At 74.2% G+C, this 57,671-nt stretch carries 48 protein-coding genes and 1 pseudogene (1 of these 49 only partly in view); 26 read left to right on the top strand and 23 right to left on the bottom strand.

The window, feature by feature from the left end:
* The 11 genes from GTY84_RS11810 to GTY84_RS11760 all read right to left on the bottom strand — a co-directional run.
* A protein-coding gene (locus tag GTY84_RS11810) for an amino acid ABC transporter permease (protein ID WP_161226137.1) crosses the window boundary here: on the bottom strand, positions 1-337 show its 5' portion. Its footprint begins 326 nt before the window's first position; 337 of the gene's 663 nt are visible here — the first part of the coding sequence; the start codon lies at positions 335-337; its stop codon lies off the left edge, out of view.
* Positions 316-1,059 carry an amino acid ABC transporter permease gene (locus GTY84_RS11805; protein WP_161226136.1) on the bottom strand — a complete coding sequence of 248 codons (744 nt, stop codon included), beginning with the start codon at positions 1,057-1,059 and terminating at the stop codon, positions 316-318. Before GTY84_RS11805 ends, GTY84_RS11810 begins: the two co-directional genes overlap by 22 nt.
* A gap of 49 nt (positions 1,060-1,108) precedes the next feature.
* The gene (locus GTY84_RS11800) at positions 1,109-2,005 is read right to left on the bottom strand and encodes a transporter substrate-binding domain-containing protein (RefSeq protein WP_161226135.1); all 897 of its coding nucleotides are present in this window, start codon (positions 2,003-2,005) and stop codon (positions 1,109-1,111) included.
* Between the two features lie 97 nt (positions 2,006-2,102).
* Complete coding sequence (locus GTY84_RS11795) at positions 2,103-2,435, bottom strand: NIPSNAP family protein (protein ID WP_161226134.1); 333 nt, start codon at positions 2,433-2,435, stop codon at positions 2,103-2,105.
* Complete coding sequence (locus tag GTY84_RS11790; RefSeq protein WP_161226133.1) at positions 2,432-4,087, bottom strand: amidohydrolase family protein; 1,656 nt, start codon at positions 4,085-4,087, stop codon at positions 2,432-2,434. Before GTY84_RS11790 ends, GTY84_RS11795 begins: the two co-directional genes overlap by 4 nt.
* Complete coding sequence (locus GTY84_RS11785; RefSeq protein WP_161226132.1) at positions 4,084-5,562, bottom strand: aldehyde dehydrogenase family protein; 1,479 nt, start codon at positions 5,560-5,562, stop codon at positions 4,084-4,086. The genes GTY84_RS11790 and GTY84_RS11785 overlap by 4 nt, the downstream gene beginning before the upstream one ends.
* On the bottom strand, positions 5,559-5,927 hold the full coding sequence (locus tag GTY84_RS11780; RefSeq protein ID WP_161226131.1) for a carboxymuconolactone decarboxylase family protein: 369 nt from the start codon (positions 5,925-5,927) through the stop codon (positions 5,559-5,561). The genes GTY84_RS11785 and GTY84_RS11780 overlap by 4 nt, the downstream gene beginning before the upstream one ends.
* Positions 5,924-6,451, bottom strand: coding sequence for a flavin reductase family protein (locus tag GTY84_RS11775; protein WP_161226130.1), 528 nt, complete (start codon positions 6,449-6,451; stop codon positions 5,924-5,926). Before GTY84_RS11775 ends, GTY84_RS11780 begins: the two co-directional genes overlap by 4 nt.
* The gene (locus GTY84_RS11770; RefSeq protein WP_161226129.1) at positions 6,426-7,520 is read right to left on the bottom strand and encodes an LLM class flavin-dependent oxidoreductase; all 1,095 of its coding nucleotides are present in this window, start codon (positions 7,518-7,520) and stop codon (positions 6,426-6,428) included. The genes GTY84_RS11775 and GTY84_RS11770 overlap by 26 nt, the downstream gene beginning before the upstream one ends.
* Positions 7,521-7,744: 224 nt before the next feature.
* Positions 7,745-9,553: a helix-turn-helix domain-containing protein gene (locus GTY84_RS34915; protein WP_161226128.1), complete on the bottom strand. Its 1,809-nt coding sequence runs from the start codon at positions 9,551-9,553 to the stop codon at positions 7,745-7,747.
* Between the two features lie 4 nt (positions 9,554-9,557).
* Complete coding sequence (locus tag GTY84_RS11760; RefSeq protein WP_202550898.1) at positions 9,558-10,334, bottom strand: amino acid ABC transporter ATP-binding protein; 777 nt, start codon at positions 10,332-10,334, stop codon at positions 9,558-9,560.
* 378 nt (positions 10,335-10,712) lie between these two features.
* Here GTY84_RS11760 and GTY84_RS11755 point away from each other — a divergent pair, with 378 nt between their 5' ends.
* The 15 genes from GTY84_RS11755 to GTY84_RS34910 all read left to right on the top strand — a co-directional run bounded on the left by GTY84_RS11755 (position 10,713) and on the right by GTY84_RS34910 (position 25,631).
* Positions 10,713-11,090, top strand: coding sequence for a hypothetical protein (locus GTY84_RS11755; protein WP_161226127.1), 378 nt, complete (start codon positions 10,713-10,715; stop codon positions 11,088-11,090).
* Positions 11,091-11,198: 108 nt separating this feature from the next.
* Positions 11,199-11,693: a hypothetical protein gene (locus GTY84_RS11750; protein ID WP_161226126.1), complete on the top strand. Its 495-nt coding sequence runs from the start codon at positions 11,199-11,201 to the stop codon at positions 11,691-11,693.
* 80 nt (positions 11,694-11,773) lie between these two features.
* Entirely contained in the window at positions 11,774-12,523 is a 750-nt protein-coding gene (locus GTY84_RS11745) for a thioredoxin domain-containing protein (RefSeq protein WP_161226125.1), read from the top strand.
* A complete protein-coding gene (locus GTY84_RS11740) occupies positions 12,520-13,383 on the top strand; it encodes a cytochrome c biogenesis CcdA family protein (RefSeq protein WP_161226124.1) in 864 nt (287 codons plus the stop codon). The genes GTY84_RS11745 and GTY84_RS11740 overlap by 4 nt, the downstream gene beginning before the upstream one ends.
* Positions 13,384-13,840: 457 nt before the next feature.
* The gene (locus GTY84_RS11735) at positions 13,841-15,025 is read left to right on the top strand and encodes a four-carbon acid sugar kinase family protein (RefSeq protein WP_161226123.1); all 1,185 of its coding nucleotides are present in this window, start codon (positions 13,841-13,843) and stop codon (positions 15,023-15,025) included.
* Between the two features lie 113 nt (positions 15,026-15,138).
* Positions 15,139-15,738, top strand: a complete 600-nt coding sequence (locus GTY84_RS11730; protein ID WP_161226122.1) for an isochorismatase family protein — start codon at positions 15,139-15,141, stop codon at positions 15,736-15,738.
* A gap of 22 nt (positions 15,739-15,760) precedes the next feature.
* Positions 15,761-16,651 (top strand): polysaccharide deacetylase family protein, encoded by an 891-nt coding sequence (locus tag GTY84_RS11725; RefSeq protein WP_161226121.1) that lies wholly within the window; start codon positions 15,761-15,763, stop codon positions 16,649-16,651.
* Positions 16,652-16,653: 2 nt separating this feature from the next.
* Positions 16,654-17,559, top strand: coding sequence for a polysaccharide deacetylase family protein (locus GTY84_RS11720; RefSeq protein WP_161226120.1), 906 nt, complete (start codon positions 16,654-16,656; stop codon positions 17,557-17,559).
* Entirely contained in the window at positions 17,556-18,482 is a 927-nt protein-coding gene (locus GTY84_RS11715; RefSeq protein WP_161226119.1) for a hypothetical protein, read from the top strand. Before GTY84_RS11720 ends, GTY84_RS11715 begins: the two co-directional genes overlap by 4 nt.
* Complete coding sequence (locus GTY84_RS11710) at positions 18,479-20,152, top strand: ABC transporter substrate-binding protein (protein WP_161226118.1); 1,674 nt, start codon at positions 18,479-18,481, stop codon at positions 20,150-20,152. Before GTY84_RS11715 ends, GTY84_RS11710 begins: the two co-directional genes overlap by 4 nt.
* A 57-nt stretch (positions 20,153-20,209) precedes the next feature.
* Positions 20,210-21,217 (top strand): ABC transporter permease, encoded by a 1,008-nt coding sequence (locus tag GTY84_RS11705; protein WP_161226117.1) that lies wholly within the window; start codon positions 20,210-20,212, stop codon positions 21,215-21,217.
* Complete coding sequence (locus tag GTY84_RS11700) at positions 21,214-22,137, top strand: ABC transporter permease (RefSeq protein ID WP_161226116.1); 924 nt, start codon at positions 21,214-21,216, stop codon at positions 22,135-22,137. The genes GTY84_RS11705 and GTY84_RS11700 overlap by 4 nt, the downstream gene beginning before the upstream one ends.
* A 59-nt stretch (positions 22,138-22,196) precedes the next feature.
* Positions 22,197-23,189, top strand: a complete 993-nt coding sequence (locus GTY84_RS11695; protein ID WP_345943411.1) for an ABC transporter ATP-binding protein — start codon at positions 22,197-22,199, stop codon at positions 23,187-23,189.
* Positions 23,186-24,337, top strand: a complete 1,152-nt coding sequence (locus GTY84_RS11690) for an ABC transporter ATP-binding protein (protein WP_161226114.1) — start codon at positions 23,186-23,188, stop codon at positions 24,335-24,337. Before GTY84_RS11695 ends, GTY84_RS11690 begins: the two co-directional genes overlap by 4 nt.
* A 49-nt stretch (positions 24,338-24,386) precedes the next feature.
* A complete protein-coding gene (locus GTY84_RS34910) occupies positions 24,387-25,631 on the top strand; it encodes a helix-turn-helix domain-containing protein (protein ID WP_161226113.1) in 1,245 nt (414 codons plus the stop codon).
* A gap of 15 nt (positions 25,632-25,646) precedes the next feature.
* Here the strand turns inward: GTY84_RS34910 and GTY84_RS11680 are convergent.
* A pseudogene (locus GTY84_RS11680) lies at positions 25,647-26,456 on the bottom strand (sulfite exporter TauE/SafE family protein); the annotation flags it as partial.
* 94 nt (positions 26,457-26,550) lie between these two features.
* On the opposite strand from GTY84_RS11680, the gene GTY84_RS11675 reads away from it, so the two are divergent.
* The 5 genes from GTY84_RS11675 to GTY84_RS11655 all read left to right on the top strand — a co-directional run bounded on the left by GTY84_RS11675 (position 26,551) and on the right by GTY84_RS11655 (position 34,375).
* Positions 26,551-27,327: a helix-turn-helix transcriptional regulator gene (locus tag GTY84_RS11675; RefSeq protein WP_161226112.1), complete on the top strand. Its 777-nt coding sequence runs from the start codon at positions 26,551-26,553 to the stop codon at positions 27,325-27,327.
* A gap of 316 nt (positions 27,328-27,643) precedes the next feature.
* A complete protein-coding gene (mgtE, locus tag GTY84_RS11670) occupies positions 27,644-29,011 on the top strand; it encodes a magnesium transporter (protein ID WP_161226111.1) in 1,368 nt (455 codons plus the stop codon).
* Positions 29,012-29,786: 775 nt separating this feature from the next.
* Positions 29,787-31,154, top strand: a complete 1,368-nt coding sequence (locus GTY84_RS11665; RefSeq protein WP_161226110.1) for a hypothetical protein — start codon at positions 29,787-29,789, stop codon at positions 31,152-31,154.
* A gap of 178 nt (positions 31,155-31,332) precedes the next feature.
* The gene (locus GTY84_RS34905) at positions 31,333-33,855 is read left to right on the top strand and encodes a SufS family cysteine desulfurase (protein WP_161226109.1); all 2,523 of its coding nucleotides are present in this window, start codon (positions 31,333-31,335) and stop codon (positions 33,853-33,855) included.
* Position 33,856: 1 nt separating this feature from the next.
* Entirely contained in the window at positions 33,857-34,375 is a 519-nt protein-coding gene (locus GTY84_RS11655) for a hypothetical protein (protein WP_161226108.1), read from the top strand.
* Between the two features lie 140 nt (positions 34,376-34,515).
* Here the strand turns inward: GTY84_RS11655 and GTY84_RS11650 are convergent, their stop codons facing one another.
* From GTY84_RS11650 to GTY84_RS11640, 4 genes are read right to left on the bottom strand one after another with little or no spacing between them, the layout of a single operon-like run.
* Positions 34,516-35,790, bottom strand: coding sequence for an FAD-dependent oxidoreductase (locus GTY84_RS11650; protein ID WP_161226107.1), 1,275 nt, complete (start codon positions 35,788-35,790; stop codon positions 34,516-34,518).
* 12 nt (positions 35,791-35,802) lie between these two features.
* Positions 35,803-36,438 carry a maleylpyruvate isomerase N-terminal domain-containing protein gene (locus GTY84_RS11645; RefSeq protein WP_345943410.1) on the bottom strand — a complete coding sequence of 212 codons (636 nt, stop codon included), beginning with the start codon at positions 36,436-36,438 and terminating at the stop codon, positions 35,803-35,805.
* A complete protein-coding gene (locus GTY84_RS33715) occupies positions 36,435-37,262 on the bottom strand; it encodes a fumarylacetoacetate hydrolase family protein (protein ID WP_237532194.1) in 828 nt (275 codons plus the stop codon). The genes GTY84_RS11645 and GTY84_RS33715 overlap by 4 nt, the downstream gene beginning before the upstream one ends.
* 1 nt (position 37,263) lies before the next feature.
* Positions 37,264-38,424, bottom strand: a complete 1,161-nt coding sequence (locus GTY84_RS11640) for a cupin domain-containing protein (protein ID WP_161226105.1) — start codon at positions 38,422-38,424, stop codon at positions 37,264-37,266.
* A 73-nt stretch (positions 38,425-38,497) separates the two neighbouring features.
* Here GTY84_RS11640 and GTY84_RS11635 point away from each other — a divergent pair, with 73 nt between their 5' ends.
* On the top strand, positions 38,498-39,274 hold the full coding sequence (locus tag GTY84_RS11635) for an IclR family transcriptional regulator (RefSeq protein WP_161226104.1): 777 nt from the start codon (positions 38,498-38,500) through the stop codon (positions 39,272-39,274).
* A gap of 69 nt (positions 39,275-39,343) precedes the next feature.
* On the opposite strand, the gene GTY84_RS34610 is transcribed toward GTY84_RS11635, so the two are convergent.
* The 4 genes from GTY84_RS34610 to GTY84_RS11615 all read right to left on the bottom strand — a co-directional run bounded on the left by GTY84_RS34610 (position 39,344) and on the right by GTY84_RS11615 (position 44,001).
* Entirely contained in the window at positions 39,344-39,922 is a 579-nt protein-coding gene (locus tag GTY84_RS34610; protein WP_161226103.1) for an XRE family transcriptional regulator, read from the bottom strand.
* A gap of 11 nt (positions 39,923-39,933) precedes the next feature.
* Positions 39,934-41,031 carry an agmatinase family protein gene (locus GTY84_RS11625; protein ID WP_161226102.1) on the bottom strand — a complete coding sequence of 366 codons (1,098 nt, stop codon included), beginning with the start codon at positions 41,029-41,031 and terminating at the stop codon, positions 39,934-39,936.
* Positions 41,032-41,046: 15 nt separating this feature from the next.
* The gene (locus tag GTY84_RS11620; protein WP_161226101.1) at positions 41,047-42,441 is read right to left on the bottom strand and encodes an FAD-dependent oxidoreductase; all 1,395 of its coding nucleotides are present in this window, start codon (positions 42,439-42,441) and stop codon (positions 41,047-41,049) included.
* Positions 42,442-42,534: 93 nt separating this feature from the next.
* Complete coding sequence (locus GTY84_RS11615) at positions 42,535-44,001, bottom strand: sodium:solute symporter family protein (protein ID WP_161226100.1); 1,467 nt, start codon at positions 43,999-44,001, stop codon at positions 42,535-42,537.
* Positions 44,002-45,020: 1,019 nt separating this feature from the next.
* Between GTY84_RS11615 and GTY84_RS32965 the strand changes: the two genes are divergently transcribed.
* The 5 genes from GTY84_RS32965 (at position 45,021) to GTY84_RS11600 (ending at position 52,589) form a co-directional block, all read left to right on the top strand.
* Positions 45,021-45,245, top strand: coding sequence for a hypothetical protein (locus tag GTY84_RS32965; protein ID WP_202550953.1), 225 nt, complete (start codon positions 45,021-45,023; stop codon positions 45,243-45,245).
* Between the two features lie 906 nt (positions 45,246-46,151).
* Entirely contained in the window at positions 46,152-47,927 is a 1,776-nt protein-coding gene (locus GTY84_RS11610; RefSeq protein WP_345943409.1) for a sodium:proline symporter, read from the top strand.
* Between the two features lie 22 nt (positions 47,928-47,949).
* Entirely contained in the window at positions 47,950-48,081 is a 132-nt protein-coding gene (locus GTY84_RS33700; RefSeq protein ID WP_265293418.1) for a putative transporter small subunit, read from the top strand.
* 1,001 nt (positions 48,082-49,082) lie between these two features.
* Positions 49,083-50,402 (top strand): choice-of-anchor A family protein, encoded by a 1,320-nt coding sequence (locus GTY84_RS11605; RefSeq protein ID WP_161226098.1) that lies wholly within the window; start codon positions 49,083-49,085, stop codon positions 50,400-50,402.
* A 1,332-nt stretch (positions 50,403-51,734) separates the two neighbouring features.
* Positions 51,735-52,589 carry a hypothetical protein gene (locus GTY84_RS11600; RefSeq protein WP_161226097.1) on the top strand — a complete coding sequence of 285 codons (855 nt, stop codon included), beginning with the start codon at positions 51,735-51,737 and terminating at the stop codon, positions 52,587-52,589.
* A gap of 491 nt (positions 52,590-53,080) precedes the next feature.
* Here GTY84_RS11600 and GTY84_RS11595 read toward each other — a convergent pair whose 3' ends face one another.
* From GTY84_RS11595 to GTY84_RS11585, 3 genes are all read right to left on the bottom strand, one after another.
* Entirely contained in the window at positions 53,081-53,641 is a 561-nt protein-coding gene (locus GTY84_RS11595) for a LuxR C-terminal-related transcriptional regulator (protein ID WP_161226096.1), read from the bottom strand.
* Positions 53,642-53,754: 113 nt separating this feature from the next.
* A complete protein-coding gene (locus tag GTY84_RS11590; RefSeq protein WP_161226095.1) occupies positions 53,755-54,711 on the bottom strand; it encodes a C40 family peptidase in 957 nt (318 codons plus the stop codon).
* Positions 54,681-55,583 carry an SPFH domain-containing protein gene (locus tag GTY84_RS11585; RefSeq protein WP_161226094.1) on the bottom strand — a complete coding sequence of 301 codons (903 nt, stop codon included), beginning with the start codon at positions 55,581-55,583 and terminating at the stop codon, positions 54,681-54,683. Before GTY84_RS11585 ends, GTY84_RS11590 begins: the two co-directional genes overlap by 31 nt.
* Positions 55,584-57,671: the final 2,088 nt, after the last annotated feature.

Raw genomic sequence — 57,671 nt, 5'->3', positions numbered from 1 at the left:
CCCGCTGCCGGACGGACACCAGGTCGAGGGTGCCGCGCACCGCCTCGGCGGCGAAGCCGGCCTGGGTGAGGCCGAGGGCGACGACCGTGGCGTAGAACGGCGGCATGTCCACCCCGTAGTCGGGAAGGCCGAAGAACAGCAGGTAGATCGCCAGTACCTCGGGGGTTCCCCGCAGCACCGTGCAGACGAGGAACTGGGTCTCGCGCACGGCGCGGAACCTGGACCCGCCGGCCAGCCCGAGCGCCATGCCGAGGGTGCCGCCGACCAGCCACGCACAGGCGCTCACCGAGAGGGTGACCGGAAGGGCGTCGACGATCAGGTCGAGGTAGATGTCCATGCCTTCTCCCTGGATGGCGCGGTGGGCCGGCTGTCGGGGGCGGGTGCCGTCCCTGCGGCGGGGCGCCGCCGGGGCCTGTACCGGCGGCCGGTCCGGTGCCGGGAGACGGCGCGGGTCAGGTAGGCCACCGGTACGGTCAGGGCCAGGTAGAAGACGGCGACGAGGAGGTAGACCTGGAGCGGCTGGAAGGTCTCGACGACCAGCCGGGTCGCGTACATGGTCAGTTCCGGGACGGTGATCAGCGAGGCGAGCGCGCTGCCCTTGATGATGTAGATGATCCCGTTGGCGGTCTGCGGTGCCGCGGGCCCCGTCACCTGCGGGATGATCACGTGGCGCAGGGCCTGCAGTCGTGTCAGCCCGAGGCTCGCCGCGGCCCGCCACTGGCCGATCCGCACGGAGCGGATCAGGCTCCGGTAGACCTCGGCGAGGTAGGCCGACTCGTTGAGCACCAGTCCGAGCACCGCCAGCCCGAAGGCACTGACGCCGATCTTCTCGAAGTGCGGGCCGAGTCCGAAGTAGAGGCCGGCGAGGAGCACGGGCAGGGGGATGCTGCGGAACGTCTCCACGTAGGCCCTGGTCAGCCCCCGCACAATCCTTCGTTCGCTGAGCCGTCCCACGGCGATCGGCACGGCGAGAACGATGGTCGCCGCCGAGCTCAGCGCGATGAGCGCGAGGGTGGTCGCCAGCCCGTTGGCCAGAAAGCCGATCCATCTCAGTTCCACGGATGCCTCCCTGTTCGCTGTGCACCGTCCCGGAGGGGCGGTCCGGGGATCATCCGCACCGCTGGGCGGGGCGGTCCGCCGAGGGCAGGTACTCGGCTCCGCCGACACCCCACCGGTCGAGTTCCTTCTTCCACTGGCCGGACTTGATCAGGTCGTCCAGCACCGCGTCCACGGCGTCCGCGAGTTCCTTGTTGTCGCACCGGACGTACTGGTGGGTCGGTGAGACCAGGATGTTGGCCGGCAGGCCGAGCTCTCCCTTCTGCAGGGGGTGCAGGGTGAGTTCGGGGTGTTCCCTGATGATGCCGGGTGCTGTGCCGGTGGAGCCCATGAAGGCCGCGACCTGCTTGTTCAGGGTGGCCTTGGCCGCTTCCGCGTACGAGGGGAAGAGCTTCACGTTCGACTCGCCGTACTCCTTGATCAGATAGTCGTTGTAGGTGTAGCCGGTCACGGAGGCGACGGGCTTGCCCTTCAGCGAGTCGGGTCCGGACCATTCGGCGCTCTTGAGCATCAGGGCGCCCAGCCGGTCGTTGATGTTCGGCCGGGTGTAGAAGACCTGCTCGGCCCGCTTGTCCGTGTAGTACGTCCCGGTGCCGATGTCGGCCTTGCCCTGGGAGACGAAGAGCACCTGGGAGGCGAATTCGGTGGGCATCAGCTTCAGCTTCAGCCCTTCCTTCTCCGCCAGCTTGGTGATCAGGTACCCCTCGTAGCCGGCGAGGCCGCCGCCCTCCCCCGTGGCGATCTTCGGCAGGTAGTTCTCGGAGTAGGTGACCGTGAGGTAGCCCTTCTGGGCGGTCTTGAAGGGTGTGTCGCCGCCCGACGTCCCGCCGGAGGACCCGGCTCCCGCGCAGGCCGTCGCCGTCAGGGCGAGGACGACCAGGCCGGCGAGGGCGGGAACGGCCGTCCGGCGGCGGGCCGTGGAGCGGGTCACGGGGCTTCTTCGGTTCATGGTGGGTCCTTCGGTGTCGGTGGGACGGGGACGGGGGGAAGGGACGGGCCGTCCCGCCGGGTCGCGGGGACGGTGTGCCGCGCGGAGGGCGGCGGGTTCACCTCCGGCCGGCCGGTCCGAGGAAGTCGGCCGGTCTCCAGGCGGTCGAGGTGATCTCGGGGCGCAGCCGTTCGTAACGGGGGTGGCGGCGGCCGCGCTGCCATGCCGGGTCGTCCCGGAAGCGCTGCCATCCCTCGGCCATCGCCTGCGTGTCGCTCCAGTGCACGGCGTACAGGAAGTCGCCGGCCGCACCGGTGCGGGCCGGGGTCCATGCCCCGGCGACACGGAACCCGTGGGCGGCGAACAGGGGGGCCGCCAGGTGGCGGAAGCGGTGCTCCAGGTCGGGGGCGTCGTCGGGCGCGCAGCGGTAGCGCCGGTATTCGGTGATCATGACGGCTCCTTCGGACCGGCCGGGTCGCTCGGCACGCCTGCGAACAGCACCTGTTCGGGCAGCAGGCCCGCCAGTTCGCCGGTGTCCACCTGTGTGGGGTCCCGTTCCAGTACGACCAGGTCGGCCCGCTTGCCGGGTTCCAGCGAGCCGCGGGTGTCCGCGACCCCCAGGGCCTCGGCGGCGAACCGGGTGTGCATGGCCAGCGCCTCGGTGACGGAGACGGCCTCGGCCGGTGCCACCGGCTGTCCGGTGCAGGACATCCGGCCGACAGCGCACTGCACCCCGAACATGGGGTTGAACTGGAGCAGTTCCGAGCCGGCTCCGTCGGAGCTGGAGGCGACGCTCATGCCCTGGTCGAGCAGGGACCGGAAGGGGAACAGGTTGTCGGCCGCGTAGTCACCCAGGTACTCGGGGAGGAAGCTGCCCATCGTCCAGATGAACCCGGCCTGCGGCACGATCACGGCGCCGGCCTCGGCCCAGCGCTCCGCCGTCTCCGGGTGGGTGAGGACGTTCCCGCCGTGTTCCAGGCGGAGTCCGGGCCGGGGTCCGGTGGCCCCGGCGCGGGCGAGGACGGACGCCCGGCACAGTTCCCACTGCGCACGTTCCCCGTTGGCGTGCGCGGCCACCTGCAGGCCGGCCTCGTCGGTGTCGCGTACGAGGTCCACCAGCTCGGACCGGCTGTAGGCCATGCGGCCCCGTGACGACGGGTCGGAGCGGTAGGGCTTGAGGACGGCCGCGCCGGCCGCCGAGAAGCCGCCGTCCACGAAGATCTTGACTCCGGCGACCTCGAAGGAGCCCGTGCGGGGGAATCCTCCCGCGTGCTGCCGGTCGCAGGTCGCCCGCACGCTCATCGTGCCCGGTGACCAGACGAAGGCCCGCACCTGTTGCGGTACTTCCCCGCCCGCCGCGTCCGCGAGCAGTTCCATGCCCTGGACCGTGTTGGTGATCTCCCCGATGGTGGTGACGCCGTGCCGGGTGAGCTGGCTGTGCGCGGTCGCCGCGGTGGCCCGGCGCAGTTCGTCCGGTGTCATGGCGGGGATGGGCAGGGCGTAGTACAGCTCGTGCAGGATGCCGGTCCAGCGGCCGGTTCCGTCCGTGTGGATGTGCGCGTCGCCGGTGGTGGGCAGGCCGTGTTCCCGGGCGAGGTCCAGGGCCACGGAGTTGAGCACGGTGACGTGCGCTCCGAACCGCACCGCTATCGGAAAGCGTGTGGAGACCTTGTCGAGGTCGTCGCGGGTGGGCAGCCGGCCGTCGGTGAAGCGCCGGTCGGCGAACAGTCCCCCCTGGCCGATCAGCCAGCCTCCGCGCTGCTCGCGGAGGTGGCGGTGGTCGTGGAGCTGTGCGACCAGTTCGCCGATGGACCCGCACGGCGGGGTGTGGCAGTCGACCGTGCCCCAGAGCGCGGCGGCGCTCATCTCCAGGTGCACGTGGGGGTCCACGAATCCGGGCAGTACGGGTTTGTCCCCCAGGTCGAAGACGGTGGCCCCCACCGACTGCGGCGGTTCGCCCTCGGTGACGCCGAGGATGCGGCCGTCGCGGACGTGCAGCCAGCCGTCCACGACGCGGTGCGCGTGGTCCATGGTGAAGATGCGGGACGACCGCAGGCCGAACTCCGTCGGCCACGCGCCGTTCACCGTGAGTGTGGAGGTCATACGGGCTCCCCGATGATGCTGACGACGGACAGGTATTCGCTGAGCCCCTCGGCCGCGTTCTCCCGGCCGTAGCCGGAGTGCTTGGTCCCGCCGAAGGGTGCGGCCGGGTGCGAGACCGAGGGGTGGTTGACCGCGATCAGGCCGGTGTCGAGCCCGGCCGCGACCGCGGCCGTTTCACCGGGAGCCGTGCCGTAGACGTATCCGGCCAGACCGTATTCGGTGTCGTTCGCGATACGAATCGCTTCCGGCAGATCGCGGTAGGTGAGGACGGGGAGCACCGGGCCGAAGATCTCCTCCCGCGCTATCGGCCAGTGCGGCTCGGCCCCCAGTACCAGGGCGGGGCGCACGAAGTGCCCCTGCTCCGGCGGCTCGGCCCGGGACCGTACCACGCGGGCGCCGCGGGCCTTCGCGTCGGCGACGAGGCCGTCGATGCGCGCGGCGGCCTGTGCGCTGATGAGCGGTCCCAGGAGGGGCGACTCCTCGTCCAGGCTCCAGCCCGTGCGGATGTTCTCGAACCGCTCGGCCAGCAGGGCGGTCAGGTCGCCGGCGTCCGGCGGGAGCAGCAGCCGGTTCGGCGCGGTGCACGCCTGGCCGTTGTTGGCCGTCTTGGCGGCGAGCAGGCCGTCCGCGGTGGCCCCGGCGTCGTGCCGGGGGCAGACGACGAAGGGGGCGTTGCCGCCGAGTTCGAGGGAGATCCGCTGGAGCTGGCCCTCGGTGGCGTGCAGTACGCTCCGGCCGACCGTGGTCGATCCGGTGAAGGACATCTTGCGCAGCCGGGGGTCGGCGGTCAGTGCGGCGACCAGTTCGGCGGACCGTGTGGTGGGCAGTACCGACACGGTTCCCGCGGGCGCTCCCGCCGTGTCGAGGTCGCGTCCCAGGAGCAGGGCGGAGACCGGGGTGCGCTCGGAGGGTTTGAGGATCACCGGGCAGCCGGCGAGCAGGGCGGAGGCCACTTTGCGGGCGGCCAGCGACAGGGGGAAGTTCCAGGGGGTGATCGCCAGGACCGGGCCGACCGGGCGGCGCCGCACCGTGACGGACGGTGCGCGCCGTTCGCCCTCGTCCGGCGCCATCCGTTCGGCGGCGTCGGCCAGCGCCTGCAGAGTGGTGACGGCGAACGCCGTCTCGCGGCGGGCTTCCGCCATCGGCTTGCCCGCTTCGACGGCGATCGCGGTCGCATAGCGGTCCGCGCCGCCGTCGATCCGGTCGGCAAGGCGCCGCACCAGCGCCGCTCGCGTCGTGACCGGCTGAGCGGACCAGGAGGGGAAGCACTTCCAGGCGGCGTCGAGCGCGAGGCGTGCCTCCTGCGGGCCGGCCTGCGCGCAGGTCCACCGCGTCGCGGGGTGGCCGGGGGCGCTGACCCAGAACGGCGCGGACCCGGCGGGCTCGTGCGGGCGGCCCGCGAGGACGAGCCGGCGGCACTCCTGTGCCAGTTCGGCGCGGATCCCGTCCAGGTCACGGTGTTCGGCGGGGGTCACCGGGCCGGCTCCTCACTCGTTGCGGGCTTTCGCGCGGTGTCTTCCTCCGCCGCCGTTTCCTCCACGGCGGAGCGCAGCAGGGCGATGCCCCGTCCCCCGGTGGCCCATCCCGCGTACACGGCGGTGTGCACGGCCAGTTCGTAGAGATCGTCGGCGGGGATGCCGTCCCGGATGCCCGCGCGGAGGTGGAAGGCCGCGGCCGAGTCGGCGCCGGAGGCGGTCAGCAGCGCGATGGTCACCAGGCGCCGTTCACGGGTGGTCAGACCGGTCCGGGACCAGATCCGGTCGAAGACGATCTCGCGGGTGAGTGCGCTCCAGTCGCCGTTCCAGTCGGCTTCCCGCGCGGCGGGGCGGTCCGCGGTCATGGCAGGAACCTCGCTCTCCAGTAGGCCAGGGGGTCCCCGTCGGACACCGAGACCCATACCGGCGTGCCGAGCACGATCACGTGGTCACCGCCCTCGTACCGTTCCCGGACGACCAGTTCCGCCTGTGCCACGGCCGCCGGGCTGACCGCCAGGCCGGACGGCAGCCGCACCATGTCCACCTGTTCGAAGGCGTCCTGACCGGGCCGGGCGAAGGCCAGTGCGGTGCGGGCGGCCTGGGGGTCCCGGGCGAGCAGGCTCACCGCGAACCGTCCGGTGCGCTCGATGGCCCGCAGGGTCGTCGACCTCTGGTCCAGGCACACCATCAGCAGGGGTGGGTCGAGGCTCACACTGGCCAGCGAGCTGACGGTGCACCCGTAGTCGTCGCCGTCGTCGTGCGCGGTGGTCACCGCGACCCCGGTCAGGAATGATCCGGCGAGTTGCTTGAACTCATGGGCGGTCGCCTCCGGCTCGGCGGCCGGGGCGCAGGCGTGCCTGCTGTCACCGGACAGGGGCATGACCGACATGGCCGTCAGCCTCCTCACGCGCTGTCCCGTCCGCCGGGCTCCCGTTCGTCCCGCCGTTGACCGCGCGCAGAGCGGATCCGAACGCGGTGATCGTCTCCAGGGTGGATTCGCGGGACGCGTTCGCCACCAGATTGAGGTTGATCAGGTCCACTCCGGCATCGCGGTAGCGACGCAGCTTCTGCTCTATTTCCGCGCGGGTGCCGATGAAGAGGCGGTCGCGCAGTTCATCCACCGTGGGCTCGTTTTCCTGGGGCGCCGGGAGGACCCGGCCGAGGGGGTCGGCGTTCTGTGTGAAATCGTGGAGCTGGGCATGGATGCGCCAGCCCTCCAGAACGTTCTCGATACGCCTTTCCGTCTCCCGGTCGTCCTGTGTGAGAAAGGCGTAGCGGGTGACTCCCAGCCTGGTGTCGTCCCGGCCGGACTGGGCCTTCCCGCGGTGAAACGCCCCGGCGACGTCGCGCATGTGGTCGTCGTCCCAGAAGAACAGGGAGTTGAGGACGTCGTAACCGCGGCGGGCCGCGTCCTCCACGCCCGCCGGGTGCTGCACGCCCATCCACACCGGGGGCATCGGCCGCTGCACGGGGCGGGGCCACACGTACACGTCGTCGAAGGAGGCGAAGCGCCCGGAGTGGCTGGACGGCCCGTCCTCGGTGCGCAGCAGCCGTTCGACGGCTTCCAGGTTCTCGATGAAGTGCTCACGGCTGTCCTGGAAGGGCAGGCCGAACTTCTCGAACTCGTAGCGGTAGGCGCCTCGTGCGACGCCGAGGTCGAGCCGTCCGCCCAGGGCGTGGTCGGCCGCGGAGATCTCACCCGCGAGCTGCACGGGCTGGTGGAAGGGGAGCACGACGACCGCGGTGCCCACCCGGCACCGGACGTGCTGCCCGACGTGCACGGCGGTGAGCAGGGCCGAGGGGGAGGGAAGGAACTGCACGAGGTGGTGTTCCGGCGTCCAGACCCGGGTGAAGCCGCTCTCGTCGGCCCGGACGGCGTACTCGACCATGCGCCCGAAGAGGCCGTCGAGGTGCTCGTCGGAATTTACTTGGTAGGAAAGGAAAAGCCCGAGTTCCATGTGCGTCCAATGACTACGATTCTGGGTCCGCGTCGCGATATGGCGCGGAAGGGCCGACTGGATTTTCCGGGAAGCCGGACCGGCATGTCCGAACGGAATGCCCTATGGTTCCGGTCCGTTCCGGGGAAATCTGTCGGTGTGCGACACGGATGACGCTACCGCTCTCCCCCGCGGCATTCCTTCCTTTGTTTCCGACGATTTTTTCGGTTTGCCTGCTGCTTTTGCTACAGGTGTTTTCCGCCGGGGGTGCCGGACGCCTCGACCATGCGCATGAGGCGGCATGCGAGGGCCAGGGAGAAGCGTTCGTCGGGATCCTTGAGATCCACGCCCAGGACTTCGGTGATGCGGTCCAGCCGGTACCGCAGGGTCGACACGTGCACGCACAGCGCCCGGGCGGTCTCCTGGAAACGCGCCGAGCACTGGAGGAAGACCTCCAGGGTCCCGACGAGCGAGCCGGAGTGCTCGGTGTCGTAGCGGCGCAGTTCGCCGAGCCGGGCCTCGACGAACCGGTTCGCCTCTCCGTCCCGGCAGGCGCTGAGCAGGAACGCCAGCGCGCCGAACCCCTCGTAGGCGATGACGTCCCCGCCGCCGGCGACGCCGGCCAGGGTGAGCGTCTCGCACTCGGCCCACATGCGCGCCCCGTCCGCCGGCACCTCCCCCGGCGCGCTCATCGCCACCGTCAGCGCCGTTCCGATCCCGGCGACTCCGTGCAGCATCCCGCGGATCGCGGCGACCGCCTCACGGTGGTCGTCACCGGTGTCCGGCAGCACCATCACCACGCTGCTGTCCACCCATCCCACGACGACTCCGCTCACCCGCCGGGACCGCAGGACGCTGTGCACGTCGCTGAGCACACGGCGCAGGTCCGTGTCGACCGGTGACCGGGCCGAGATCCGCACCACCCGGCAGCGTACGGGCGGCGGCAGCCCGAGAGCGGCCAGCCGCACTCGCAGCGCCAGCGGGTCGGAAGGGGAGCGCCGGACCAGTTCGGCCAGCGCCGTGTCCGTCTCCTTGTCCTGGGCGGCGGTGGCCAGCAGCGACCGCCCCACCACTATTCCGACAGCGACGTTGACCAGCGAGTCCAGCGCGGTCTCCACCCTGGTCACCGCACCGCGGCGCAGCACGCACGCCCACAGGCGCCGCTCGGACCCGGGCAGCAGTTCGGTGACCTTCACCCGCACCGGTGGCGGGACGTCCGGGGACGCGCCGTGTCCCCGTGTGCCCTGCTGCCGCCGGATCTCGTCCCGGGCCAGGGCCGCGTAGTCCGCGGCGCCCTTCCCGGGCGGCGGCCAGCTCTGCCCGGCGGCCACGAACATCGGCGCGAGATTGTGGTGGGCCACGACGATGGCGACGTCCAGCGTGTCCGCGACGGCGGCGAGGATCTCCTCGCCGTCCCGGCCCTCCAGGGTGGCGGCCAGCCCGGTGCGCAGCGTGGCGGTGGCGCGCACCAGTTCGGCTATGTTGCGCTGTTCGTCGGCGACTTTGCCCGCGTTGGCCAGGGCGACCGAGGACAGGTCGGCCACGGCTTCCAGGAACGCCAGCGCCCGGTCGCCGACCTGGCCGGCGGTGCGGCGCTGGACCGCGAGCACCAGGGGACGACCGTCCAGGTACGGTTCCCGAAGCGGCAGGAGGACGCCGCACCGGTATCCGCGTCTGCGGGCGTCGTCGGCGTAGAAGCGGTAGGGCGACTGCTGTGCGTCGTCCACGACGATCGGGCCGGTGCCGCCGATGAGATCGCGTGCCGGGATCCCCTCGATCGGCCAGATCCGCTGCTGGCTGTCGCCCGAGTAGGTGAGCCGGTCCTCGCGGGCGATCACTTCGGCGACCCCGGCCGGCACGTCCAGCGCGGTGACCCAGCACAGCTGCCACTCGGTGAACGCCGACACCGCCGAGACGATCGCGTCCAGAACCGCGCTCAGCTCCAGGTTGGAGTTGACCGTCGCGGCGATGCGGCGCAGTGCCTCGACCTCGTGATCTCCCGGTACCGGTCCGGGCCCCAGGGGCCCGGACGGGTGCTCCTCCGGGGACGGCACGGCGTCACACTGCCTGGCTCGACTGGGCGACGGACTGGAGGAACCGCTTGGTCCGCGGGTGCCGCGGCGCCTCGAAGACCTGGTCGACGGGCCCGGCCTCGGCGATCTCCCCCCGGTCCATCACCACGACCCGGGACGCCACATCACGCGCGAACCGCATCTCATGGGTCACCACGATCATGGTGGCCCCGGTGGCGGCGAGCTCCCGCATGATCCCCAGCACCTCACCGACCATCTCCGGGTCGAGGGCGGAGGTCGGCTCGTCGAAGAGCAGCACCTCCGGCTCCACCGCCATCGCCCGGGCAATGCTCACCCGCTGCTGCTGCCCGCCCGAGAGCGTGGCGGGCCGCGCCTGGGCGAACGCGCCCAGGCCGACGCGTTCGAGCAGGACCCGCGCCCGGTGCAGGGCTTCTTCCTTGCCGAGGCCGCTCACCCTGATCGGGGCCAGGGCCACGTTCTGCTCAGCGCTGAGGTGCGGGAACAGTTCGAAGCTCTGGAAGACCATCGCGGTGCGGCTGCGCAGTTCGCGAAGCGCCGTGGAGCGCCGGCCGCCCCGGGGGAGGGGGTGGTAGCGCGTGCCGCCGAGGCGGACTTCCCCGGTGTCGGGTATTTCCAGCAGGTTGCAGCAGCGGAGCAGCGTGGACTTCCCGGAACCGCTCGGCCCGATGACGCACACGTTCTCTCCGGCCGCGACGTCCAGGTCGACGTCCTTCAGCACCTGGGAGGCACCGAAGCTCTTGCCGACTCCGCGCAGACTCACCACGGCCTGGGAATTTTCCATTTTGCGCCTTTCTCTGCCGGTCCTCACCGAGGCCGGACTTGGCGACGCCCGCCACAACGGGGGCACACGGGGGGCGGGGCAGCAGACCCGGCCGCGCTGTTCCCGTCACTGTAGGCAGCGCCCCGCTCCGGGTCGTGCTCCGGTTCGGAGGATACTGAGGTGCTCCGGTCCTACGAAGGACAGGAACGGACCGGGGTTCGCGGCCGCTTCCGGACGCGGGCGGCGGCGGTAGCGGCACAACACGCCCGGCCGCCGTGCGGGGCGCGGGCCCGGGTGCTCCGGCAGCGGTCCGCCAAAACGGGCACCGGCCCGGGTGGCCGCGGGCCCGGGGCGGTGCCTTAGGGTGGCCGTTTCCACGGATGCGGTTCGGGAGTGATGATGGGGCGGGTGGCACGCGGGCGGGCTCGGGCCCGTCTCTGCGGTGCGCTCGCCCTGCTCGTGGCCGTGGTGTCCGTGCTGTGCGTCCTTGGACGCGCGGACCGCTCGGAGCCCTCCGCGCCCCTCTCCGCCAAGGACCGCGTCCACAGTGCCGCCGTCTTCGAACCGCCGGACGCGGGGAGCACTCCCTGCGGCGGGAAGGCGGTCGCCGACCACGGCGCGCAGCGGGCCGAGGGGTCCTCACCGCTGGTGGCGCTGCCCGGCCCCGCCCTGCCGGACGACGGTTGCGCGCCCGGTCCGCCGCGGCGCCCCGGGGTGCTGCCGGGCGGACCGGCTCCGCCGCCCCCGACGACGCTCCACTCCGTTCTGCGGATCTAGGGCCTCTCGTTCGGATCATGCCGGGCTCGCGGGCCCGATCCGAACGAAAGATCCCGGACCGGCCCGTTGGCCGTGTCCCTGAATCCTCGGAAAACGGAGCTGTTCAGCATGTCCTCTTCCCCGCGCTCATGGCGCCGGGCGGGTACGGCACTGCGCGGGTGGCGGTCCCGGCAGTGGACCGTGGCCGGTCTCGGTGCCCTGACCACGGCTGCCCTGGTCGGTGTGCCCACCGCGGTGGTGCCCAGCCCGCTCTTCGGCCGGTCGGTCCCCGTGCAGTGGTGGAACTATCCGGCTCTCGCCGTCACCTCCTTCCTCGCCGGCATCGTCCTGAGCACCTATGTGCGCCGGACCTCGCCCTCTCCCGGGCCGGTGGCCGCTGACAGCACCCGGCTGGGAGCCGTCGGCGGGGTCCTGTCGTTCTTCGCCGTCGGCTGCCCGGTCTGCAACAAACTCGTCCTCCTGTTCCTCGGGACGTCCGGTGCCCTGAGCTACTGGGCCCCTCTGCAGCCGCTGGCGGCCCTCCTCTCGGCGGGGCTGCTGGCGGAAGCCGCGCTGCGCCGACTCTCCTCCCAGACCGTGTGCCCGGCCGCGGCCTCCGTCTGAGCCCGGCCGCCGCGGCCTCCCCTCCCCCTCTTTCCCCCTCTTTGCGCTCCCCTGCCCTCCTCGACATCTGAGGTGCCCCCATGACTGGATCCACCCCCTCCCCGTCCCGCCGCGGCCGCCGGCGGACCGCCGGCGCGGCAGCGGTCCTCGCCGCCGCGGCGGCGACCGCTGTCCTCGCCCTCACCCTCGACGGTCCGGGAAACCGCGGCGGAAGGGCCGACGGGCCCGCGGCCCCGGCCGGGGAGGCCGTCCCCGCGCCCGCCGACGAGAGCGTGCTCGCCCTCGCCCGCCGGGATGCCTCCGACCCACTGGCGACCGGACGGGCGGACGCCCCCGTGGTCATGATCGAGTACTCCGACTTCCAGTGCCCGTTCTGCGGCCGGTTCGCCCGCGGGACCCTGCCCGAACTGCTGCGCTCGTACGTGGACAAGGGCGTCCTGCGCATCGAATGGCGCAGCTTCCCCCTCTTCGGCAAGGAGTCCGAGCAGGCGGCCCTGGCCGCCTGGGCGGCCGGGCGGCAGGGCAGGTTCTGGGAGTTCCACGACATCGCCTACGGCGAGCCGCGTGAGCGCGGTACGGGCGCGTTCGGCGCCGGGAACCTCGTCGCCATGGCCCGCGAGGCGGGAGTCGCCGATATCGGGCGGTTCCGCGCCGACATGGCCTCCGCCGGGGCCCGCGACGCCGTGCGCCGGGACCGGGAGGAGGGCTACGGCCTCGGGGTGAGCAGCACTCCCGCCTTCCTGGTCAACGGCAGGCCGATCCTGGGGGCCCAGCCCACCGCCGTGTTCCGGGAAGCGGTCGAGGCGGCGGCGAAGGCGGCCGGGCGGTGAACGGGACCGGCCTGGCGGTGGCCTTCCTCGGCGGACTGCTGGCCCTGCTCAGTCCGTGCAGCGCGCTGCTGCTGCCGGCCTTCTTCGCCTACTCGTTCACCGGCCGCACCCGGCTGGTGGCGCGTACCTGCCTGTTCTACGCCGGACTGTGCACGACGCTCGTCCCGCTCGGTGTGGCCGGCTCGTTCGCCGGCCGTCTCTTCTACGGTCACCGGGACGTTCTCGTGACCGCGGCGGGATGGACCGTCATCGCCCTGGGGGCGGCGCAGATCGCCGGGCTGGGCTTCGCCTCCCGCCGGATGACACGGGCCGCGGGCGGGCACCGCTCGGGTTCGGCCCTGTCGGTGTTCACCCTGGGCTCGGTGTACGGGCTGGCGGGGTTCTGCGCGGGGCCGATCCTGGGCGGCGTCCTCACCGTGGCCGCGGTGGGCGGCGACCCGTTGCGCGGCGGTGTGCTGCTGGCCGTCTACGCCCTGGGCATGGCCGCTCCGATGTTCGTGCTGGCGTCGCTGTGGGACCGGTTCGATCTGGGCCGCAGGCGCTGGCTGCGGGGCCGGACCTTCTCCGTGGGGCCGGTGGCCCTGCACAGCACGGCTCTTGCCGGCGGGCTGTTCTTCATCGCGCTCGGGGTGGTGTTCCTGGTCTTCGACGGCACGTCCGCACTGCCGCCGGTACTGAGCGCCGATGCCGCGTTCGCCCTGGAGCAACGGCTGTCCGGTGCCGGTGCGGCGGTGTCGGACCGGCTGGTCCTGCTGGTCCTGGCCGGTGCGGCGGCGTCGGCGGCGCTGCTGGTGCTGCTCCGTCCCGCCGGGAGGGGGGACGCGCCGCCGCCGGACACGGAGCCGGCCGCGCACGAGTAGCGCGGTCCCCGCTCGCGCGACCCGCACGCGGCGGAGGAAGGACCCGTCCGAAGTGGGGAGCCCCGGGGGCCCCGCCCGTGCACGGGCGCGGACCGGGGGCGGCGGGCCGCCCGTGCACGGGTGCGGACCGGGGGCGGCGGGCCGCCCGTGCACGGGTGCGGACCGGGGGCGGCGGCCGGTGGCGTTCTCCCGCCCCGGCAGGACCCCGGGCGGGAAGGGCCGCCCGGGGTCTGGGCGGGAAGGGCCGCCCGCCGGGCCGGGCCCGTGCCGTCGGCCGTGCCGTCCGGTGGACGGGGTCCCCTGTCCCGTCCGGGACGCCCCTGTCCGCCGGTCCCGGCGTGCCGCGCCCGGGCGCGGCACGGGCCGGGACGAGTTGCGACGTTTGTCGAATGACTGCCCGTACGTCGCTCAATAGCATGACGACTCCCCATCAGCGAGGAATACGAGGGACGTTCCCATGGCAGCACATTCGTCACAGGAGACGCGCGCTCTGGCCATGGGAATCCTGGCCGAGGATCTGCAGTGCTCGGTGACCGTGGCGTGCCGTCTGCGGCAGCGGGGGCTGGAGCCGGTGATCGTCCGCGATCCCTCGACGGCGGTGGACGGTGCCGACGCCGTCGTCGTCGACCTCGACCTCCACCACGCGGGCCACGCGGCCACGGCGCTGATCGAGGAGTGGACGAACTGGCTGGAGTCGAGGGGGTGTTCGCGGCTGGAGGTCAAGCTCAACGCGGAACTGCGCGGCTCCCCCGACGCCCTGGTCGCCGGGATCGAGGGGTGTCACGACGGGAACGGCGTCCTGCTGGTGGTCCCCGCCTATCCGACGGCCGGCCGGGTGTGTGTGGACGGGCGGCTGCTGGCCCCGATGCCGGCGGGCAACGGTCTCGACGTCGATGTGCGCACCGCGGTGCGGATCGAGGACGCCGAGGTCGTGGGCCTGTCGGTGCTGAACCGGGGCGCGGAGGCGGTCACCGACCACGTCCGCGCGGCCCTGGCGCGCGGTACGCGCCGGTTCGTGCTGGACGGCACGGTCGAGACGCATCTCGGGGCCGCGGCGCAGGTCGCCTCGCGGCTGCACGAGGAGGGGCACCGGGTGGCCACGGCCAGTACCGGCGGGTGGCTGCGGTTCTATCCCGACCTCGGCCGGGACGGGTTCGTCGTGGTCGTCACCCCGGCCAACCACGAGACCGACCGGGCCCAGTTGCGGCGGCTCGCCGCCGCCTACGGGACCCGGGCGCTGATGACCACCGCGGCGGAGGCGCTGCGGTGGGGGCCGGTCGCGGCGCGGCAGGTCCTCGCCTCGCACCGGGTCCTCGCCCTGCACGAGACGGACCGGGACGATCCCGACCGCTGGGTCGTCGCCGAGCAGCTCGCGCGGGCGGTGCGGGGGCTGCTGGACGTCGCCTCCCAGGGGGACAACCGGTGCCTGGGGGCCGTCGTCAGCGGCGGCCTGACCACGACGGCGCTCGTGCGGGAGCTGGGGGGCACGAGTCTGAGCGCCGGGCTGGAGCTGGAACCGCTCTGCCCGGCGGCCCGTGTCGCCGGGGGCGCGTTCGACGGGCTGCGCCTGCTGAGCAAGGCCAGCGGCACGGGGTCGGAGGAGACCCTCCTGCGCATGACCCGCCAGATCCTCGGGACCTGACGCACCCGCCCGTCCCCGCCCCCATATTTCCGTTCCCCCGTTCCCCGATTTCTGTTCCCCGATTTCTACTTTCCGTTTCCGTTTTCCGTTTTCCCGTGAAAGGACGTCATCCCATGACCGTCGCGGAAGCCGGGCGCACCGCGCTCGTCCTCATCGACCTGCAGGGCTCCAACGCCGACCATCCGGTGCATCCGCACACCACGGACACCGTCCTGGAGCGCTGCGTCCGCCTGATCGAGGCGGCGCGGCGGGCCGGGAGCACCGTCGTGCACGTGCGGACGAGTTTCCTGCCCGACGAGTCCGACTCCCTCGGCGGGCGGCTGCTCACCGACATCGAGCGCCCCGCGCGCCCGGTGCGGCGGCCCGGGTGGGACCACTTCCTGCCCGGCATCGAGCCGCTGCCGACGGAGCCGGTGATCATCAAGCGGAGCTGGAACGCCTTCCACGGCTCCGACCTCGACCTGCAGTTGCGCCGCCGCGGGATCGACACCGTGGTGATGGCGGGCATCTCCACCGGCTTCGGGGTCGAGGGCACCGCCCGCGCGGCGTTCGACCACGCCTACAACGTGGTCTTCGTGCCGGAGGCGATGTCGGCCTACACCGCCGAGCAGCACGAGCACGCGGTGCGGGTCATGTTCCCGCAGCTCGGCCGGGTCCGTTCGCTGGACGAGGTCGTGGAGGGCCTCGTCCCCGCCGCCACCGCCGCGTCCTGAGAACCGTGCGAGAGGATCAGCGATGGACGAGTTCCTGAGTTACCGGGCCCTGGACCAGAGGGAGCGGCTGCGGCTGCCCGGCGGCAAGCGGGTCGCGGTGAACGTGGTGATGAACATCGAGCACTACGAGTACCTGCCGCCGGAGAACCCGCACCGCGACTACTTCTACCGGGTGCCCGCGAAGCCGGACAACGTCGGCTACTCCTTCCGGGACTTCGGCAACCGCGCCGGTTTCCGGCGCATGCTCCCGGTCCTGGACGACTCCCCCGTACAGGTCACCTGCTCGCTCAACTGCGAGGTGCTGCGCCTGTATCCGGAGATCTGCGACGCGATGACCGAGCGTGGCTGGAGCTTCATGAGCCACGGCACCTACAACAGCCGGCTCCTGTTCGGCGAGTCGGAGAGCGCGGAGCGGGAGTTCTACGACTACACGGTCTCCACCGTGCGGGAGCTCACCGGGTACCGCATGCGCGGCATGCTGGGCCCGTCGTTCAGCGCCACCCCCGCCACCTACCGCCTGATGGCGGAGGCCGGCATGACCTACACGACCGACTGGTTCATCGACGACCAGCCGTTCCGGCTGGACGGCCCGCTCGGCGGCGGCCTGGTCGGCGTGCCCTACTCCCGTGAGGTCAACGACGCCCTGCTGTTCCCGGGCTCGCCGATGTACGGCCTGGACAGCGACTACTTCGCGGCGATCGTGCGGTCGCAGTACGAGGTGCTGTCCGAGGAGGCGCAGCGGCACGACACCGCGTATGTGATGACCGTCGCGCTGCACCCCCTCTACATGGGCATCCCGCACCGGATCGGCCACCTGGCGCAGATGTTCGGTCACCTGGCCGAGCAGGACGACATCTGGTGGACCACGCCGGAGCGGATCGCCGCCCACGTCGACGAGATCGGATGGTGTTGACCATGCAGCTTGTCAGGCCGCTGCACGAGACCGACGGCGGGTCCCTGCCCGCCGCCAACCGGGGCTGGCCCGGCGGCGCGAAGCTGGGCGTGGTGGTGCTGATGCACCTCGACCACGTGCCCGCCCTTCCCGGCCCGGACGCCGGCATCCCGCCGTCGAGCGTGGCGCTGCGGGGCCCGTACCCGCGGATCATGGACGTGCACACCACGTCGCAGCACGAGTACGGGCTGCGGGTGGGGGTCTTCCGGATCCTCGACCTGCTGGACGAGCTGCGGATACCGGTGAGCGTGGCGGTCGACGCCCACAGCGCCCGGCACCGCCCGCGGCTGATGGAGCGGATCGGTGAGTCGGGTGCGGAGTTCGTCGCCCACGGGGTCGACGGGATCAGCATCCTGCACGACGGGATGGACCGCGAGGAGCAGCGTGCCCATCTCGCCGAGTCGGTCGGCGCGGTGGAGGAGTTCTGCGGGGTCCGCCCGACGGGCTGGAGCGGGCTGGACTACGCGCAGTCGACGACGGCCCTGGAGGACCTGGCGGAGCTGGGGATCCGGTGGACGGCGGACTGGCCCAACGACGAGGTGCCCAATGTCCTGGCCACCGCGCGGGGGGACGTGCTGAACATCCCGGTGTCGATCCATCTCGACGACGTCTTCTCCCATCTCAAGCGCGGCATCCCGATCGAGAAGTGGGCCGACAACATCGTGTCGTCGGCGCGGGTGCTGCTGGCGGAGGACGCCCCGCGGGACCGGACGCTGGTGCTGGGGCTCCATCCGTGGCTGATCGCCCAGCCGTTCCGGTTCGCGCATCTGCGCGAGGTGCTGCGGACGCTGCGCGGGCTGGACGGGCTGTGGTGGGCACGCGGCGCGGACGTGGCCGCGCACCTGGACGGAGAGAGGGACGAGCGATGAACCTGAACCTGCTCGCGCGGGAGCTGGGCGCCTCGGTGGTGGACTGCTCGGACGAGTTCTTCGGGGCCGCCGACGCACTGCTGCTGGCCGCCGATCCGCACCGGCCGGGCACCTACGGGCTGCGCGGCGCGGACGTCGACGGCTGGGAGAGCCGCCGGCACAATCCGGCGGACCACGACTGGGTGGTCGTGCGGGCCGCGCACCCGGGCCGGGTGGACGAGATCGTGCTGGAGACCACGGGGTTCCGTTTCAACGCGCCGCAGCACATCGGCGTCGACGTCGCCGACGCCCCGGACGGGCCCTGGCGGGAGATCCTGTCCGGCGCCGCGGTCGAGCCGAACTGCGTGAACACCTATCCGGTGGCCGACCCCGGGGGCTCGGCCGCGTTCGTGCGGCTGCGCATGTATCCCGACGGCGGGGTGGCGCGGCTGCGCGCGCACGGGGTCGTCGACGTGGAGCGCAGCGTCCCGCCGGCGGGCATCCGCCTGTCGGACGTACGGCTGGGGTGCCGGGTGCGGGCCTCGGAGGGCTCCTTCGGCAGCCCCTGGGCGGTGATCTCGCACGCGGTGCCCACGAGCACCCACGACGGGTGGGAGACCCCCCGGCGCTCCCGTGCCGACCGGCACTTCGTGGAGCTGTCGTGGCCCGACGCGGTGCGGCTGCACGCGCTCGAAGTGGTCGCCTCGCCGTTCCGGGGCAACTGCGCGGCCCAGATCGCCGTCGAGGTGCCCGACGGGCCGGCCTGGCGGGAGGCGGGGGTCTTCGACATCACCCCGGGGGCGACCTCGCCGGTCCGGTTCCCCTCCCCCCTCACCGCCCGGCGCGTGCGGGTGCGCGCACTGCCGGACGGCGGATTCTCCCGGCTCTGGTTCTACGGTGACCGGCTTTCCCTCGCACAGACCCACGTTCAGGAGGAACAATGAGGTTCAGACAGACCGGGGTCGCCGCTCTGGCCGGCATGATGCTGCTCGCATCGTGCTCATGGGGCTCGGGCGGGGCCAAGGACGACGGGGCGGGCACGGGCGGCGCGAAGGGATCGAAGACCCTCGTCTTCGGTGCCGCGGGCGCCCCCTCCCTCTTCGACCCGTTCTACACCTCGGACGGCGAGACCGCCCGGGTGAACAACCAGATGTACGAGGGCCTGCTGAGCCTGGTGCCCGGCACGGCGGACCCGGGCCCGGGCCTGGCCGTCAAGTGGGAGCAGAGCAAGGACGGCAAGCGCTGGACGTTCACGCTGCGTGAGGGCGTCTCCTTCCACGACGGCACGAAGTTCGACGCCGCGGCGGTCTGCGCGAACTTCGAGCGCTGGTACCACCAGCCCGAGGTCGCGCGCACCTCGGCGGTCAGCCACACCTGGGTCAACGACTTCGGCGGCTTCAAGGGCGACACCACGCCGTCGCTGTACTCCGGGTGCGAGACCGGGGGCGACCTGACGGTGGTCCTGCGCCTGAACGCGCCCAGCTCGAAGTTCCCGATGATCCTGGCGCACGGCACCTACGCGATGTCCAGCCCGGCGGCGATGGAGAAGTACGACGCCAACGACGTCAAGGCCAGCGGCGAGGGCTTCACCTTCCCCGCGTACGGCCGGCTGCACCCGACGGGGACCGGGCCGTTCAAGTTCGTCTCCTACGACGACTCGACGGGCACCGTCAAGCTCGCCCGCAACGACGGCTACTGGGGGGACAAGCCGAAGATCGGCGGGATCGAGTTCCGCACCATCCCCGACGAGACCGCCCGCCGCCAGGAGCTGGAGGCCGGGGCGATCCACGCCTACGACCTGCCCGCCCCCCGCGACTGGAAGAGCCTGCGGGACAACGGCTTCCAGGTGGTCGCCCGGCCGCCGTTCAACGTGATGTACCTCGGGCTGAACGCCAAGACCGTGCCCGCGCTGAAGGACCTGCGGGTCCGCCAGGCGATCGCCTGGGCGGTCAACAAGAAGCAGATCGTCGAGACGCTGCTGCCCGAGGGCTCGGAGACGGTCTCGCAGTTCGTCCCGCGCTCCGTCGAGGGCTACAACAAGGACGTCGAGGGGTATCCGTACAATCCCGGCAAGGCCCGCGAACTGCTCGCCGAGGCCGGCCATCCCAAGCTGAAGATCCAGCTCTGGTACCCCACCGAGGTGACCCGGCCGTACATGCCGGAGCCGAAACGTTTCTTTGATCTGATCAAGGCCGACCTGGAAGCCGTCGGGATCCAGGTGGAGCCGGTCGCCAAACCCTGGGCGGGCGGCTACCTCAGCGGCCGCGAGGCCGGCGAGGCGCCCGTCTACCTGCTCGGCACCACCGGCCACTACAACAGCGCGCAGAACTTCCTGGGGATCCTGTTCGGGGCGGTGGACAACGCCTTCGCCACCGGACTGCTCGGCTTCGGACAGCAGCTCGTCGACGACCTCGACGCCGCGGACCGCGAGGCCGACCCCAAGAAGCGGACCGCGAAGTACCTGGAGCTCAACCGCAGGATGTCGGAGGACTGGCTGCCGTCGATCCCGATCGCCAGCAGTCCCTCGGCCCTGGTGCTCAGCAGCCGGGTGCACGGTGTCGTCGCCAGCCCGGTCGGCGGCGAGCCGCTGGCCACCGCCACCTTCGGCGAGTAGCCCCACTCCGATGTGGGGCGTACGCCCCGGCGTACGCCCCACACCGATTGGACAGACATGTACAGATTCATCCTTCGAAGGACGGTCCAGGCGGGCGCGACGTTCCTGGCGCTGACGGCGATCCTCTTCGTCTGGCTGCGGAGCCTTCCCGGCGGACCGCTGGACGCGCTGCTCGGTGAGAACGCCAGTCCGCAGGACCGTGCGAAGCTCGTCGAGTCCCTCGGCCTGGACGAACCGGTCTGGACGCAGTACATCCGCTACCTCGGGCGGTTCTGGAACGGCGACCTCGGGGTGTCGACCGGCGTGTGGCGGGGTGCGCCGGTGACCGAGGTGCTCCTGACCCGGGCCCCGGCCACGGCCGAGCTCGCCCTGTGCGCCCTGGTCATCGGCACGGTCCTCGGTGTCTCGGTGGGCTACTGGGCCGCGACGCGGCGCGGTGTGTTCGACTTCGCCTTCCTCAGCCTCTCCGTGCTGGGGCTGGCCGTGCCGGTGTTCTTCACCGCGTTCGTCCTCAAGTACGTCTTCGCGGTCCGGGCCGGCTGGCTGCCCCCGTCGGGCAGGGCCGACCTCCAGGGGGTGATCCCCACACCGACCGGGCTGACGCTGTTCGACTCGCTGCTCGCCGGGGACGGGGCCGCCCTGCTGGAGAGCGTGCGGTACCTGACGCTGCCCACGGTCGCGCTGTCGATCATCCCGTTCGCCGTGATCTTCCGCCTGACCCGGGCCTCCGTCGCCGAGACGCTCCAGCAGGACTTCGTGCGCACCGCGACGGCCAAGGGCCTGCGGAACCGGACGATCGCCGGACGCCATGTGCTGCGCAACTCCCTGCTGCCGGTGATCACCGTGATCGGCCTGCAGGCCGGCGGGCTGTTCGCCGGGGCGGTCCTCACCGAGACCGTCTTCAACTACCGGGGGCTCGGGCAGTCGATGGCACTGGCCTTCACCACCCGCGACTACGCCGTGCTCCAGGCGCTGATCATGGCCGTCGCGGTGCTCTACCTGTTCGTGAACATCGTCGTCGACATCACCAACGCGCTGTGCGACCCGAGAGTGAGGATGCAATGACGTCGGCCCGAGGAGGGGACGCGCCGGCCGCCGGGGCGCGGGCGGTGCCGGCCGGACGCTCGTCCACGCGGACCCTGCAGCGGCTGCTGCGCCAGCCGGCCTTCGTGGTCGGGGCGGTGATCACCTGCGCCTTCGTCGTCCTGGCGGTGGCCGCCCCGCTGCTGGCACCGCACGACCCGGCCGCGCCGCTGCTGCTGGACCAGGTGCGGGCGCAGGCCAACCCGGTGCCCGGCCCGCAGGACGGCTTCCCGCTGGGCGCCGACCCCGCCGGGCGGGACCTGCTGTCCCGGCTGCTGGTGGGGGCCCGCCAGACACTGATCGTGGGGGTCCTGGCGACCCTGGGCGGGCTGCTGGGCGGGGTCGCCCTCGGCCTCCTGGCCGGGGTGTTCGCCGGGAAGACCGACACCCTGGTGATGCGGGTGGTCGACGTGATGCTCGCGATCCCCTCGCTGCTGATGGCCTTCTCCATCGCGGCGCTGTTCGCGCGGCCCAACGAGTGGACGCTCATCATCGCCATCGCCATCGTGCAGATACCCGTCTTCGCCCGCCTCATGCGCGGCTCGATGCTCGTGCAGCGCGGCACCGACCACGTGCTCGCCGCCCGCGCCCTGGGAGTGCGGCCCTCCGCGGTCGTCTTCCGCCACATGGTGCCCAACGCCATGGGCCCGGTGATCGTCCAGGGAACGCTGAGCCTGGCCGTGTCCATCCTGGACGCCGCGGCCCTGTCGTTCCTGGGGCTGGGCAACCCCGACGACGCCAGCCCGGAGTGGGGCCAGATGCTCGGCGGCGCGCAGCAGTACTTCAACTCCTATCCCCATCTCGCGATCTACCCCGCGCTGTGCATCATCGTCGTGGCCCTCGGCTTCACGCTCGCCGGCGAATCGCTCCGCGAGACCCTCGACCCGCGGACGCGGAGGTAGCGGTGACGAACCCAGGCACACACACGGCCCCTTCCCCAGGCGGGGGCAAGCTCCTGTCGGTGGAGGACCTCTCCGTCACCTTCACCCGGCCCGGGGCCGAGCCGTTCACCGCGGTCGACGGGGTGAGCTTCGACGTGGCGCCCGGCGAGGTCGTCGGCCTGGTCGGCGAGTCCGGCTGCGGCAAGTCGGTCACCTCGCTGGCCGTCATGGGGCTGCTGCCCCGGCGCGGGACACAGGTGCGGGGACGGGCCGTGTTCGACGGCACCGACCTGCTCACGCTGTCGGACGGGGCGCTGCGCGACCGGCGCGGCGCCGACCTCGCGATGATCTTCCAGGACCCGCTGTCCTCCCTCAACCCGGTGGTGCCGCTGGGCACCCAGGTCGCGGAGGTGATCCGGCGCCACCGGCGCACCGGCCGGGCGCAGGCGCTGCGCCGCGCGCAGGAGATGCTCGAACGGGTCGGCATCCCCGACCCGGGCCGCCGCATGCGCGAGTACCCGCACCAGGTGTCCGGCGGCATGCGCCAGCGGGTGCTGATCGCGACGGCCCTGGCCTGCGAGCCGCGGCTGCTGATCGCCGACGAGCCGACCACGGCCCTGGACGTGACCATCCAGGCGCAGATCCTCGCCCTGCTGAAGGAACTGGTCGTCGGCTCGGGCACCTCACTGATCATGATCACGCACGATCTGGGCGTGGTCGCGGGCCTGTGCGACTCGGTCAACGTGCTCTACGGCGGGCGGATCGTCGAACGGGCCGGCCGCTACGACCTGTTCGACGGGCCCCGCCACCCCTACACCGGGGGCCTGCTGGCGTCCGTGCCGAGGCTGGACGGCGGGCAGCAGCGCCTGCACTCGATCCCCGGCTCCGTCGCGGACAACATCCCCTGGTCGCAGGGGTGCGCCTTCGCGCCGCGCTGCGCCGCCGCCACCGGGCTGTGCCGGCGGGAGAGCCCGGTGTGGTCGGGGGAGGCCGGGCACCGGCTGCGCTGCCACCACCCCCTCCCGGCGGCGACGGCCGCACCGACGACCGGACCGAAGGAGCAGGCCCCATGACGGCACAGACCCCCCGAGCCCACCCGGACCCGTCCGGGGACCCGCTCCTGGAGGTGCGCGGGCTGAAGGTCCACTTCCCGATCCGCCGCGGTGTCCTGTTCAGCCGCACGGTCGGGCACGTGCACGCGGTGGACGGCGTCGACCTGCGGATCCACCGGGGCGAGACCTACGGACTGGTCGGGGAGTCCGGCTGCGGCAAGTCCACCTTCGGCAGGGCCGTGCTCCAGCTCACCCCCGTGACCGCCGGGGAGATCTTCTTCGGCGGGACGGACCTGCGCACCCTGCGCGGCGAAGCGCTCCGGCGGCAGCGGCGGCACCTGCAGATGGTGTTCCAGGACCCGCTGGGGAGCCTGGACCCGCGCCAGAGCGTGGAGCAGATGTTCCGCGAGGGGATGCGGGCCCACCGGCTGGCCGGGGAGGGCACCCCGGCACGGCTGCACGAACTGCTGGACTCGGTGGGCCTGCCGCGGACCGCGCTGGGCAAGTACCCGCACGAGTTCTCCGGGGGCCAGCGCCAGCGGATCGGCATCGCGCGGGCCCTGTCCGTCGAACCGCAGCTGATCGTCGCCGACGAACCGGTCAGCGCGCTGGACGTGTCCGTGCAGGCCCAGGTGATCAACCTGCTGGAGGACGTCCAGGAGCGGTTCGGGCTGACCTATCTGATCATCGCTCACGACCTCGCCGTGATCCGGCACGTCAGCGACCGGATCGGGGTGATGTACCTGGGCGGGCTCGTCGAGGAGGCCCCGTCCCGGGAACTGTTCGACGGGCCGCTGCACCCCTACACCCGTGCGCTGCTGTCCGCGGTGCCGCACCCCGACCCGCGCCAGGAGGACGGCCGGGAGCAGATCCTGCTGCACGGCGACCTCCCCAGCCCGGAGAACCCGCCGCCGGGCTGCCGCTTCAGCACCCGCTGCCCGTGGAAGCAGCCCTCGCGCTGCGACAGCGAGCGGCCCGCGCTGCGGACGGTCGAGGTGCCCGGGGCGGGCCCGGGGCACCGGGTGGCCTGCCACTGGGCCGAGCAGATCCACGCGGGCGGGATACGGCCCGCCGCCCCGTCCGCGTCCCCCGCCGTCCCGGCGGCCGCCGGGACCGCCGGAGCCGCGGGGGCCGCGGGGGCCGCGGGGGCCGCGGGGAACGGGGGCTGAGGATGGCGTCAGCGGTGCGGGGCTCTCCCCGCGGACGGGAGGAGCCGCGGTGAACGGACTCCTGGCCCAGCACCTCCAGGAACTGGTGCAGTCGCTGGCCGCGTCGCTGGACGTCCCGGTGGAGCTGACCGACCTCCATCTGCACCGCGTCGCCCGGTCCGTCCCGAACGCCTCACCGGACGACGTCCGCGCCGAGCCGGTCTCACCGCGCCATCTCGGGCTGAGCACCCGCGCGGTGACCCGGATCTCCGTGCCGGTGTACATCGGCGGCAGTGTGGAGCTGGGGGTGCCGTCGACGCTGGTGCTCCCGGTCAGCTCGCCGGGGTCGGCGCCGTCGCTGCTGCTCTGGATCACCTGTGCGCGGGGGCCGCTGTCCTCCGAGCGGGTGGAGAGCGTGAGCCGGATCGCCGAGGCGAGCGTGCACGCCCTGGAGGGTGCCGGGCTGCTCGTCCCGCCGGAGTGGGCCGACGACCACGTCGGGCGGGCCTTCGCGACGGGGGACCTGGAGACGCTGGACGTGCTGCTGGGCCGGGCGATCCGCGAGGGCCGGCTCCAGCACGACGACTCCTTCGTCTGCCTCGCCCTGTCCATGCCCGCCGCGATCGACGCCCGGTCGGCCGACCCCGCGACGCGGGGGCGCCTGGCGGCGCTGACCAACCGGTTCGCCGAGGCCCATCCGCGCAACCGGTGCCTGATCGCGTTCAGCGGGTCGGTCAGCTTCGCGCTCCTCGCGCCGTATCCGCGCGACGTGCACGACGCGCTGCCCGAACTCCTGGCGACGAAGGCCGCGGACCTCGTCTTCCGGTCACGGCCCCAGGGGGTGGACGTGCCGTGGCTGGTCGCGGCCAGCACCGTGGTCTCGGGCCGGGCCAGCGCGGCCGTGTGGCAGGCGCGGCAGAGCCTGGACCTGGGCGACAGCCTGGGCTGGAAGCACCAGGTGATCCGCTGGGACAGCACCGGGCACATGGCGGGGCTCGCGGCGGTGCCCACCAACATCCTGGCGCACCACTTCGTCAGCCCGCCGCTGAGGTGGCTGCTGGAGGACGAGTCGGCCGCCGCGCTCGTCGAGACGCTCCGGGCGTACCTCACCACGGCGGGCAACGTGAAGCAGGTCGCGGCCGACCTGTATCTGCACCGGGCGACGGTGTACCACCGGATCAGGAAGGTCGAGGAGCGCCTGGGCATCGACCTGTTCAGCGGCGGCGGGCGGCTGGAGGCGCACGCGGGGCTGCTCGCGGCGGACATCGTGGCGAGCCGGCTGGCCGTCGGGGACCGCGGCGGCACCCGCCGATGAGGCGGCGGCGGGCAGCATGGCGGCCGCGGCCAGGACGAGCAGCGCGGTGTAGGCCCGGGCGTGGGCGCGGTCGGTGATCCGCACCGGGCGGCGGCGCAGGACGGCGATCACCGGCAGGGCGCCGAGGAGCAGCGCGGTGGCGGCGCGGAGGTCGACGAGGCCCACCAGGTGGGGGTGCGCGGCGGCGGCGGGGGCGGCGGCCAGGGACACCGCGGTGGCCGGCAGGGCGATGGCGAGGGTGAGCGGGTTGGCCAGCGCGGTCGCCTCGCGCATCGGGTGCCCGGCCCTGCGCATCGCGGGGACGGTCATGACGCTGCCGCCCACGCCCAGGAGGGCCGCGAGGGCGCCGACGGGCGCGCCGAGGGCGGCCGGCAGGGGACGGCGGGGCGTGTCCGGGACCGCCCCCGAGGGGGCCGCGGCCCCGGCGGGGGTGTGCGGGCGCAGGAAGCCGGGGCGCAGGAGGACGTCGGCGAGGGTGAGGGCGAGGTAGGCGATGAAGGCCCAGCGGACCGGGGCGGCGGGGGCGAGGCGCGCGGCGGACGCGCCGGCCGCGGCGCCGGCGGCGAGCAGGAGGAGCAGGGGGGTGGCGCCGCGGAGCGCGAGGAGGGTCCGCCGTGGTGTGACGGCTGTCGCGAAGCCCGCGTTGACCACCATGACCAGGGCCGAGGTGGCGGTCGCCACCGGCATCGCGTCCGCGCCGAGGGAGGCGTCGGCCCAGACCACGACCGGCACGGTGACGAATCCGCCGCCGAACCCGAACAGCACCGTCGTCGCCCCGGTGAGGAGCCCGATCCCGGCCAGTGCCGCGATGTCCGCGGCCCACACGATGTCCACGGCGTCCACTCCACCAGTCCCGGCGGGGGTCCCGCATGCGATGCCCGGCCCCGTTGTTTCGCGTTCCGGCCCGTAGGGTGGCCGGATGAGGAACGTGTCCCTGGCCGAGGTCGACCACGCCGACCGGGCCGTCCTGCCGGTCGGCACCGACTATCCGCCCGGTCATCTGCTGGACTGGCACGAGCACCGGCGGGCCCAGTTCCTCCACGGGGCGACCGGGGTCATGGTCGTCGAGACCGCCCAGGGCACCTGGACCGTTCCGCCCGAGCGTGCCGTGCTGGTCCCGGCGGCCACCCGGCACCGGGTGCGGATGCTGGGGGTGAGCACCCGCAGCCTGTACGTCGAGCCGGGTGCCGTTCCCTGGTGGCCGGCCGTGTGCACGGTGGTGGACGTCCCGCCGCTGCTGCGGGAACTGCTGCGGGCGGCGGACGGGTTCGGGGCCGACTACAGCCTGTCCGGGCGGGAGGGGTGCGTCGCCGCTCTCCTCCTGCACGAGATCGCCGGGCTGACCCCGCTCCCGTTCCATGTCGCGATTCCCGCGGACGCCGCTCTCGCGGTGCTCTGCCGCGCGTACCTGGCCGAGCCGGACGCCGGGGTCACCAATGCCGCCTGGGCCGCGGGGGCGGCCATGAGCGAGCGGGCCCTCACCCGCCGCTTCCGCGCGCAGACCGGTGACAGCCCGGCCGCCTGGCGGGGCCGGGCCCGGCTGCTCGCGGCGGTGCCGCTGCTGCGGACCGCGCCGGTCAGCGAGGTCGGTGCCCGTCTCGGCTACTCCTCCCCCGCCGCGTTCACGGCCGCGTTCACGCGGGTCTTCGGGATGCCCCCGTCCCGTTTCGCCCGGGCCCGCGGCGGCGGGCCGTGACGGGAGCGGGCGGGGGCACGGCGGTGCCGGGGCGCGGGCCGCTGCGGGGCGGCCGTCCCGGTGCGCGGGTGAGGCGGCTTCGCCCGGGCCGGTCCGTGCGCGGTAGTGTGCGGACGCGTCGCCCGGAAACGGGGCGGGGTGTGCCGTTGGCGGTTTCCGGAGCCGAGGGGGTGGTACCGCGATGAGCGGTGATTCTCCCGGTCCGTGTGCCGTGCGGGGCCCACGTCCGCTGCCGTAAGGGGCGGGGGCGGTTCCCTGCCGCGCACGCGGTCCGTTCCGGTGTCCCCCGTCCGGCAGCGTCCCCCGAGGATCCGTCATGTCGCAGTCGTCCCCCTCCCCCGAGTCCGGCGCGGAGCCGGCCGAGTCGCTGCGGGAGGCCGTCGGGCAGCGGCGGCTGGAGGCCGCGCAGGAGTGGCTGGAGCGGCGTGCGCCGCATGTGATCGCCGACGAGCTGGCGCGGATGGACGCGGTGACCGCCGGGGTGGCGTTCCGGCTGCTGCCCAAGGACCGGGCGCTGGAGGTGTTCGAGGAGCTGGAGCCGGTCGACCAGCAGCCGATCCTGGAGGGGCTGCGGGACCGTTCCTTCCGGGATCTGATCGAGGGCATGGGGCCGGACGACCGGGCCAGGATGCTGCGGGAGGCGCCCGCGAAGGTCGTCAAGCGGGTGCTGGCGGGGCTGAGCCTGCACGAGCGCCGGATGACCTCGGCCCTGCTGGGCTATCCGGAGGGTTCCGTGGGCCGCTGCATGACCCCCGAGGTGGTCGCCCTGCCGCAGGCGCTGACCGTCGCGCAGGCGCTGCGGACCGTGCGGGCCAAGGGGCGGGAGGCGGAGACGGTGTACACGCTTCCGGTGGTGGACTCCGGGCGGCGGCTGACCGGTGTGGTGGAGCTGCGCGAGCTGGTGCTGAACGCGTCGGACACGATGGTGTGCGATCTGGTGGTGACCGAGCCGGCCTGCGCGTACGCCACCGACTCCGCCGAGTCCGCGGCCCGGCTGATGCAGGAGACCAACGACCTGAACCTGCCCGTCGTCGACAGTGAGGACCGGCTGGTGGGGCTGCTGACCATCGACGACGCCGTCGAGGTCATCGAGGCGGCGGACACGGAGGACGTCGCCCGGCAGGCGGGGGCGGCGCCGTGGGCGGGCCACTACATGGCGGCCTCGGTGTGGCAGCTGGCCCGCTACCGGGCGCTGTGGCTGAGCCTGCTGCTGGTCGCGGCGACCCTCACGGTCGGGGTGACCCGGGTGTTCGAGGCGACGCTGGAGGAGGTGGCCTCGCTCGCCCTGTTCATTCCGATGCTCATCGGGGCGGGCGGCAACGCCGGCGCGCAGGCCGCGACGGCCTGTGTGCGGGCCCTGGCGGTGGGCGAGGTGCGGGGCTCGGACCTGATGCGGGTGGTCTGGCGCGAGTGCCGGGTGGGTCTGGTGCTGGGGTCGCTGCTGGCGGTGCTGGGGCTGGCGGTGGGGGCGGTGTTCGTCGGCGGGGGGATCGCGGTGGTGCTGGGCATCACGCTCATCGTGGTGTGCGGGTGGGCGGCGACCATCGGGGGGACCATGCCGCTGCTGGCCCGGCGGCTGCGGATCGATCCGGCGGTCATCTCCGCGCCGATGGTGACGACGCTCGTGGACGCCACCGGCCTGATCATCTATTTCCTGACGGCGAAGGCCGTGCTGGGCGTCTGATCCCCGGTGCCGGACCGGGGAGCGGCCCGCCGGCCGGCGCGGTGCCGCCCGCCGCCGGGTCCGCCGGGTCCGGGGGGCCCGCCGGGTCCGGGGGGTCCGCCGGGTCCGGGGAGTCCGGGGGGCCCGGGGGGCCCGCCGGGTCCGGGGGGTCCGCCGGGTCCGGGGAGTCCGGGGGGCCCGGGGGGCCCGCCGGGTCCGGCGGGTCCGGGCGCACGGGGCCCGTCCCGGCCGGGGCGGGGCGGGTGCCGCCGGGGGCATCGGGAACGCCGGGGGCGTCGGTGGTGCCGGGGTCCGCCGGGTCTGCTGCCGCCCGCACCGGGCTCAGGGCAAACGGATCGTCCATCAGCCACCTGTAGCACGCGGTGCCGCGGAGGACGAGACGTCCCGCAGCGGTCCGGGCGCACGCCCGCGGCACTGCCGTCCGCGCGGCCCGCGGGTGCCCGGACGGCGTTCAACGCGTTCACGCCCGGGGGCCGGCCCGCCGGTGCGGTGCCCGGCGGCGGGCCGGTCGCGCGGGCTGCCCGGGGGCCGTCCGGAATATGCCCCGGGCATGCGCTCTTTTGCGTCGTTTTTTCCCGTGCGCGGCCGGGGTGCGGACGGCGTTCCCCCGCGCCGGCGCACGCCCGCCGCAGGCCGGCGGCCGGACCCGGCCGGGCGGCGGCGGCCGGGCCGTGACCGGATATGGGCGTGGGTGGTGCGCCGCCCGTCCGGTTCGCGTATCCAGTGGGACGTACAGGCGCGGGTACGTCACCTGTGCGGGCGGAAGGGGACCGTCATGCCGCAACGCGCTCCCAACGGGCGACTCGCCGTCCTCCTCGAAGCCACTTCCTGGAGCGCCGCGGACCTCGCCCGCGCGGTGAACTCGCTGGGGGCGGCCCAGGGGCTGCCGCTGCGCTACGACCGTACGGCCGTGGCGCACTGGCTCAGGGGGTCGCGGCCCCGTGACCCGGTGCCCGATCTGGTCGCCCAGGCGCTCAGTCTCCGGGCGGGCCGGCTGATCCCGGCCGAGGAGACCGGCCTCACCCGGCCCGGGGGGCTGCCCGGCGCCGACGTCCCCCCGCCCGGTGCCGGGGAGGAGGGGGGCGGGGGCATCACCCGGCTCGTCGCGCTGTGCGGCCAGGACGCCGACCCGGGGCAGCGGGCGTCCCTCATCGGCATCACCTACGCGCCGGCCGTGTGCCCTCCCCCGGGCCGGGGACCGGACGTGCCCCGCCCCGGCCCGCGGGACACCTCCCGTCCGTCGGCGGACGAGCAGTTCCTGGGCACCATGGTGGAGCTCTTCGCCGGCCTGGTCCGGACCCACGGCGGGGCCCGCCTGCGTTCGGCCCTGGCGGCCTGTCTGGCGGACAACGCGGCCCGGCTGGCGCCCGTTGCGGCCGGGGAGGCCGCCGACCCCCGGGTGCTGGGCCACTGCGGCAGGCTGACCCACCTGCTGGGCTCCATGACGGCCGACACCGCGCACCACGGTCTGGCCCACGAGTACTACACGCTGGCCCTGGAGCTGGCGCGCGAGAGCGGTGACCGGGCCGGCTACGCGATCACCCTGCGCGTCATGAGCGCCCAGGCCCTCAGCCTCGGCCACATCCGCCGGGCCCACAGCCTCGCCGACTCCGCCGTCCGCCACGCGGGGCGGGACGACCCGGCGGTGGCGGCCTTCGTCCTCGCCCAGCGCGGCCACACGCGCGCGGCCTGCCGCGACGAGAAGGGCGCGCTGAGCGATCTCGAGGCGAGCGGTGACGCCCACCGCCGGGCGGACGGCCGCGGCGGCGGCGCGTTCACGTCCTACCCGCGGGCGGGAATCGAGTACCGGCGGGCCCGCACACTGCAGGTGCTGCGGCGCCCGGAGGAGGCCGTCCACGCCTTCCGGTCCTCCGTCCAGCACCGGGACCCCGGCCAGCACCGCTCCTACGCCCTCACCCAGGCCCGTCTCGCGGAGGCGCTGGTGGCCGACGGCCGGCTCGAGGCCGCCTGCGCGCACTGGGACGTCTTCCTCGACCACTATCCGCATGTCGCCGGCTCCAACGCGGCCGGGCGCGCCCTGGCCCGGATGCTCCAGCAGGCCCGCAGCTTCCCGCGGCAGCGCCAGGCCATGGAGCTGATCGAGCGGGGCCGCTCCTTCCCGGACCGGCCGCCCCGGTACTGACCGGGGCGTGACCGCGGCCGTTGCCGCGGCGGGCCGGGCGCCGTCCGGTGCGGGCAGGCCGTCCGGTGCGGGCGGGCCGGGGATTCAACGCGTTCACGCCCCGGCCGTGCCCGGGCCTTCCGCCGCGGGAAGGGGGTCGGACTCACTGGAAGGGCTCGTGAAGACCGAGGGAGGACCCATGACGCCCGATCCCGCCGAAACACCCGGCTGTCTCTGTACCGCGCACACCGCGCTCGCGCCCGCGGCGCCGGCCCCGCACGGCGCCGGTTTCGATCCGCAGGCCGTCCGTGCCGACTTCCCCATCCTGGGGCGCACCGTCAACGGCGGCCGGCCCCTGGTCTACCTGGACAGCGCGGCCACTTCGCAAAAACCGCGGCTGGTCCTCGACGCGGAGAGGGACTTCTACACCCTCCACAACGCCAACGTGCACCGCAGCCACCACCAGCTGGCCAGGGAGGCGACCTGGCTGCTGGAGGCGGCCCGGGCCCGTATCGCCGCCTTCGTCGGAGCGCGGGCCGAGGAGATCGTCCTGGCCAAGAACGCGTCCGAGGCCCTCAACCTCGTCGCCTACGCGCTGGGCAACGCGAACCGCTCCGAGCGGGACCTGCGCTCGCTGGCCCTGGGGCCGGGCGACCGGGTCGTGATCACGGAGATGGAGCACCACTCCAATCTCATGCCCTGGCAGCAGCTGTGCCGCCGCACCGGTGCCGAGCTGGCCTGGCTCACCATCACGCCCGAGGGCCGCCTCGACCTCAGCCAGCTCGACGAGGTGGTGAACGAGCGGACCAAGGTGTTCGCCTTCACCCACCAGTCCAACGTGTACGGCACGGTCAACCCGGTCGACGTGCTCGTCAAGCGGGCCCGGGAGGTCGGCGCGCTCACCGTCCTGGACGCCTGCCAGTCGGTGCCGCACTTCCCCGTCGACGTCGGCGCGCTCGGGGTCGACTTCCTGGCGTTCTCCGGGCACAAGATGTGCGGACCCACCGGGATCGGGGTGCTGTGGGGGCGCGGGGACCTGCTGCGTGCCCTTCCCCCGTTCCTGACCGGGGGCGAGATGAACGACGCCGTGAGCATGGAGGGCTCCACCTACGCGGCACCGCCCCAGCGTTTCGAGGCCGGCACCCCCGTCATCGCGCAGGCGGTGGGGCTCGGCGCGGCCTGCGCCTACCTGGACCGCGTCGGGATGCGGCAGATCGCACGGCACAGCGAGCGTCTGACCGCCCATGCCCTGGACGCCCTCGGGTCCGTCAAGGGCCTGCGCATCGTCGGTCCGGGTGACGCCGCCGACCGCGGGCCGGTGTTCTCCTTCGCCCTGCCCGACCGGTTCCCCGAGGACATCGGGGAGTTCCTCGACGCCCGCGGCATCGCCATCCGGGTGGGTCACCTGTGCGCCCGGCCCGCCTGTGTGCGCTTCGGGCTGCCCGCCACCACCCGGGCCTCGTTCTACGCGTACACGACCACCGACGAGGTCGACACCTTCGTCCGTGCCCTGGCCGAGCTCACCGAACCCGCCCTGTACGCGGTCCCGGAGCCGGGCGGGCCGGCGGCCGGGAAGGAGGAGGAGACGGCTTCGCGGGAGCTGCCCCGCCCCGCGGTGCCGGCCGCGGCCGGTGCCGCCCCGGCGGCCGGGTCGGTGTCCGGGGCGGCCGAGTTCCTCGACCGGGTCCTGGGGGACGCCGCGACGGCCGCCACCGGACTGGCCGTCTCCCTCGGTGACCGCCTGGGCCTGTACCGGGCGCTGGCCGGCAGCGGCCCCATGACGGCCGCCCTGCTCGCCGCCCGCACGGGCACGCACGAGGTCTACGTCCAGGAGTGGCTGCACACCCAGGTCGGCTCGGGATACGTCCTCCAGACGCGGGACAGCGCCGGGGGGCGGCCCGCCTACCTGCTCCCCGACCCGCACGCCGAGGTCCTCGCGGACTCCGAGGCGCCCACCTCGGGGGTGGGCATCTTCGCCTCCCTGAGGACGCTCTACCACGTCGAGGACCGGCTCGCCGACTGCTTCCGCACCGGGGACGGTGTGGACTGGGGCGAGTACCCGCCCCAGATGTTCCGCGCCATCGCCCGCTTCTTCCGCCCCGCCTACCGGGCGAACATCGTGGACAAGTGGCTGCCCGCCCTGGACGGCATGACACGGCGTCTGGAGAGCGGGGCCCGGGTCGCGGACATCGGCTGCGGGGTCGGCTACTCGACGCTCCTGATGGCCCGGGCCTTTCCCCGGTCGGTCTTCCACGGCTACGACTACCACCAGCCGTCAGTCGACCACGCGCGCGTCATCGCCGAGGACCGCGGGCTCGACGACCGGGCCTCCTTCCGCACCCTGGCCGCCGCCGGCCTCGACGCCGCCGACGTCGGCCGGTACGACCTGGTCACCTTCTTCAACTGCCTCCATGACATGGGCGATCCGCTGGGGGCCCTGGAAGGGGCCCGGCGGATCCTGGAGCCCGACGGGGCGGTCATGCTCGTCGAGCCCAACGCGGAAGCCGACCCGGCCCGCAACACCCATCCCACCGGACGGCTGTTCATGAGCCTGTCCACGGCGCTGTGCCTGCCCGCGGCCGTCGCCCAGCGCGGGCCCCTGGCGCTGGGCAACCACGCCGGGGAGGAGGCGCTGCGCTCACTCGCCGAGACCGCCGGGTTCACCGGCTGGCGGCGCGCGGCCGAGACCCCGCGCAGCGCGGTGTACGAGATCAGGCTCTGACGTGGCGTCCGTTCCCGCGCGCACCGCCGCGGCGGCGGGGGCCGGGCCGGCGGCCCTGGACGGGCGGTCCCGGGCCTCGCTGGAGAGGCAGCTCTTCGAGACCGTCACGGCGGGTGCCGCGGCCGTGCCCGGCGGCCGGCGCGAGGCGCGTGATCTCGTCCTCGCGCTGATCCACCTGCGCAGGACCCACGCCGATGTCTACGACCACGAGAGGCATCTGCGGTTCCGCCGCCGGGAGGGGAGGTGCTTCGCCGCGGAACCGGCCCGGCGGGGCCTGGAGAGCGGCCACCCTCCCGGCTCCGCGGTCCATGTGACCGGGGAACCGCACAACGGCACCGTCATCCACGCGGAACCGGGCTGGGACCCGGGTGACCCCTATCCGGCCGTGTGGTACGTCGTCGCCGTCCCCTCGCTGGGGATCTGCCGCGCCCACGGGGCGGACGAGCTGGAGCCGGCCCTCCTGCCCGGGCGCGGCGGGGTCCGCCGGACGCGGGAGCGGGCCGTGGCGCGGTGGCCGTGACGCGGTGGCCGCGGGCGGCCGGCGGCGGCCCCGGGGACGGGCCCGGGGGTCCGCCCCGGGGACGGGCCCGGGCCTGCCACCGGTGCCCGCCCCGCCCCGCCTGCGGGCGGGGCGGGGCGGGGCGGGCACCGGTGGCGGGGTCAGGCGGCCTCGGCCCGCCGGTCCCGCTGTCCGGTGCCGGTGTCCGCCGTGGCCAGCGGGATCGGCGTGAACATGGGCGGTTCCTGGTCCGGGGTCAGGGCGGTGGGGCCGTAGAGCCAGTCCACGAAGGAGTAGTCGTGGGTGGCGCGGGCGCGCAGCAGGGTGTTGCGCTGTTCGCGGGCGAGGCCGTCGAGGTGCCAGAGCTCGCCCCAGGCGCGGGAGGTGGTGAGCACGCGGCGGCAGTGTTCGGGGCGGACGGCCTGGTAGGCGGCGAGGGTGCGTTCCCAGTCGACCGTGCCGTCGTCGCGGCGGTTGCGGGCGGCGTGCTCGCCCAGGACCCAGCCGTCCTCGAGGGCCATGATCGCGCCCTGGGCGATGTACTGGAGCGGGGGGTGGGCGGAGTCGCCGAGGAGGGCGATGCGGCCGCTGACCCAGGTCATGATCGGGTCGCGGTCGAACATCCGCCACCACTTGTCCCGCCACATGAAGGGCAGGCCGTCCCGGACGAAGCCGGAGGTGGCGGCGAAGGCGGCGTCGAGTTCGTCGGGGGTGCCCCAGTCGTCCTGTCCGGCCAGGGCCTTGGGGGACTCGAAGACGGCGACCTGGTTGAGCATCTCGCCGCCGCGCAGTCCGTAGTGGACGAAGTGGCAGCCGGGGCCGACGTGGACGACGACCTCGCTGAGGTCGGTGGCGGCGGCCCGCGGGTGGTCGGCGGGGACGGTGCCGCGGTAGGCGACGTAGGCGGAGGAGACGGGCTGGTCGTCGGCGAGGAGCTTGCGGGCGACGGAGTGCAGGCCGTCGGCGGCGATCACGAGGGGGGCCTCGTGGGTGGCGCCGGAGGCGAGGGTGACGCGGGCGCCGCCGTCGGTGTTCTCGTAGGCGGTGACGTGGGCGTCGTTGACCAGGTCGACGCCGGCGCGGCGGCAGGCGCGCAGCAGCAGGCCGTGCAGGTCGCTGCGGTGGATGACGAGGTAGGGGTAGCCGTAGCGGTTCTCGAGGTCGCGCAGGTCGAGGCGGGTGAGTTCGCCGCCGTCGACGGCGTCGCGCATGACCATGGCGTCGGGGACGACGCCGAGGCTCTTGGCCTCGTCGAGGAGGCCGTAGTCGTCGAGGATGCGGGTGCAGTTGGGGGCGAGCTGGATGCCGGCGCCGACCTCGCCGAAGGCGGGGGCGCTTTCCAGGAGGCGGACGGTGAGTCCCCGGCGGGTCAGGGAGTAGGCGGCGCCGAGGCCGCCGATGCCGCCGCCGACGATGAGGACATCAGGGTGGGACACGGGGTTCACCTCTCAGAGCCAGGGGCCGAGCGCGGGGGCGTCGGCGAGGGTGTGGGGGCGGCCGGCCAGCCAGGCGGTGACCTCGGGCAGGGGGCCGTCGGGCAGGTCGGTCAGGCCGCGTCTGGTGCGGATGTCGTGGACGAGGGCGGTCAGGAAGCCGTCGGGCAGGTCGGTGAAGGCGACGGTTTGGGTGGCGAGGTCGACGGCGTGGACGCACACCTCGCGGGCCCGCATCCAGGGCAGTTCGGTGGCGGGGACGGTGCGTCCCTGGGCGGTGAGGACCTCGGTGCGCCACTGGTCGCCGGTGAGGGCGTCCAGGGACCGCTCCAGGCGCCGTGCGGATTCCTGGAGCCAGGTGCGCAGTTCGCCGGGGGTCAGGGTGTCGCCCTTGGCGATGCCTTCGGCGCGTTCCCCGGCGGAGGCGTACATGGGGGTCCGCTCGCCGGTGGCGGCCCAGTGCGTGAGGTTGCACAGGGCGTCGGCGTTGGCGGCGAGGTGGGCCACGAGGTGGGCGCGGGTCCAGCCGGGCAGGGCGCTGGGCCGGTGGAAGGCGTCGTCGTCGAGTGCGGCGACGGCGCCGAGGAACAGGTCGGTGCCGGTGCGGGCCCATTCCTGTGCCTGGGCGTGGGTCCGCGGGGCGGTGCTCACGCCTCGACCACCGTGTTGACGCAGGCGCCCAGGCCGGTGATCTCGGTGGTCACGCTCTGGCCGGGCAGGAGGAAGACCTTGGGGTCGCGGGCGTTGCCGACGCCGGCGGGGGTGCCGGTGGCGATGATGTCGCCCGGGCGCAGGGTGATGACGGTGGAGATGTACTGGACGAGGAAGACGGGGTCGAACAGGAGGGTGCCGGTGTCGTCCTGCTGCATGACGGTGCCGTCGACGGTGGTGGTGACCTGGAGTGCGGGGCGGACGCCGCCGACCTCGTCGGGGGTGACGAGGTAGGGGCCGACGGGGGTGGAGGCCTCCCAGATCTTGCCCTGGGTCCATTCGATGGTGCGGAACTGCCAGTCGCGGACGGAGATGTCGTTCATGACGGTGAAGCCCGCGATGGCGTCGGCGGCCTGCTGTTCGTCGGCGCGGCGGACCTGGGCGCCGATGACGACGGCGAGTTCGACCTCCCAGTCGAGCGCGTCGCTCTCGGCGGGCTTGGCGATGTCGTCGTGGGCGCCGATGAGGGTCTCGGCGAACTTGGGGAAGAGGGTCGGGTATTCGGGCAGGTCCCGGCCCATCTCCTTGATGTGGTTGGTGTAGTTGTGGCCGACGCAGATGACCTTGGAGGGGGCGGGGACGACGGGGGCGAAGTCGGCGCCGTCGGCCGGGTGGGCGGGGCCGGAGGCGGTCGCGGCCAGGGTCCGCCAGTCGGGCCGGGCGAGGAGTTCGCCGAGGTCGGCGTGGCCGAGGTCGATGAGGACGTCTCCGTCGAGGCGGACCGCGCGGGTGCCGTCGGCGGTGCGGAGGGTGGCGAGCTTCATGTCAGGCGTCCTTCTGGGTGCGGTCGAGTTTGAGCGCCTCGAAGACGGGCGCGTCGCTGAAGCGGAAGAGGTCCAGGGCTGCGGAGTCGGAGTCGGTGGCGCCGGCTTCGGAGCGGGCGGAGAACGGTTCCCAGGAGGGGACGACGAACAGGTCGCCGCGGGTGACCGACCAGGAGCGGTCGCCGACGGTGACGGTGCCGGAGCCGTCGAAGACCTGGTAGACGGAGGATCCGGTCTCGCGGACGGGCGCGGTCTCGGCGCCGCGGGCGACGCGGTGGAACTCGACGCGGATGGTCGGCAGGACGTCGGAGCCGTCGTGGGGGTTGGAGTAGCGCACCGCCGCGTGGCCGGGCTCGACGGTGCCGCCGTGGCCCTCCTTCTCCAGCAGGAGCTGGTCGCGCAGGGCGGCGTCGGTGTACTGCCACTTGTAGGACAGCAGGGGGCTGCCGGGGGTGGCGGGGGCGGCCGACAGGGGGCGCAGTCCGGGGTGGGCCCAGAGCCGTTCGGAGCGGGAGCGGGCGGGGGTGGTGCGTTCGGCGTCGGTGATCTCGTCGCGGCCGAACTCGAAGAACTGGGCCTCGGTGACGTACTGGAAGGGGATGTCCAGGCCGTCGATCCAGGCCATGGGCTCGGAGGTGGCGTTGTGGTGGGCGTGCCAGTTCCAGCCGGCCTGCGGGAGGAAGTCGCCGCGGTTCATGGGCACGGGGTCGCCGCCGACGACGGTCCATACGCCGGAGCCCTCGACGACGAAGCGGAAGGCGTGCTGGGTGTGGCGGTGCTCGGGGGCGTCCTCGCCGGGCATCAGGTACTGGATGGCGGCCCAGAGGGTGGGGGTGGCGAAGGGCCGGCCGCCCAGGGAGGGGTTGGCCAGGGCGATGGCGCGGCGTTCGCCGCCGCGGCCGACGGGCACGATGTCGCCGGCCTGTTCGGCCAGGGCGCGCAGGCGGTCCCAGCGCCAGAGGTGGGGGACGGCGCGGGAGCGGGGGTGGGCGGGCATGAGATCGCCGATCTCGGTCCACAGCGGGACGAGGAGTTCCCGTTCGAAGCCCCGGTACAGCTCTTCGAGGGCCGGGCTGACCTCGGGCTGCCCTTCCGCGGCGACGGCGCTCAGCCGGACCGGGGAGCCCGCGGCTGTGTCTGGGGTGAGGGAGGAGTCAGTCACAGGGCCAGCGTGCCTCGTGTCCGCTGGGAGGACACGGCTATTCTGGTGGACAGAATCCTGGAGGTGGTTGCCGGTGGACAAGCCGTTGCGGACGCCGCCGCCGTATCCCATCGCCAGCGTGGACCACGCGCTGCGGGCGGCGGCGATTTTGCAGATGGAGGGCGGTACGACGGTGGCGGGGCTGGCCGAGCGGCTGGGGGTGGCCCGGTCGACGGCGCACCGTGTGCTGGCGATGCTGGTCTACCGGGATTTCGCGGTGCAGGACGAGGACCGTCTGTACCGGGCGGGTCCGGTGCTGGAGCTGGCGGCGCATTCGCAGTCGCTGGTGTCGCGGCTGCGGGCGGCGGCGCTGCCGCGGCTGGAGCGGGTGGTGGCGCTGCTGGACGAGACGACGAACCTGATCGTGCGGACCGGGGACACGGTGCGGTTCGTCGCGAGTGTGGAGTGCCGGCAGGCGCTGCGGGTGGGGTCGCGGGAGGGCATGGTCTTCCCGGCGCACCGTACGACGGCGGGGATGCTGCTGCTGGCGGATCTGTCGGAGGAGGAGCTGGAGCAGGTCTTCCCGGCCCGGCGGGGCGGGCGGCCGGGTGACGGGCAGCCCGATCCGGTGCGGCTGCGGGAGGATCTGCGGCGGCTGCGGCGCAACGGGTTCGCGGTGAACAGGGAGCGGTCGGAGCGGGGGCTGGTGGCGGTGGGTGTGCTGGTGCGTGACCATGACGGCACGGCGCTGGCGGGGCTGTCGGTGTCGCTGCCCAGTGTCCGCTACGACCCGCGGGACCTGGAGCATGTGGTGCAGGTGCTGCGGGCCGAGGCGCGGACGCTGGAGCGGGACCTCCTGCCGCAGGGCTGACCGCTCCGTCCCCGCCCGTGCCCCGCTCCCCCGCTGCCGTGTTCCTCCGCCCGCCCGGGGGGTGGGGTGTCAGTGCGGGGGGTGGGCGGCGGGGGTGTCGAGGACCTGGAGGACGCGGACGGGCCCGGTTCCGGCGACCTGCCAGGAGTGGGGGATCTCCCCGGGGTAGGACATGGTGTCGCCGGCGGTGAGCAGGACGGGTTCGCGGCCGGCGAGGGTGACGTTCAGGCTGCCGTGGGCCACGTAGATGGCCTCGTAGCCGCTGTGGCTGAAGTCGCCGGTGAGGTCGTCGCCGGGGGCGGCGGCGAACTCGGACACCGACAGGGGGCCGTGGCGCAGGACGGCCCGGAAGCGGACGTGGCCGGTGGTGTCGCTGACGGGGTAGGCGTCGGCGGCCTCACCGGCCCGGACGACGGCGATCTCGTCCTCGCGCACCGGGGGGCGCAGGAGGCCGGCGGGGGTCATCCCGAGCTGCTCCGCGAGGGCGAAGAGGGTGGTGAGGCTCGGTGACGCCTTCCCGGTCTCGATCTCGCTGAGGTAGGACTGCGAGATCCCGGCGCGTCCGGCGAGGTGCACCATGGTGATGCCCTGCCGGACGCGCAGTGACCGGATCGTCCTGCCGACCGCGGACGGATCGTTGTGGTCCATGCGTGGCGTCCTCAGCCCTTCCGGCCCGCCGCCAGCGCCGCGAGCACCTCGATGTAGCACCGTCCTGCCACGGCCGCGCCGTGGTACTGGTGATCGTAGGCGGGTCCCAGGCAGGAGAAGTCGAACCCGGCCAGTTCGCGTCCGTCGCCGAGCACGGTGCGCAGGGACCGCAGCATCTCACGGGTGGTCAGGCCGCCCGCTTCCGGGTACTTCTGGGCGGGCAGGGCGGCGGGGTCGAACACGTCGACGTCGATGGAGACGTAGAGGGCGTCGCAGCCGCTCAGGGCCCGTTCCCGGGCCTCGACGCTGACCTCCTCGATGCCGCGCCGTTCGATGTCGTCGATGGTCAGGACGGTGGTGCCCAGTTCGGCCGCCGCGGCGTGCCAGAAGCGGGAGTTGCGCACGCCGCGGATGCCGACGTGGACGAGGTTGGCCGGTTCGAGGGCGCCCAGTTCCATGGCGCGGGCCCACTGGGAGCCGGCCCAGTACCGGGGGTACCACGACAGGTCGTAGTGGGCGTCGTAGGTGACCACGCCGAGTTTCCTGCCCGTCGCCGCGAAGATGCCGGCGATGGTGGGCAGCGAGACGCTGTGGTCGCCGCCCAGGATCAGGGGCACGGCGCCGGCCCGGGTGATCTCGCTGATGTGTCCCGGAAGCCATTGCAGGATCTCCTCGGGGCTCTGGTCGCCGACCGGCGCGTCGCCGAGGTCGCCGGCCCTGAGGTGGTCGCCGACGGCGAGGCCGCGTTCGGGCAGCAGCCAGTTCGAGTGGTCGACGGAGTAGAACATCGACGCCTTGCGGATCGCCTCGGGTGCCTCGTGGGCGCCGGGGCGGGAGTAGACGTCGTGGCCGGGGGCGGGCGCGGTGCCCTGCGGGTAGAAGGTCCGCGGGTCCTTCACCACGAAGCCCTCGAAGGGTATGCCGTAGAAGACGGCGTCGTAGTCCCGCAGCCCGCCGAGGGCGACGCGGTCGACCTCGGCGAAGGTCGGCACCCCCGGGCGCAGCAGGGCCTCGGCCCGCCGCTCGATCCGGGTGCCGGAGCGTTCCGCGGCGGCCTCGGCGCGGTCGAAGATGGCCTCGATGCGGTTGTTTCCCACGGTCTGTCTCATCTCTGTTCGGTGTGTTCAGCGGCCGGAGACGGCGTCGGCGATCCGGGCGAGGCGCGAGGTGTCCGGCCCGTGCAGTTCGTTGCGGTCGGCGCGCCGGTACAGGGCGTAGAGGGCCTGCACGCCGATCCAGCGCAGCGGTTCCGGTTCCCAGGTGCGGACGGTGCGGCCGACGCAGGGCAGGGCGGTGAGGTCGGTGTCGTGCCGCAGGACGAGGTCGCGCAGGGCGCGGCCGGCGAGGTTGGCCATGGCCAGGCCGTGTCCGGCGTAGCCCCCGGCGGTGCCCAGGCCGCTGCGGTGGTCGAGGCGGACCGTGGCGCACCAGTCGCGGGCTACGCCCAGGGCGCCGCACCAGGAGTGGGCGACGGCCGAGTCGCCCACGTCGGGGAACATCGCGGTGAGGCTGTTCCAGAGGGCGCGGACGTCGCCGGGGCGGGCGGCGGCGTCGGTGTCGGTGCGCGAGCCGTAGCGGTAGGGGTTGCCGCGGCCGCCGATGGCGATCCGCCCGTCGCGGGTGCGCTGGGCGTACAGGAAGGCGTGGCCCTGGGTGCCGAGGAGTTCGCTGCCGTTCCAGCCGATGCGCTGCCAGGTCTGTTCGGGCAGCGGTTCGGTGGCGATCATGACGCTGTTCATGGGCAGCCACTGGCGCCGTGCGCCGGGCAGGCCGGCGGTGAATCCCTCGGTGGCGCGCAGGACGTAGTCGGCGCTGACGGTGCCGTGGGCGGTGCGTGCGGTGCGCGGGGCGATGCCGAGGACGGGGGTGTTCTCGTAGATCCGTACGCCGAGGCGTTCGACGGCGGCGGCCAGTCCGGTGGCGAGCCGGTAGGGGTGGATCCGGGCGCCGTGCGGGCTGAAGGCCATGGCCCTGGCGCCGGAGACGGTGATCCGGGAGCGCATCTCGGCGCCGGTGAGCAGGCGCAGGTCGTCCTCGGTGCTCCCCCAGGCGCGCCGGTGGGCGACCATGTCCGCGAGCCGGTGGTGCTGGCTCTGTGTCAGTGCGGTGTAGAGCAGGCCGCTGCGGGTGATGTCGGCGTCGATGCCCTCGGCCTCCGCGACGCCGGTCACCTCGTCGATGCTGTCGATGACCGCGCGCTGCATGCGCAGGACGGCGTCGCGGGAGGATTCGGCGGCGTACCGCTCGCGTGAGCCGCCGAGTTCGCCGGAGAGCCAGCCGCCGTTGCGGCCGGAGGCGCCGTATCCGGCGTGGCGGGCCTCCAGGACGGCGATGCGCAGGCCGGGGCTGGCGGTCTTGAGGTAGTAGGCGGTCCAGAGGCCGGTGTAGCCGGCTCCGACGATGGCCACGTCGGTCTGGAGGTCGCCCTCGAGCGGGGGACGGGGGGACGCCTGCTCGGCGCTCCCGCGCCAGAAGGAGACCTGTCCGTTGCGGTAGGTGGGGCTCAGTGGCACGCCCATGGCGGGTCCTTGTCTGCGGCGGGCGGATACGGGGACGGAAGAGAAAAAGGGGGGGTGGGAAGGGAGGAGGGGGGAAGGGCGGGGGCCGTCCGGTCACTCGGCGGGGGCGGGCCGCGGCCGCATGAACCCGTCGGCGGTGCGGGCGGGCGGGGGCGCGGTGAGCAGGCTCCCGGCGACCAGGGCCAGCAGGGAGATGCAGAACGCGATGAGCAGGGAGTAGGGCTCGCCGGGCCAGGGCACCGGGACTCCCAGCTCGCGCAGGGCGAAGTCGAGGATGACGAACCCGCTGCCGGACAGGGCGCTCCAGGAGGCGCCGTGGCCGTTGGCGCGTCTCCAGTGGAACGCGGCGACGAAGGGGACGAGCATGCCGGCGAAGGCGATGGAGAACGCGAGGTACAGGGCGCCGAGGATGAAGTCGAAGGCGGTGGCGAAGAGCAGGGCGACCAGGCCGACCAGGACGGTGGAGATCCGGCCGACGGCGACGGTGCGGGCGGGGGAGGCCCTGTTCCCGGTCGCCCGGAGGTAGATGTCCTTGGTGATGTTCAGGGCGCAGGAGTTGATGGTGGTGGTGAGGGTGGACAGGATGGCCGCGGCCACGGCCAGGAACAGGAAGGCCGACACCCACGGCGAGTACATGGTCCTGGCGGTCCAGGAGACGAGGGACTCGGCGGGCAGCCCGCCCTGGCCCTGCCGGGGCAGCCACACGGTCGCGGCGAGGCCGGCGACGACGGGGAACAGGTAGAGCGGGATGAAGATCAGCAGGGCGAACAGGCCGCCGCGCAGGGCGTGGCCGGCGTCCCGGGCGCTGGCGAACCGCTGGAGGATGTCCTGCTGCGGGACGAGGGCGAGGCCGAAGGCCGCGACGTAGGCCATCGCGATGCCGGGGGTGACGGAGGGGGAGAACAGGTCGAGGTGGCCGGGGCTGTCCGCGGCCAGGGTGTCGGTGATTGCGGACCAGCCGCCGGCCCACCGCACGCCGCTGACCGCGAGGATCCCGACGCCGACGGCGAGGACCACGCACATGATGCCGTCGGTGATGACCACGCCGAGGAACCCGGACGCCCCGGCCAGCACCAGGCCCACGAGCAGGGTGGCGCCCATCGCGGGCAGCAGCGGCAGGCCGGTGAAGCCGTTGACGAACACGCCCAGGGCAAGGAGCTGGGAGGTGGTGAACCCGATGTAGAAGAAGATGGTGACGACGGTGAAGACGGTGCGGGTGCCCTCCCCGTAGCGCAGGGCGACGATGTCCGGGACGGAGGCGACGCCCTTGAGTCCGCGGACCTTCCTGGCGAAGAAGACGGTGGCGACGAAGGCGCCGATCCACGACGGCACGGCGAGGATCCAGACGGCGCTGATGCCGTAGCTCATCGAGTTGCCGGCCACGACGAGCATGGACGTCCCGCCGAAGAGGCCGGCCGCGATGGTGGGCCCGATCCCCCACCAGGGCATACGGCGTCCGGCGAGGTAGAAGTCCTCGCCGGACTTCACATATCTGCGTGAGAACAGGCTGGCGGCCGCGAGGACCAGCGCGAAGGCGCTGACGACGATGACGAGAGCCATGGAGCATCCCTTTCGGAAGGGCTGGAATGACGCTGGGGGCGGCCCTGTTTCCCGCGGCCGGCGAAAGCGGCCCGGTGAACCTCAGAACTCGTCATGTATCGCTTAGGGCGATATCGATGGGGGCGATACTAGGAGGGGGTGCGGTACCTGTCAACGCTTCCGCGCACCGGGAGGAACGGGACGGAACACCCCCCCGGGCGGGCGCCCGGCCCCGGGACCGGCCCGCGGGCACCCGCCCGGAATCCCGGGCGGCACGGGGGCCCGGGCGGCACGGACCCCGGGCGGCACGGACCCCGGGCGGCACGGACCCCGGGCGGCACGGACCCCGGGGGAGGCACGGCGCTGCCGACGGAGCGGAGGGCGAACGCCGGGAGCGGGCGCCCCGGACGGACGCCGGACGCGGGCCGGGAACGGGCGGCACCGGCGGGCGCCTGTGCGCGCCACCCCTCCCCCGGAGGGCCCGGCACCGGCCGGACGGGGGGGCAGCGGGAGCGGTGGGCACCCCGGACGGGCACCGGGAGGAACGGGGCCGGGGGCGGGGGCGGGCGGGCGGCTCCGCCGGCGGGCAGCGGGCGCAGGGGTGGCGGAGCGACGGCTCGCCGCGGTGCGGGGCGAGCGGGGACGCCCGGAGGTGAGCAGGGACGCCCGGGGGCGAGCGGAGACGCCCAGGGGCGAGTGGGGGCGCCCAGGGGCGGGCGGAGACGCCGGGGGCGAGTGGGGGCGGGCGGAGACGCTCGGGGGCGAGTGGGGACGCCCGGGGGCGAGCGGGGACGCCCAGGGTGAGCGGGACACCCGGGGGCGAGTGGGGGCGGACGGAGAGGGCCCAGGGTGAGTGGGGTGCCGGGGGCAGGGGTGCGCCGTCACCCGCCCCCCGGCTCCGGCTCCGGCTCCGGCTCCGGCTCCGGCCGTGACGGTGCGCCGGGGCGGGCGCGGGGTGTGCCGGTGTGCGGGGCGGGCGGGGTGTGCCGGGCGGGCCGATCGCCTGCGCCGGGAACCGTGCCGCGCGTAGGGTCGGACGGGTGAGCAGAAGACGGACGTCACGGGCCGGCTGCGGCGCCCGGGGCGCGGAGGCGGCCGCCGCGTTCCTCGCCGGCCAGGAGATCACCCACACGCAGTGCGGGCAGTGCGGCACGGTGATCGCCGGGGTCAACGGCCGGTACTCGTGCGGTGTGTGCGGGTGGACGAACCCCTGGTGGGAGGGGATCAAACCGCTGCCGACCGCCGAGGACGACATGACCGCGTGACCCTCCGAGCCCAGCCGCACCCTGCCCCCCTGGGAGGCAGCGGGCGTCCGGTGGCCGGGGGCGCGGGGCCGGCTGACCCGAACCGGCAGGGGCGGGGCCGCGCGTGCCGGTGCCGAAGGGCCCGGCATCCCCCGCCCGGAGCCCGGAGGACCCGGGCGCGAGATTCCCGGAGCACCCGGGGGCGAGACGCCCGGAAGTCCGCGAGCCGGAGCGCCCGGAGGCCCAGAGCCCGCGGAACGCCCGAGCCCGGACCTCCAAGGCCACGCGACCCGAGGGCACCCGGGAGCCGGGGTTGCCCGGAGGCCGGTGCGGGCCGGGGTGCCCCCCCTCTTCCTCCCCCGTCCTCCTGGCCGAAAACGGCCGCCCTCCCCTTCTCCGGAAGCGGCCGTGCGGTACGCCCCCGGGCCCGGCCCCGTGTCCGTGCGAGGGGGCGGCCGTGCCGTGCGGCCGGCCGCGCCGGTGCGCCGGGGCCGGGCCGCGCGGGGCGGGCCAACCGGGCCGGACGGGCGGCGGCTTCCTCGTGCATCGCGGTTGCGATCCGTGAAGAAGGGGCTGTAAACGGGCAATTCAGTCGGAGGCGGTCGGGGCGGACGTTCCCACGGCGGCCGGCCGTTCTCTGTCGTCCCTGCACAGCGCGGAGTTGCCGTACTCGCGGGTCCGAGGACGGCCGCCCGCCCCGGTGGCCTGAAAAAATGTTAGGCTGCCGAAGCTTTGCGGACTCAAAGGGTCTGCCTTTTTGTGAACGCTCCCGGTTCCGGCGCCGTCAGTGCCGTTCCGGGGAGCCGGAGCCGTTTCCCTGCCGCCCGTGTGCGCGGGACAGCCCCGCGGGTCCCCGGCCGGCGCGCCCGGCCTGCGCGGCTGCTGCCTGGCTCCATGAACCGTCAGGAGGTGGCGTGATTGCGCGGGGTGGAGACAGCCCAGTTCGGCGCCCTGGTGATTGTTGGTCTGCTGGTCCTCTTCTACGGGGGGACCTTTCTCATTTCGGCACGCATCGGACGGAAGGACGAGAACGCCGATGCGTACATGACCGGTGGTAACAACATCGGTTTCGGGATCTCCGCCGCGAGCATGACGGCGACCTGGATCTGGGCGGCCTCGATGTACGCGTCGGCGACGTCGGGCTACACCTACGGCATATCGGGCCCCGTCCACTACGGGCTCTGGGGCGCCCTGATGATCCTGTTCATCTACCCCTTCGGCAGGCGCATCCGCTCGGTCGCCCCGAAGGCGCACACGCTGGCCGAGGTCATGTACGCGCGGCACGGCCGCTCCAGCCAGCTGATGCTGGCCGGGTCCAACGTCGTGGGCAGCCTCATCAGCCTGATGTCGAACTTCATCGCCGGCGGCGTGCTGATCTCGCTGCTGTCGCCGTTCACCTTCACCCAGGGCGTCTTCGCGGTGGCCGCGGGCGTGCTGCTCTACACGCTCTGGTCCGGTTTCCGCGCCTCGGTGCTGACCGACTTCATCCAGGTCGTGGCGATGCTCGGCGCGGTGGCCGTGATCGTCCCGGTCATCTTCTTCGCGGCCGGTTTCCCGGCGGCGTTCGAGACCGGCGCGGACAACCTGACGCCGCAGCAGGGCAGTTTCTTCTCCAGCGACGCGTTCATGAACCAGGGCGCCCCCTACATCGCCGCGGTCCTGGCCTACGCCATCGGCAACCAGACCATCGCGCAGCGGCTGTTCGCGGTGAAGCAGAGCCTGATCAAGCCGACCTTCGTCACCGCGACCGTCGGCTACGGGGCCATGGTGATCGGCGTGGGCATGCTCGGGGTCCTCGCCCTCTACACCGGCTTCGAGCCGACCGGCGGCGACCTGAACAACCTCATCCCGGAGATGGCCGCCACCTACCTGTCACCGGTGCTGCTGGCAGTGTTCTTCATCATGATCGTCGGGGCGCTCTCCTCGACCGCGGACGCCGACCTGTGCGCCCTGTCCTCGATCGCGATGACCGACATCTACGGCCAGGCGGTCGCGGGCCGGGAGAAGGCCGACCCGCGGACGATGCTGCTGATCGGGCGCATCACGATGGTGCTGGCGACCGCGGCGGCCGTGGCCTTCGCCAGCCTGCGCCTGAACATCCTCGACCTGCTGGTGTTCGTCGGCGCGCTCTGGGGCGCCCTGGTCTTCCCGGTGCTGGCCAGCTTCTACTGGGAGAAGGTCACCAGCAGGGCGTTCACCACGTCGGTGCTCGCCGCGCTCGCGGTGTTCCTGCCGGTGCGCTTCGGCTGGATCCCCACGGGCGGCCTGTTCGGCATCGCGGTCGACGTGCTGGCCGTCATCGGCATCGGCGTCGTCCTCGGCCTGATGGTCTTCGGCTTCTTCGGGGTCCGCCCCGCGAAGATCGTCGGCGTGCTCGCCGCGGCCCTCTCCGCACCGTTCGCGATCGGGTCGCTGCACGAGTACGCGACGCTGTCCGGGTCCCTGGTCGCCTACTCGGTGAGCACCGTCATCTGCTGGGCGATGTCCGCGGGCAACACCGAACGCTTCGACTTCGCCGTCATCGCCCGCCGCACCGGCGACTTCGACGACAGCCCCGCAGGTGCCGCCGCCGCCCCCGGCACGGACAGCGACGGCACCGGGAGCGGCGGAACCGGCCGGGCCGTCCCCGCCGCCGGGGCCGGTGCCCCGCGGCCGGCGGCAGACGCACCCGACGCGGCCGAACCCGCCGCGAACAGCAAGTGAGAGAGAACGGACCGGAGGTCCAGTGACCACTTTCGCCCTCAGTGCCTACGTCCTGATCTGGCCCGTCCTCGTGGCCGTCGTCCTGTTCGTGATCAGCCGCAGCTTCTTCCGCGAGTGGGCCGAGGCCCGCCGCAAGGGACGGCGCATGATCTGACCCCGCCCCCGGCCCGGACCGGCCCACCACGGCCGGCCCGGGCCTCTTCCTTTCCGGCCCGGACCCCCTTTCGGCCCGGCCCCTTTCCCCCGGCGGCCACCGCCCGGCCCTCCGTCACCGCGCCCGGACGGCCACCACCCGGCCCGCTGTCACCGCCCGGCGCCCCGCCCTCGCCCCCGCCGCACGCCCGCGGGCACAGCCGCGGGCACCCACGGGCGCGGCGCGGCGAGCGGACGGCCCGGAGCGCGGCGGCGGGTGAACAGCCCGGGCCGCCCGAAACGGCCGGGACCGGCGCACCACGCGGAGCGGCCGGGCCGCACACCCCGCACCGGCCACGGCCGGCTGCGGCCACGCGCCACGGCCGGGACCGGGCCACCACGACCACGGGCCCCAGGCCACAGGCCACGGCATGACTACGACCACGACTACGGCTGCGGCTGCGGCTGCGGCTGCGGGCCATGCCGCCTCCGCGGCCGGCAACCGGCGGGTGACCGGGGTGTGTTGCGCGGCGGGGCAGGGCGGTCCCGCAGGGACCCCCCGGGCCGCCCGGACGCGTGCGCGGCGGGTCTGGCCGGATACCTGCTTGCCCTCTCACCGCTCCCCCGCCGGCCTCCCCGCGCCGTTTCCGGGTCCTCCACAAACAGATGAGAAGAATCCATAACGGAGTGTGACGGTAGCCCTGGAAACCGGTCAACACCCTCCGAACCGGGCTTCCGGGAGTCCAGGGCCGGAACCGGGCGCCAAAGCCCCCTTCCTGGAAGGGTCATCGCAGGTCACGGGGGATTTCGCGGAGTTCTGACGCCCGTTCGGGTGCCGCGGGTCATCCATTGCGCACACCGGTTGTCAAGCCCACAAGACCGGCAATAAGGGGCAACCTTCTGTTTTCTGGCTCTCTCTCAGCCCATGGGGCACTGGTCTTGACCAATGTGTCATTGTGTGAAATCCATGGCCAAAGCTGCCCACAGAATCTTCTCAGCCACTCCGCGGGAGAACCCAGTCCCATGCGCATATCCGCAACCGCCGCCGCCGCCGCGCTCGGTGGAGCCCTCGTCCTCGGCCTGACGGCCGTCCCGGCCGCCGTGGCCACGCCCGCCGACACCGCCGGGTGTGCCACCGACGCCTTCGGTGTCGCCGGCAAGTACGGCGAGTTCGTCCTCGGTGACAACGTCCACTCCCCCGACGCGGAGGGGGCCGTGGCCGTCGGCGGCGACGCCGACTTCAGCGGCGGCTTCAGCGTCGCCAACGAGCTGACGGCGGGACAGGTCGCCGACCTGCCCGGCCGGGCCTCCCTCGTGGTCCGCGGCGACCTGGTCAGCGGCTCGACGTCCACCGTCGTCATGAAGGGCAACGCGGCCGTCGGCGGCGAGGTCGACAGCGCACCCGTCAGCCTGCACAACGGCTCCTTCAGCCGGAACGACGACCTGATCGACTTCGAGGCGGAGTTCGCCAAGCTGCGCGCCCACTCCTCCGCGCTGTCCGCCCTGCCCGCCACCGCCGGGGCGACGGTGACGCCGGACGGCGCCCGGCTCACCCTCGAGGGCACCGACACCGCCCGCAACGTCTTCCACGTGAGCGCCGCCCAGCTCGAGCAGGCCAGGGACATCTACATCAAGGTCCCGGCCGGATCGACCACGGTCGTCAACGTCAGCGGCAGCGCCTACGACATGGCGGGCGCGGGCACCACCGGCTTCCTCCTCTCCGGCGGCCAGGACTTCGTCCTGGACGACAAGCTCCAGAGCGCCGCCGGCGGCGCCGTCCGCGCCAAGCTCCTCTGGAACTTCCCCGACGCCACGAAGATCACCAAGAGCAGCAAGGCCGCCTGGCCCGGCAGCATCCTGGCCCCCGGCGCCCACCTGGACCTGGGCACCGCCGCGCCGGTCAACGGCTCGGTGTGGGTGGCCTCGCTGCGCGGCTCCGGCGGCGCGGAGACCCACCACTACCCGTTCACCGGCTGCCTGCCCGAGACCGGCACCCCCCCGTCCGAGCCGACGGCGCCGGCCACCACCGAGCCGGCCCCGTCATCCCCCGGGACCACGCCGCCCACCGACACCGTCACGCCGACCGGTGAGGCCTCCGAGCCCGCCGTCCCCGGCTCCCCCGCCCCGTCGGACAGCACCGCCCCCAGCACCGGGGCCTCCGAGCCCCCCGCCCCCGGCGCCTCCCCCGCCCCCTCGCAGAGCACCCCGGCCGCCGCCCCCGACGGCGACCTCGCCTCCACCGGCAGCAGCGGCACCGTCCCGCTCGTCATCGGCACCGCCGTCGTGCTCGCCGCCGGCACCGGCCTGGTCGTGGCGGCCCGCCGCCGCTCCAAGCAGGCCTGACACACCAGGGCCGCCCCCAGAACCGGCCCCGCACAAGGGCCGCCGCCCCGGACCCCCGCACCCCGGGACGACGGCCGCCGCTCACAAGGAACCCCGCTCACACCGGAAAACCCCCCGGCGCGAGCGGGGTTCCCCACGCCCGGCACCGAACCGGCGACACAGCCCGACCCCCGCCCGCCAGACCGAACCGCGCCCCACGGACACGGAACCCACACCCGCACCCGCAACCCGGCACACCCGCACCCCGCACCCCGCACCCCGCACCCCGGAACGGGACCGGGACAAGGGCGGGGGCCAGGGGCAGGGGCAGGGCGTCTCCCCGGGGCCCCGCCGGAATCCGGACGGACGGACGGGCGGCCGAGCCGCTGGCCGGGCGGCCGGGGCGCACCCGGAGCGTCCCGCCCGCCGGGCCGACCCGGGGTCCTGGGTGCAGGCCCCCGGGCCGGCCCGGGGGCCTGCACCCAGGAGTGCCCCCCGGGGGCACTCCTGCCGGGCGGGGCCGGGGACCGTCCCGGGGCGCGCGGCCGGGCAGGGCCAAGCACCCACGGGGCCCCGCCCGCCGGGCGAAGCGGGCGCCCCCGGCGGGGCTCCCCCGTACGGGACACCCCTCGCGCCCCGGGCGGGACCGGGTGCCAGGAGACCCTCCGGCGGGGGGCTCCGTCCGGCGGGGGTGCCGTCCTGCCGGGGCGGGCCGGACGCCCCGGCGGTGTTCCGGCCCGCTCCCGGGGAACTCCCGCGCCCCGGGGCGGAGGGGGCGCCCCGGCAGGGCTCCGGCGTACCGGCGGGGGCGGGTGTCCCGGCGGAGGGGGGATGCCCGGACGGGAGCCGGGTGTCCCGGTGCTCGGCGCGGGCCGTTCACCGGACGGCACCAAACGGGCCGCCACCCCCGGGACCGGCCGCCGCCCTTGGCGGTACGGGGGCAGCGCTCCCCGGGCCGGGGACAGGCGTCCCCGTGCCGGACGGGTCACCGCTCCCGGCCTCCTGGGGGGGGTGCCGCACCCGGTCCGGACGCCGTTGCGGGGGCGGGGCGTCCGCCGGACCGGGCCCGCCCGGCCCGCTGCCCCCCCCGGCGCGGGGCGGGATCCCCGGGCCGGGACTCTGCCCCGTACCGGACGAGGAGGGGGAACCGTTCTCGGGCCCGGTGCGCCGTGACCGGGCCGGCCGGTCCCCGGAGCAGGCGTCCCCTCCCGGGCCGGCCGGACCACCGGCCACCGGCGGTGTGACGTGGGACGCGGCCGGGACCGCGTCATGGGAACGGGGGGCGGGGCTCTGGAAGGTCGGGGCTCCGGTTCGTCAGGCCCCGGGAATGCCTATGGGAGGGGCGGGGTGGCCGTGAGCGATGTCCGACGGTCCGGGGGGAGGGCCACCTGGGACTGGACCACCTTCCGGCGGGGTGTCACGGTACGGCCCGCGCCCGCCGAGCCGGAGACCCTGCGGCTGCCCAGACCCCCGCTGCTGGGCCCCGACCCGTTCCCGCACGCGCTGTCCACCGGACCGCCCCTCCTGCCCCCGCTCCCGCCCGAACGGGCCGACCTCCTGCACCGGGCCCGGCTCGGCGAACCCGGCGCCGTCCACCGGCTGTGCGCACGGGCGGCCCGGCCCGGCCAGCGGATCGTCCGGCGCTACCTCGGACCGGCCCAGCGCGAGATCACGGAGGCCCTGCTCTTCCACGCCTGCCGCCGCGCCGTCGGCGCACTGCAGCACACCCCGCCGGAGGACCGCACCTTCGACTTCGACCGCGAGGTCCGGGTCGGCGTCCGGCGCGCCGCCGCCGGACGCGCCCTGCACCGCGAGGTCACCGGCGGCGGACCCGGCGCCGAGGAGACCCTCCTCGCCTACGACGTGCTCACCTCGCTCCCCTCCCACCACGCCGACGTGCTCTGGGCGGTCTGCGTGGAGGGCGAACCCCCCGCCCGCCACTCCCCCGCACTCCTGCAGGCCGCCCTCGACACCCTGGCCGACGCCTACCTGTGGCGGGGACTGCGCCGCACCGGACCCGTGGAGGCCCGCGGAAGCCACCTGTCCTACCTGACGGCCCTCTCCCACGCCCGGCACGACCTGACCGCGCACCACGCCACCAGGGTCCGTGCCCACCTCGACGGCTGCGTCCTGTGCCGGCTGCTCACCGCCGAGGCCGCGGCCCCCGGCTCCAGCCTCCCCGCCCGCCTCAGACGCCGGGGAACGTAGCACCCCCGCCCCGGCCACCACGACCGGCACGGAAACAGCGGCCCGCACAGCAACGGCGGCGGCCGGCACGGCAGCAGCGCCCGGCCCGGGACCGGCAGCCGCCACGGGCACGGCGACCGCGGCGACCGGCACCCGGACGGCCACCGGCGCGAAGACCGCACCCGATCCGGCGACGGCCGCGGCAACCGGCGCAACACCGGCCGCCGCGCCCCGGACAGGCACGAGGACCGGCACGGCCGGCGCGGAGGCGACGGCCGCGGCCGGGGCGGAGAGGGTGACCGGCGCGGGGAAAGTGACCGGCACAGCAGCGGCGGTGGCCGGAGCCTGTGCGCAGGTGACAGCCGGTGCGACCGCGGTGGCGGTGCCCGGCACAGCGGCAGCGGTGACCGGCTCGGGAACGGCGGCCGCGACCGGCGCGGCGACGGTGACCGGCACGGGGACGGCGGCCGGGGTGGTGGTGGCCGGGGCCGGGGCGGGGGCGGGGTGTGCGGTCACCGGGGGGCTCCGTTGCCCGCGGCCGGGGCCGCTCTGGGCGGGGGCGGGGTTCTCAGGTGGCGGGCCGGGGCCGGGCGGGGGGCGGCGGCGGACCCCGGGGGGCCGGCCGCGGGCGGCGGGTGGGCCGGCGCCCCCGGGTCCCGCACCAGGGTGATGGCATGGCCCAGGGTCGCCGCCCGGACACACACCGCGCAGCTCGGCGTGTGCGCCGGATGGACCCAGCAGGGGCTCCACGCCTGCCGCAGCGCGCGCAGCACCCGTTCCCGGTCCTGGCTCCAGCCCCGGTCCAGGCTCTCGGGCAGATAGCCCCGCTCGATGGCCGCGATGACGGCCGGGGCGCGGCTGCGGACGCCGAAGGCGGCGTAGATGGCGCGCAGATGGGTCTGCACGGTGGCTCTGCTGATGCCCAGTTCCTGGGCGATCCGGTCGGCGGTGGCACCGGTCAGCATGAGCCAGAGCACCTCTTCCTGGCGTCGTGTCAGCTCCCGCGGCGGTGAGGGCCTGGGCGGCCGGGAGGGCTGGGCCGGCTGGGGCGGCTGGACGGGCTGGGTGGGCAAGGCGGGGCCTCCTCCTCGGGGCGGCGGGTGCCGCCGTACCGTGTGTGACATCTGAGAGAGGCCCCACCCGCTCCTTCATGACGCGGTCGGGCCCGGATGGTGCCCAGGACCGGTCAGGGACGGCCGAACAGGTTCGGCGCGTACCCGTTGGACAGCGAGGAGATCCTGATGTTCACCCCCGGCCGGGGGGCCTCCACGTAGCGTCCGCCGCCCAGGTAGATGGCGACGTGGTGGACGCCGGACTGGCGGCCGTTGGAGGACCAGAAGATCAGGTCGCCCCGGCGCAGGCTGCCCGCCGTGATCCGGGTGGTGGCCCCGTACTGGTCGGAGGCGACCCTCGGGAGCTGGATCCCCGCCCGCCGGTAGGCCTGCTGCACCAGACCGGAGCAGTCGTAGCCGAGGTAGCCGTTGCCGCCCCAGATGTACGGCTTGCCCAGCTGGGCCAGGGCGTAGGAGAGAGCGGACTCCAGTGAGCCCGAACCCGCCTTCGGCGGCACCACACCGCTCCCCCCGCCGCCGCCCGTGCCCGGGGCGGCGGACCCGCCGCCGGTGCGCTGGAGGTAGACGCTCTGGTGACTGGTCCACCGCCACTGGCCGCCCGACTGGAACCAGTAACGGGTCCCGTCCCAGCCCGCCCGGCTCGGCGCGGGCAGCCAGGCGTCCGCCGACACCTTCGACCCCGACCCCGACCCCGTCCCCGGACGTGCCGGGGCAGGGGCCGGGGCGGGAGCGGGAGCGGTGCCGCGGCCGGTGCGCTGGAGGTAGACGCTCTGGTGACTGGTCCACCGCCACTGGCCGCCCGACTGGAACCAGTAACGGGTCCCGTCCCAGCCCGCCCGGCTCGGCGCGGGCAGCGCGCTGGCCGGGGCGGCCGTGCCCGCCTCGATGCCCACCACACCCGTCGCGATGGCCAGCAGCGCCCCCGCCGTCCGGCGGCGGCAGACACGGGCATGAGCCGCGGTGTGCACGGGCCCGGACCTCTCCTCCCGCTGCGCGGAAGCGGTGCAGAACTCGCAGGTCCCGCAGTCCTCGGCGGCGTTCAGCTCGACGAACTTCGGTGACTGGGCCACTGGTTTCCCCATTCCTTCGGATTCGCGCTCGGGCTGAGCAGCGACAGTACGAGCAGGCGCAGGAACTCGGCGTCCCGGCCCGAGGGAGCGTCGCCGCCCTCGCCCTCGCCGGCCCTGATCCGCTCCAGGGCCGCACGGGCGATGTCGACGGCGTCGCCGATGACGGTGGTACGCAGCTCGGCGTTGAGCTCCGCACTACGCAGCCGGTGGATCGCGTCGGCGACCTCCGCCGCGTAGTCCAGGGAGAGCTGCTGGACGGAGTAGACCTCCAGACCCGCCGGCGTCATCTCCGACGCCAGCCGGCGCGTCGCCTCCTCACCGAACCACGCACCGTCACGCAGCGTCGGCCCGGGACTGCCGAACCGGTCACAGGGCAGCAGCGAGACAGCCTCCGTCACACTCGCCACCGCCTGCTCCCGCAGGAACTCCTCATGATCATCCACGGTGAACACCGCCCGCGCCGTGTCCCTGACCCGCCACACGATCAGCAGGCCGACCACGACCGGATGCCCGACACGGTCCACCGCCGACACCCCCTCCCCCCGGAAATGCCGCAGCCGCACATCCACCCGGTGCCGTCTGGCGAACGGATTCACCCACACCAGCCCCGTACGGCGCACCGTGCCCCGGTAACGGCCCCACCGGGTCAGCACGACCGCGTGGCCCTCCCCGTTGCGCAGCAGGCCCCCCACCGCGAGCAGCACCACCACGGCCAGCACGGCCAGCAGCGGCGGCGACGCCTGCGGCATCCCCTCCCACCGCACCAGCTCCCGCGGCCGGACCGCGAGGACCACCAGCACCCCACAGCACAGCACCGCGCACAACAGCGCCAGCATCCCCGGCAGGACCGGCCGGGCACGGAACTCCCGCACCTCCGACACACCCCCCGACCGCGGCGCCCTGCGCCGCGGCACCACCGAGGACACCCCCACCGAACCCAGAACCGGGTCCAGACCCGGGTCCGGGTCCGGAACACCGGCACCCAGAACACCGGCACCGTCGGGGACACGGACACCGGCAGGAACAGCACCCGCACCACCGGCACCGGCACCGTCGGGGACATCGACACCGGCACCACCAGCAGCAGCGGCAGGACCGGCACCCGCACCGGCAGCGCCCACACCACCGGCCAGGCCGACACCACCACCGGCACCGGCACCAGGACCGGACAGGCCGGCACCACCGGCAGGACCGGCCACGGGACCGCCGACGCCACCCCGCACCACACCCGGGCCGGCACCGGTGCCGGCGCCCGGAGGCCCGCCGGTCACCTCCCCCGGCCAGGACCCGCCCGCACCAGCCCCCGCACCCCGCGGCGCGAACGGACCCGCCTCCACCACGAACGGACCGGACGGACCGCCCTCCCCGCCAAGCAGACCCCCCGGACCCCGGACACCGCCCGGGTCAAGAAGACCACCCGGAACACCGTCCGGACCCCGGACACCTCCGAAGCCGACCTCCGGACCCCGGACACCCTCCCCCGGAACACCGTCCCGGCCGGGGACACCCCCCAGGTCACGGAAACCGTCCTGGCCGGGGAAACCCTCCGGGTCACGGAAACCGTCCCGCCCGTGGACAACGCCCAGAACGCCGTCCTGCCCCCGGGCACCGTCCGGGACACCGTCCGGGCCATAGACACCGTCCGGAACATCCGGGACGCCCGGAACACGCAGGCCGTCCGGGACACCTCCCGGACCGTACGGACCGGGCGCGCCGTCCCGGCCGCGGACACCGTCCTGGCCGTGGACGCCGTCCGGAACACCGTCCGGGACGTGGACACCATCCGGGACGCCCGGGACGCCCGGAACGCGCAGGCCGTCCGGGACACTTCCCGAATCGTACGGACCGGGCGCGCCGTCCTGGCCGCGGACACCGTCCTGGCTGTGGGGACCGTCCGGGACGTGGACACTTTCCGGGTCGTACGGACCGGGCGCGCCGTCCGGGACGTGGACACCGTCCGGGACGTGGACACCGTCCGGGACACTTCCCGGACCGTACGGACCGGGCGCGCCGTGCGGGCCGTCCGTGCCGCTCCCCGACTCACCCGGACCGTACGGACCACCCGGCCCACCCGGCCCACCCGGCTCACCCGGCTCACCCGGGCCGCCAGGGCCGCTCTGAGGGCCGTGGAGGCCGTCCGGGCCACCGTCCGGGCCCCGGACACCGTCCGGGCCCTCCTGCGGCCCGTAGGGGCCGTACAGGCCGTCCTCCGGACCACCGCGGCCGTCCGGGTCACCCCTCAGGACACCCGGACCACGCAGACCAGTCACACCGCTCCCCGTCTCATGCGGGCCGTCAGGACCACCCGCGTCACTTCCCGGCTCACGCCGGCCGCGCGGACCACCCGCGCCGTCCACCACTGCCCCCGCACCGTCCGAACCGGCCCCCGGACCCCGCGGACCGGCCGCACCGTTCCCCAGGACACGACGAGCCTGCGGACCGTCCCCCGCAGCACCCGGAACCGGCGGGCCGCCCCCCGGGACACCCGGACCACGCCCGCTGCCGCCCGGGACACGCGGAGCACTCACCGTGCCCGCACCGCCCCCCGGGACACCGGGACCGGGCACAGCACCCCCGCCGCCCCCCACGTCCCGCAGACCACCCGGGCCCTGCGGGACACGCGGAACCCGCGCCCCGTCCCCCGGGACATGCGGGTACAGGCCGTCCCGCGGACCGGACGGACCGCCAGAACCCCGCAGACCACCCGGACCACCCGGACTGCCCGGGCTGAGCGGGGCGCCTCCCGGACCTGCCGGACCGAACCCGCCGCGCGGACCTCCAGCAGCCGGCACACCGCCCCCCGGACCCGCCTCCGGGCGCGGACCGCCCGGACGCCCTTCCCCGGCACGGGACCCCACCGGACCGCCTTCCGGGCCACCCGGACTGCCCGGACGCCCTTCCGGAGCACGGGACCCCTGCGGGCCACCTTCCGGGCCACCCGGACTGCCCGGACGCCCTTC

This window comes from Streptomyces sp. SID8352 (genome assembly GCF_009862265.1).
In the GTDB taxonomy this organism is placed as follows: Bacteria; Actinomycetota; Actinomycetes; order Streptomycetales; family Streptomycetaceae; genus Streptomyces.
Note: the sequence above shows the minus strand (reverse complement) of the source record. Positions and strands in the feature narration are given on the sequence as shown.

What these genes read in the sequence shown, in the direction of transcription:
- GTY84_RS11780 (WP_161226131.1), bottom strand. Translation starts at nt 5,927, where the DNA reads ATGACCGCGGACCGCCCCGCCGCGCGGGAAGCCGACTGGAACGGCGAC.
- GTY84_RS11675 (WP_161226112.1), top strand. Translation starts at nt 26,551, where the DNA reads ATGAGGAACGTGTCCCTGGCCGAGGTCGACCACGCCGACCGGGCCGTC.
- GTY84_RS11770 (WP_161226129.1), bottom strand. Translation starts at nt 7,520, where the DNA reads ATGGAACTCGGGCTTTTCCTTTCCTACCAAGTAAATTCCGACGAGCAC.
- GTY84_RS11735 (WP_161226123.1), top strand. Translation starts at nt 13,841, where the DNA reads ATGGCAGCACATTCGTCACAGGAGACGCGCGCTCTGGCCATGGGAATC.
- GTY84_RS34905 (WP_161226109.1), top strand. Translation starts at nt 31,333, where the DNA reads ATGACGCCCGATCCCGCCGAAACACCCGGCTGTCTCTGTACCGCGCAC.
- GTY84_RS11615 (WP_161226100.1), bottom strand. Translation starts at nt 44,001, where the DNA reads ATGGCTCTCGTCATCGTCGTCAGCGCCTTCGCGCTGGTCCTCGCGGCC.
- GTY84_RS11605 (WP_161226098.1), top strand. Translation starts at nt 49,083, where the DNA reads ATGCGCATATCCGCAACCGCCGCCGCCGCCGCGCTCGGTGGAGCCCTC.
- GTY84_RS33715 (WP_237532194.1), bottom strand. Translation starts at nt 37,262, where the DNA reads ATGAAGCTCGCCACCCTCCGCACCGCCGACGGCACCCGCGCGGTCCGC.
- GTY84_RS11690 (WP_161226114.1), top strand. Translation starts at nt 23,186, where the DNA reads ATGACGGCACAGACCCCCCGAGCCCACCCGGACCCGTCCGGGGACCCG.
- GTY84_RS11700 (WP_161226116.1), top strand. Translation starts at nt 21,214, where the DNA reads ATGACGTCGGCCCGAGGAGGGGACGCGCCGGCCGCCGGGGCGCGGGCG.
- GTY84_RS11790 (WP_161226133.1), bottom strand. Translation starts at nt 4,087, where the DNA reads ATGACCTCCACACTCACGGTGAACGGCGCGTGGCCGACGGAGTTCGGC.
- GTY84_RS11755 (WP_161226127.1), top strand. Translation starts at nt 10,713, where the DNA reads ATGGGGCGGGTGGCACGCGGGCGGGCTCGGGCCCGTCTCTGCGGTGCG.
- GTY84_RS11800 (WP_161226135.1), bottom strand. Translation starts at nt 2,005, where the DNA reads ATGAACCGAAGAAGCCCCGTGACCCGCTCCACGGCCCGCCGCCGGACG.
- GTY84_RS11775 (WP_161226130.1), bottom strand. Translation starts at nt 6,451, where the DNA reads ATGTCGGTCATGCCCCTGTCCGGTGACAGCAGGCACGCCTGCGCCCCG.
- GTY84_RS11625 (WP_161226102.1), bottom strand. Translation starts at nt 41,031, where the DNA reads ATGAGACAGACCGTGGGAAACAACCGCATCGAGGCCATCTTCGACCGC.
- GTY84_RS11725 (WP_161226121.1), top strand. Translation starts at nt 15,761, where the DNA reads ATGGACGAGTTCCTGAGTTACCGGGCCCTGGACCAGAGGGAGCGGCTG.
- GTY84_RS34610 (WP_161226103.1), bottom strand. Translation starts at nt 39,922, where the DNA reads ATGGACCACAACGATCCGTCCGCGGTCGGCAGGACGATCCGGTCACTG.
- GTY84_RS11715 (WP_161226119.1), top strand. Translation starts at nt 17,556, where the DNA reads ATGAACCTGAACCTGCTCGCGCGGGAGCTGGGCGCCTCGGTGGTGGAC.
- GTY84_RS11705 (WP_161226117.1), top strand. Translation starts at nt 20,210, where the DNA reads ATGTACAGATTCATCCTTCGAAGGACGGTCCAGGCGGGCGCGACGTTC.
- GTY84_RS11730 (WP_161226122.1), top strand. Translation starts at nt 15,139, where the DNA reads ATGACCGTCGCGGAAGCCGGGCGCACCGCGCTCGTCCTCATCGACCTG.
- GTY84_RS11745 (WP_161226125.1), top strand. Translation starts at nt 11,774, where the DNA reads ATGACTGGATCCACCCCCTCCCCGTCCCGCCGCGGCCGCCGGCGGACC.
- GTY84_RS11710 (WP_161226118.1), top strand. Translation starts at nt 18,479, where the DNA reads ATGAGGTTCAGACAGACCGGGGTCGCCGCTCTGGCCGGCATGATGCTG.
- GTY84_RS11720 (WP_161226120.1), top strand. Translation starts at nt 16,654, where the DNA reads ATGCAGCTTGTCAGGCCGCTGCACGAGACCGACGGCGGGTCCCTGCCC.
- GTY84_RS11750 (WP_161226126.1), top strand. Translation starts at nt 11,199, where the DNA reads ATGTCCTCTTCCCCGCGCTCATGGCGCCGGGCGGGTACGGCACTGCGC.
- GTY84_RS11760 (WP_202550898.1), bottom strand. Translation starts at nt 10,334, where the DNA reads ATGGAAAATTCCCAGGCCGTGGTGAGTCTGCGCGGAGTCGGCAAGAGC.
- GTY84_RS11620 (WP_161226101.1), bottom strand. Translation starts at nt 42,441, where the DNA reads ATGGGCGTGCCACTGAGCCCCACCTACCGCAACGGACAGGTCTCCTTC.
- GTY84_RS11665 (WP_161226110.1), top strand. Translation starts at nt 29,787, where the DNA reads ATGCCGCAACGCGCTCCCAACGGGCGACTCGCCGTCCTCCTCGAAGCC.
- GTY84_RS11795 (WP_161226134.1), bottom strand. Translation starts at nt 2,435, where the DNA reads ATGATCACCGAATACCGGCGCTACCGCTGCGCGCCCGACGACGCCCCC.
- mgtE (WP_161226111.1), top strand. Translation starts at nt 27,644, where the DNA reads ATGTCGCAGTCGTCCCCCTCCCCCGAGTCCGGCGCGGAGCCGGCCGAG.